This window comes from Amycolatopsis alkalitolerans (assembly GCF_006152065.1).
GTDB classification, from domain to species: domain Bacteria; phylum Actinomycetota; class Actinomycetes; order Mycobacteriales; family Pseudonocardiaceae; genus Amycolatopsis_E; species Amycolatopsis_E alkalitolerans.
Genome location: NZ_VDFW01000044.1, coordinates 1 through 47,150 on the forward strand (window position 1 = coordinate 1; position 47,150 = coordinate 47,150).

General features: G+C 70.1%; 43 protein-coding genes and 1 pseudogene. 13 read left to right on the forward strand and 31 right to left on the reverse strand.

Annotation, left to right across the window (positions count from 1 at the left end):
* Positions 1-255: 255 nt before the first annotated feature.
* The 10 genes from FG385_RS31015 to FG385_RS31060 form a co-directional block, all read right to left on the reverse strand.
* Positions 256-1,554 carry an SAM-dependent methyltransferase gene (locus tag FG385_RS31015; RefSeq protein ID WP_139100362.1) on the reverse strand — a complete coding sequence of 433 codons (1,299 nt, stop codon included), beginning with the start codon at positions 1,552-1,554 and terminating at the stop codon, positions 256-258.
* Between the two features lie 119 nt (positions 1,555-1,673).
* The gene (locus FG385_RS31020) at positions 1,674-5,048 is read right to left on the reverse strand and encodes a pyruvate carboxylase (RefSeq protein WP_139100363.1); all 3,375 of its coding nucleotides are present in this window, start codon (positions 5,046-5,048) and stop codon (positions 1,674-1,676) included.
* A gap of 91 nt (positions 5,049-5,139) precedes the next feature.
* Positions 5,140-5,460: a CU044_2847 family protein gene (locus FG385_RS31025; protein ID WP_139100364.1), complete on the reverse strand. Its 321-nt coding sequence runs from the start codon at positions 5,458-5,460 to the stop codon at positions 5,140-5,142.
* Positions 5,448-7,112, reverse strand: coding sequence for a bifunctional serine/threonine-protein kinase/formylglycine-generating enzyme family protein (locus FG385_RS31030; RefSeq protein WP_139100365.1), 1,665 nt, complete (start codon positions 7,110-7,112; stop codon positions 5,448-5,450). The genes FG385_RS31025 and FG385_RS31030 overlap by 13 nt, the downstream gene beginning before the upstream one ends.
* Positions 7,113-7,125: 13 nt before the next feature.
* Positions 7,126-8,019 carry an Ig domain-containing protein gene (locus FG385_RS31035; protein ID WP_139100366.1) on the reverse strand — a complete coding sequence of 298 codons (894 nt, stop codon included), beginning with the start codon at positions 8,017-8,019 and terminating at the stop codon, positions 7,126-7,128.
* 2 nt (positions 8,020-8,021) lie between these two features.
* Positions 8,022-9,005 (reverse strand): hypothetical protein, encoded by a 984-nt coding sequence (locus FG385_RS31040; protein ID WP_139100367.1) that lies wholly within the window; start codon positions 9,003-9,005, stop codon positions 8,022-8,024.
* 99 nt (positions 9,006-9,104) lie between these two features.
* On the reverse strand, positions 9,105-10,076 hold the full coding sequence (locus tag FG385_RS31045) for a trypsin-like peptidase domain-containing protein (protein WP_139100368.1): 972 nt from the start codon (positions 10,074-10,076) through the stop codon (positions 9,105-9,107).
* A gap of 39 nt (positions 10,077-10,115) precedes the next feature.
* On the reverse strand, positions 10,116-10,982 hold the full coding sequence (locus FG385_RS31050) for a S8 family peptidase (RefSeq protein WP_139100394.1): 867 nt from the start codon (positions 10,980-10,982) through the stop codon (positions 10,116-10,118).
* 109 nt (positions 10,983-11,091) lie between these two features.
* Entirely contained in the window at positions 11,092-13,245 is a 2,154-nt protein-coding gene (gene recG, locus FG385_RS31055) for an ATP-dependent DNA helicase RecG (RefSeq protein WP_139100369.1), read from the reverse strand.
* A gap of 3 nt (positions 13,246-13,248) precedes the next feature.
* Positions 13,249-14,829: a DAK2 domain-containing protein gene (locus FG385_RS31060; protein WP_139100370.1), complete on the reverse strand. Its 1,581-nt coding sequence runs from the start codon at positions 14,827-14,829 to the stop codon at positions 13,249-13,251.
* 136 nt (positions 14,830-14,965) lie between these two features.
* Between FG385_RS31060 and rpmB the strand changes: the two genes are divergently transcribed.
* Positions 14,966-15,157: a 50S ribosomal protein L28 gene (rpmB, locus tag FG385_RS31065; protein WP_139100371.1), complete on the forward strand. Its 192-nt coding sequence runs from the start codon at positions 14,966-14,968 to the stop codon at positions 15,155-15,157.
* A 140-nt stretch (positions 15,158-15,297) separates the two neighbouring features.
* Here the strand turns inward: rpmB and FG385_RS31070 are convergent, their stop codons facing one another.
* Together FG385_RS31070 and FG385_RS31075 are read right to left on the reverse strand one after the other, a co-directional pair.
* Positions 15,298-16,248, reverse strand: coding sequence for a hypothetical protein (locus FG385_RS31070; RefSeq protein ID WP_200834745.1), 951 nt, complete (start codon positions 16,246-16,248; stop codon positions 15,298-15,300).
* Between the two features lie 149 nt (positions 16,249-16,397).
* Positions 16,398-17,060, reverse strand: a complete 663-nt coding sequence (locus tag FG385_RS31075; protein ID WP_456061887.1) for a uracil-DNA glycosylase — start codon at positions 17,058-17,060, stop codon at positions 16,398-16,400.
* Positions 17,061-17,526: 466 nt separating this feature from the next.
* Here FG385_RS31075 and FG385_RS31080 point away from each other — a divergent pair, with 466 nt between their 5' ends.
* Positions 17,527-17,811: a hypothetical protein gene (locus tag FG385_RS31080; protein ID WP_139100373.1), complete on the forward strand. Its 285-nt coding sequence runs from the start codon at positions 17,527-17,529 to the stop codon at positions 17,809-17,811.
* Here the strand turns inward: FG385_RS31080 and FG385_RS31085 are convergent, their stop codons facing one another.
* From FG385_RS31085 to FG385_RS31095, 3 genes are read right to left on the reverse strand one after another with little or no spacing between them, the layout of a single operon-like run.
* On the reverse strand, positions 17,812-18,336 hold the full coding sequence (locus FG385_RS31085; protein WP_139100374.1) for a gamma carbonic anhydrase family protein: 525 nt from the start codon (positions 18,334-18,336) through the stop codon (positions 17,812-17,814).
* A gap of 42 nt (positions 18,337-18,378) precedes the next feature.
* On the reverse strand, positions 18,379-18,843 hold the full coding sequence (locus FG385_RS31090; RefSeq protein WP_139100375.1) for a GNAT family N-acetyltransferase: 465 nt from the start codon (positions 18,841-18,843) through the stop codon (positions 18,379-18,381).
* Positions 18,844-18,853: 10 nt separating this feature from the next.
* Entirely contained in the window at positions 18,854-19,831 is a 978-nt protein-coding gene (locus tag FG385_RS31095; protein ID WP_235022902.1) for a thiamine-phosphate kinase, read from the reverse strand.
* A gap of 116 nt (positions 19,832-19,947) precedes the next feature.
* Here FG385_RS31095 and FG385_RS31100 point away from each other — a divergent pair, with 116 nt between their 5' ends.
* Both FG385_RS31100 and FG385_RS31105 read left to right on the forward strand, forming a co-directional pair.
* Entirely contained in the window at positions 19,948-20,181 is a 234-nt protein-coding gene (locus FG385_RS31100) for an Lrp/AsnC ligand binding domain-containing protein (protein ID WP_139100397.1), read from the forward strand.
* 1 nt (position 20,182) lies between these two features.
* Positions 20,183-20,719 carry a DUF3515 domain-containing protein gene (locus FG385_RS31105; protein ID WP_139100376.1) on the forward strand — a complete coding sequence of 179 codons (537 nt, stop codon included), beginning with the start codon at positions 20,183-20,185 and terminating at the stop codon, positions 20,717-20,719.
* 22 nt (positions 20,720-20,741) lie between these two features.
* Here FG385_RS31105 and FG385_RS31110 read toward each other — a convergent pair whose 3' ends face one another.
* Together FG385_RS31110 and pdxR are read right to left on the reverse strand one after the other, a co-directional pair.
* Positions 20,742-21,827: a D-alanine--D-alanine ligase family protein gene (locus tag FG385_RS31110; protein WP_139100377.1), complete on the reverse strand. Its 1,086-nt coding sequence runs from the start codon at positions 21,825-21,827 to the stop codon at positions 20,742-20,744.
* Positions 21,828-21,863: 36 nt separating this feature from the next.
* Positions 21,864-23,234: a MocR-like pyridoxine biosynthesis transcription factor PdxR gene (gene pdxR / locus FG385_RS31115; RefSeq protein WP_139100378.1), complete on the reverse strand. Its 1,371-nt coding sequence runs from the start codon at positions 23,232-23,234 to the stop codon at positions 21,864-21,866.
* Between the two features lie 72 nt (positions 23,235-23,306).
* Here pdxR and FG385_RS31120 point away from each other — a divergent pair, with 72 nt between their 5' ends.
* Positions 23,307-23,954 (forward strand): pyridoxamine 5'-phosphate oxidase family protein, encoded by a 648-nt coding sequence (locus FG385_RS31120; RefSeq protein WP_139100379.1) that lies wholly within the window; start codon positions 23,307-23,309, stop codon positions 23,952-23,954.
* Here FG385_RS31120 and FG385_RS31125 read toward each other — a convergent pair.
* The 3 genes from FG385_RS31125 to FG385_RS31135 form a co-directional block, all read right to left on the reverse strand.
* A complete protein-coding gene (locus FG385_RS31125; RefSeq protein ID WP_139100380.1) occupies positions 23,932-24,414 on the reverse strand; it encodes a cysteine dioxygenase in 483 nt (160 codons plus the stop codon). The genes FG385_RS31120 and FG385_RS31125 overlap by 23 nt on opposite strands.
* A gap of 239 nt (positions 24,415-24,653) precedes the next feature.
* Positions 24,654-25,664 (reverse strand): NAD(P)H-dependent glycerol-3-phosphate dehydrogenase, encoded by a 1,011-nt coding sequence (locus FG385_RS31130; protein ID WP_139100398.1) that lies wholly within the window; start codon positions 25,662-25,664, stop codon positions 24,654-24,656.
* Positions 25,664-26,371, reverse strand: coding sequence for a lysophospholipid acyltransferase family protein (locus FG385_RS31135; protein WP_139100381.1), 708 nt, complete (start codon positions 26,369-26,371; stop codon positions 25,664-25,666). Before FG385_RS31135 ends, FG385_RS31130 begins: the two co-directional genes overlap by 1 nt.
* A gap of 58 nt (positions 26,372-26,429) precedes the next feature.
* On the opposite strand from FG385_RS31135, the gene cofC reads away from it, so the two are divergent.
* The 3 genes from cofC to FG385_RS31150 all read left to right on the forward strand — a co-directional run bounded on the left by cofC (position 26,430) and on the right by FG385_RS31150 (position 30,288).
* A complete protein-coding gene (gene cofC, locus FG385_RS31140; RefSeq protein ID WP_139100382.1) occupies positions 26,430-27,059 on the forward strand; it encodes a 2-phospho-L-lactate guanylyltransferase in 630 nt (209 codons plus the stop codon).
* Positions 27,060-27,175: 116 nt separating this feature from the next.
* Positions 27,176-29,362 (forward strand): RNA degradosome polyphosphate kinase, encoded by a 2,187-nt coding sequence (locus tag FG385_RS31145; RefSeq protein ID WP_139100399.1) that lies wholly within the window; start codon positions 27,176-27,178, stop codon positions 29,360-29,362.
* A gap of 2 nt (positions 29,363-29,364) precedes the next feature.
* On the forward strand, positions 29,365-30,288 hold the full coding sequence (locus tag FG385_RS31150; RefSeq protein ID WP_235022906.1) for an NUDIX hydrolase: 924 nt from the start codon (positions 29,365-29,367) through the stop codon (positions 30,286-30,288).
* A gap of 693 nt (positions 30,289-30,981) precedes the next feature.
* Here FG385_RS31150 and FG385_RS31155 read toward each other — a convergent pair.
* From FG385_RS31155 to leuC, 3 genes are all read right to left on the reverse strand, one after another.
* The gene (locus FG385_RS31155; RefSeq protein WP_139100384.1) at positions 30,982-31,614 is read right to left on the reverse strand and encodes an HU family DNA-binding protein; all 633 of its coding nucleotides are present in this window, start codon (positions 31,612-31,614) and stop codon (positions 30,982-30,984) included.
* A 217-nt stretch (positions 31,615-31,831) separates the two neighbouring features.
* Positions 31,832-32,434, reverse strand: coding sequence for a 3-isopropylmalate dehydratase small subunit (leuD, locus tag FG385_RS31160; RefSeq protein WP_139100385.1), 603 nt, complete (start codon positions 32,432-32,434; stop codon positions 31,832-31,834).
* Between the two features lie 14 nt (positions 32,435-32,448).
* Positions 32,449-33,864, reverse strand: coding sequence for a 3-isopropylmalate dehydratase large subunit (gene leuC, locus FG385_RS31165; protein ID WP_139100386.1), 1,416 nt, complete (start codon positions 33,862-33,864; stop codon positions 32,449-32,451).
* 140 nt (positions 33,865-34,004) lie between these two features.
* Here leuC and FG385_RS31170 point away from each other — a divergent pair, with 140 nt between their 5' ends.
* Positions 34,005-34,724: an IclR family transcriptional regulator gene (locus FG385_RS31170; protein ID WP_200834746.1), complete on the forward strand. Its 720-nt coding sequence runs from the start codon at positions 34,005-34,007 to the stop codon at positions 34,722-34,724.
* 104 nt (positions 34,725-34,828) lie between these two features.
* Here the strand turns inward: FG385_RS31170 and FG385_RS31175 are convergent, their stop codons facing one another.
* Positions 34,829-36,268 (reverse strand): LCP family protein, encoded by a 1,440-nt coding sequence (locus FG385_RS31175; protein WP_139100387.1) that lies wholly within the window; start codon positions 36,266-36,268, stop codon positions 34,829-34,831.
* Between the two features lie 391 nt (positions 36,269-36,659).
* On the opposite strand from FG385_RS31175, the gene FG385_RS31180 reads away from it, so the two are divergent.
* Complete coding sequence (locus FG385_RS31180) at positions 36,660-37,286, forward strand: alpha-ketoglutarate-dependent dioxygenase AlkB (RefSeq protein ID WP_139100388.1); 627 nt, start codon at positions 36,660-36,662, stop codon at positions 37,284-37,286.
* A gap of 2 nt (positions 37,287-37,288) precedes the next feature.
* Here FG385_RS31180 and FG385_RS31185 read toward each other — a convergent pair whose 3' ends face one another.
* A complete protein-coding gene (locus FG385_RS31185) occupies positions 37,289-37,900 on the reverse strand; it encodes an Rv1733c family protein (RefSeq protein ID WP_456061886.1) in 612 nt (203 codons plus the stop codon).
* A gap of 269 nt (positions 37,901-38,169) precedes the next feature.
* The gene (locus tag FG385_RS31190; protein ID WP_139100389.1) at positions 38,170-38,946 is read right to left on the reverse strand and encodes a crotonase/enoyl-CoA hydratase family protein; all 777 of its coding nucleotides are present in this window, start codon (positions 38,944-38,946) and stop codon (positions 38,170-38,172) included.
* A 133-nt stretch (positions 38,947-39,079) separates the two neighbouring features.
* Between FG385_RS31190 and FG385_RS31195 the strand changes: the two genes are divergently transcribed.
* Both FG385_RS31195 and FG385_RS35745 read left to right on the forward strand, forming a co-directional pair.
* Positions 39,080-40,078: a hypothetical protein gene (locus FG385_RS31195; RefSeq protein WP_160148931.1), complete on the forward strand. Its 999-nt coding sequence runs from the start codon at positions 39,080-39,082 to the stop codon at positions 40,076-40,078.
* Between the two features lie 172 nt (positions 40,079-40,250).
* Positions 40,251-40,420: pseudogene (locus tag FG385_RS35745) on the forward strand (cellulose-binding protein); the annotation flags it as partial.
* Between the two features lie 62 nt (positions 40,421-40,482).
* Here the strand turns inward: FG385_RS35745 and FG385_RS31200 are convergent.
* The 3 genes from FG385_RS31200 to FG385_RS31210 form a co-directional block, all read right to left on the reverse strand.
* Complete coding sequence (locus tag FG385_RS31200) at positions 40,483-41,223, reverse strand: GAF and ANTAR domain-containing protein (RefSeq protein ID WP_139100391.1); 741 nt, start codon at positions 41,221-41,223, stop codon at positions 40,483-40,485.
* 152 nt (positions 41,224-41,375) lie between these two features.
* Positions 41,376-42,407 (reverse strand): serine hydrolase domain-containing protein, encoded by a 1,032-nt coding sequence (locus FG385_RS31205; RefSeq protein ID WP_160148932.1) that lies wholly within the window; start codon positions 42,405-42,407, stop codon positions 41,376-41,378.
* A 117-nt stretch (positions 42,408-42,524) separates the two neighbouring features.
* The gene (locus FG385_RS31210; RefSeq protein ID WP_139100393.1) at positions 42,525-44,912 is read right to left on the reverse strand and encodes a helix-turn-helix domain-containing protein; all 2,388 of its coding nucleotides are present in this window, start codon (positions 44,910-44,912) and stop codon (positions 42,525-42,527) included.
* Positions 44,913-44,995: 83 nt separating this feature from the next.
* Here FG385_RS31210 and FG385_RS31215 point away from each other — a divergent pair, with 83 nt between their 5' ends.
* On the forward strand, positions 44,996-45,667 hold the full coding sequence (locus FG385_RS31215; RefSeq protein WP_327436869.1) for a helix-turn-helix transcriptional regulator: 672 nt from the start codon (positions 44,996-44,998) through the stop codon (positions 45,665-45,667).
* Positions 45,668-45,713: 46 nt separating this feature from the next.
* Here FG385_RS31215 and FG385_RS34545 read toward each other — a convergent pair whose 3' ends face one another.
* Complete coding sequence (locus FG385_RS34545; protein WP_235022905.1) at positions 45,714-46,139, reverse strand: FAD-dependent oxidoreductase; 426 nt, start codon at positions 46,137-46,139, stop codon at positions 45,714-45,716.
* Positions 46,063-46,911: an FAD-dependent oxidoreductase gene (locus tag FG385_RS31220; protein ID WP_200834747.1), complete on the reverse strand. Its 849-nt coding sequence runs from the start codon at positions 46,909-46,911 to the stop codon at positions 46,063-46,065. The genes FG385_RS34545 and FG385_RS31220 overlap by 77 nt, the downstream gene beginning before the upstream one ends.
* Positions 46,912-47,150: the final 239 nt, after the last annotated feature.

A 47,150-nucleotide genomic window follows, 5' to 3' on the forward strand; every position in this document is an offset into this window, starting at 1 on the left:
CAACTACACAACCACCATCACCGTCCAGATCCTTGACGGTTGACGACCTACCAAGACCACTAACTACGCGGCATTGCCACTAACCGCCCTCCCCTCCCCGCGCCCCCGAGATCTACGTTCGATGCGTGAGTCCGACACTCACGATGCCCGGCCCGCGGACGCCCAAAGGACTTCACGCACACGAAAGCCCAACTCACCGTCGTGAACGTCGAACTCACCGTCCCCAACGTCGAACTCGGTGGGGGCTGTGCGGAGTCAGGACAACAGGGCCGTGCGGGTTCTTGGGAAGCCGGAGGTTCCGCTGTCACTGGGTCGCACGGCCAGGACCTGGTTCACGCCGATTGAGCCGCGCTCGAAGGTCAGCGCCGAAGCGGCCATGTACAGCCGCCACACGCGGGCGCGGCCTTCGCTCGTCAACCGGACCGCGTCGGCCCAGCGGGTCTCCAGGTTCGCGACCCACGCCCGCAATGTCAGCGCGTAATGCTCACGCAGCGCCTCCACGTCCCGCACCTCGAACCCGGCGTCCTCGATCGCGTCGACCATGACGCCCAGCGGCTCCAGTTCACCGTCCGGGAACACATACCGGTTGATGAACGACGTCCGCTCCCCCGTGCGACCCCGCACGCCCGCCTTCCGCGAGATCGCGTGGTTGAGCAGCCGGCCCTCGGGCTTGAGCAGGTCGTACAGCACCTTCGCGTAGGTCGGCAGCATCGACAGCCCGACGTGCTCGGCCATCCCGATACTGGAGATCGCGTCGAACGGGCCGTCGCGCACGTCGCGATAGTCCTGCACGCGGATCTCGACGAGGTCCGAAAGCCCCTCTTCGGCGACCCGCTTGCGCGCGAAATCCGCCTGAGCCTGGGAAAGCGTCACGCCGACCGCATGCGCCCCGTACTGCTTCGCCGCGTGGATCACGAAGGTGCCCCAGCCGCACCCGACGTCGAGCACGCGCTTGCCCTCGTCGAGCCCCAGCTTCCGCGCGACCAGATCGACCTTCGCGATCTGCGCGTCGTCCAGTGACTCGACGCCCTCGCCCCAGACGGCGCACGAGTAGGTCATCGTCGGGCCGAGCACGAGCGCGTAGAAGTCGTTGCCGACGTCGTAGTGGTGACTGATCGCCTCGGCGTCCCGGCGCTTGGAGTGCAGGCGCCCGCCCAGCCGGATCTCCTCCGCGGGCGGTTTCGGCGGCAGCCCGAAGGCGCCGAGCCGCAATCCCGACTTGATCATGTCCCACTTGACCGCGCGGTCCACCTCCAGCGGCCCCGACTGGCTGCCGATCACCCGCTCGAGCTGGGACAGGCTGTCGAAGAAATCGGATTCGACATCGAGGTCGCCGGCGACGAAGCAGCGCGCAAGTCCCAGCTCGTTCGGCGCCCACAGCAGTCGCCGCAACGCACGGCGCCGGTGCAGCGCCAACCGGACCGGTGCGTCCGGCGGACCCGCCGTAGTACCGTCCCAGCAGCGAATCCGGAGCGGGAGTTCGGTCCCAAGCGCCGCACGGACCAGAGCCTGCACGGCGCTCGCGTTGTTCTGCGAGTTAGCCACGTACTTCATTCAAGCACTCATACGGACTTCACACCCATGACCGTAGAGGGCTTTCGCCCGAAATGCCGGGATCGAAGACCGGTGGACTTTCCCACAGCCCCGGCCACGGGAAAGCCCACGGACCTTTGCTACTCGAGGACGAGCAGGAGATCGCCGCCCTCGACCTGCTGCACCGAGTTGATCGCGAGGCGGCCCACCTGCCCGCCCGCCGACGCGGTGATCGCGGCCTCCATCTTCATCGCCTCGATCGTGGCCACCGTCGCACCCGCCTCGACCCGATCGCCCTCGGACACCGACAGCGTGACCACCCCGGCGAACGGCGCCGCGACGTGCTTCGGGTTGGCCTTGTCGGCCTTCTCCGCGGCGGGCAGGTCGGCGGCCACCGAACGGTCGCGCACCTGGATCGGCCGCAGCTGACCGTTCAGGCTGGACATCACCGTGCGCAGGCCACGCTCGTCGGCCTCGCCGATCGCCTCCAGTTCGATGAGCAGGCGCACCCCGGGCTCGAGGTCGACCTGGTACTCCTCGCCGGGGCGAAGGCCGTAGAAGAAGTCCTTGCTCGGCAGCACGCTCGTGTCACCGTAGGCCTCGCGGTGCGCCTCGAACTCCTTCGTCGGCCCCGGGAACAGCAGGCGATTGAGCGTGCGCCGCCGGTCGTTCGCCAGGCCCTCGCGATCCTCGGCGGACAGTTCGGCCACCGGCTTGGGCTGCGCGCGGCCTTCGAGCGCCTTGGTGCGGAACGGTTCCGGCCAGCCGCCGGGCGGGTCGCCCAGCTCACCGCGCAAGAAGCCGATCACGGAGTCGGGGATGTCGAACTTGTTCGGCTCCGATTCGAACTTCTCCGGCGCAACCCCGGCACCGACGAGGTGCAGCGCAAGGTCACCGACCACTTTGGACGAAGGCGTGACCTTGACCAGATGCCCGAGGATCCGGTCCGCCGCGGCGTACATCGCCTCGATGTCCTCGAACCTGTCGCCCAGCCCGAGCGCCCGCGCCTGCGTGCGCAGATTGGACAGCTGGCCGCCGGGGATCTCGTGGTCGTACACGCGTCCCGTCGGCGAAGCCAGCCCCGCCTCGAACGGCGCGTAGATCTTGCGCACGATCTCCCAGTACGGCTCCAGGTTCCCGATCGCGCGCAGGGACAATCCCGTCGGCCGCTCGGAATGGTCGGTCGCGGCGACGATCGCCGACAGCGAGGGCTGCGAAGTCGTGCCCGCCATCGACGCGACCGCGCCGTCCACCGCGTCCGCGCCGGCGTTGATCGCGGCCAGGTACGTGCCCAGCTGACCACCCGCCGTGTCGTGCGTGTGGATGTGCACCGGCAGGTCGAACTCCCTGCGCAGCGCGGAAACCAGCTTCGCCGCCGCGGGCGCGCGCAGCAGGCCGGCCATGTCCTTGATCGCCAGCACGTGCGCGCCCGCGCCGACGATCTGCTCGGCCAGCTTGAGGTAGTAGTCCAATGTGTACAGCTTCTCGGCCGGGTCGGACAGGTCCGAGGTGTAGCACAGCGCCACCTCCGCGACCGCCGTCCCGGTCTCGCGTACCGCCTCGATCGCCGGGCGCATCTGCTCGACGTCGTTGAGCGCGTCGAAGATCCGGAAGATGTCGATCCCGGTGTTCGTGGCCTCCTCGACGAACGCCGCGGTCACCTCGGTCGGGTAGGGCGTGTAGCCGACCGTGTTCCGGCCCCGCAACAGCATCTGCAGGCAGATGTTCGGCACCGCGGCACGCAGCCGGGCGAGCCGCTCCCACGGATTCTCGGCGAGGAACCGCAGTGCGACGTCGTAGGTCGCGCCGCCCCAGCATTCCAGCGACAGCAGTTGCGGCACCGTGTGCGCGACCACCGGGGCGATCGCCAGCAGGTCCTTCGTGCGCACGCGCGTGGCCAGCAGTGACTGGTGCGCGTCGCGGAAGGTCGTGTCGGTGACACCCACCGTCGCCGATTCCCGGATCCAGCGCGCGAAACCCTCCGGGCCGAGCTCGGTCAGCTTCTGCTTCGATCCGGCCCGCGGTTCCCCGGCCGGCATCTCGGGCAGCTTGGCCGCCGGATCGATCGACCGGGGCCGCTCGCCGTTCGGGCGGTTCACCGTGACATCGGCGAGGTAGGTCAGCAGCCTCGTCCCGCGGTCAGCGGAGTGCCGCGCGGTGAGCAGGTGCGGGCGCTCCTCGATGAACGACGTGGTCACCCGGCCGGCGCGGAAGTCCTCGTCGTCGAGAACCGCTTGCAGGAACGGGATGTTCGTCGCCACCCCGCGGATCCGGAACTCCGCCACGGCACGCCGGGCGCGCCCGACCGCGGTCTCGAAGTCGCGGCCGCGGCAGGTCAGCTTCACGAGCATCGAGTCGAAATGCGCGCTGATCTCCGTGCCCGCGAAGGCCGTTCCGCCGTCGAGCCGGATTCCGGAGCCGCCAGGCGAGCGGTACGCGCTGATCATTCCGGTGTCCGGGCGGAACCCGTTGGCCGGATCCTCCGTCGTGATCCGGCACTGCAGCGCGGCGCCGCGCAGGTAGATCTTCTCCTGGGACAGCCCGAGGTCCTCGAGCGTCTCGCCCGCCGCGATCCGCATCTGCGACTGCACCAGGTCGACGTCGGTGACCTCCTCGGTCACCGTGTGCTCGACCTGGATCCGCGGGTTCATCTCGATGAACACGTGGTTGCCCTGTTCGTCGAGCAGGAACTCCACGGTGCCCGCGTTGCGGTAGCCGATCTCGCGAGCGAACTTGACCGCGTCTTCGCAGATCCTGTCCCGCAATGTGGGCGGGAGGTTCGGCGCGGGGGCGAGTTCGATGACCTTCTGGTGCCGCCGCTGGACCGAGCAGTCGCGCTCGAACAGGTGGATGACGTTTCCGGCGCCGTCGGCCAGGATCTGCACCTCGATATGCCGTGGATCCACCACGGCCTTCTCCAGGAACACCGTCGCGTCACCGAAGGCCGACTCGGCCTCGCGGGCGGCCGCTTCGATCGACTCGCGCAGGTGCGCCGGGTCGTCCACGCGGCGCATCCCGCGCCCGCCACCACCGGCGACCGCCTTGACGAACACCGGGAAACCGATCTCCTCCGCCGCCCCGACGAGCTCGTCCACCTGAGCCGACGGCTGCGACGAGGCCAGCACCGGGACCCCGGCCGCACGCGCGGCGGCGACGGCACGGGCCTTGTTACCGGTCAGTTCCAGGATCTGCGCGCTGGGGCCGATGAACGTGATCCCGGCCTGCTCGCAGGCCAGCGCGAGATCCGGGTTCTCCGACAGGAATCCGTACCCGGGGTAGATCGCGTCGGCCCCGGCTTTCCGTGCCGCGCCGACGATCTCCTCGACCGACAGGTAGGCGCGCACCGGATGACCCGGTACGCCGATCTCGTACGCTTCGTCGGCCTTGAGCCGGTGCAACGAGTTGCGGTCTTCGTAGGGGAACACGGCGACCGTTCCCGCGCCCAGCTCATAGCCGGCGCGGAACGCGCGAATGGCGATCTCACCACGGTTGGCGACGAGTACCTTCCGGAACATGCCCGGTCCTTCCTGAAAGTGCGGATCGGCTGCTCGCTGACGTTACCTTGCCGATCCCGCACAACGGGAGTTCAGTCCCGGGTACTGGACATCATCCGTCCTCTCGCCAGGTCAGCTTGACCTTGAAATGGCCGTCCACACCGGTCTTGGCGATCACCGCACCGGCTTGGGCGTTGAGCCGCACCCCGAACTCGAGCTGCACCTCGTCGGGCCCGGCCGGCAGCTGCCGGAACTGCCGCAGCGCCTCGCCGGCGGCGTCCTTCACCCTGGCCAGCGCCGCCCCGAAGGAGGACACGCCGGCTTCGATGACGTCTCCCGCCCGCGACGCCTGCACTAGGCCGGGCTCCTGCTCGTCCACCTCCACCAGCACCTGCCCGCCGTCGTCGAGCGGGAAACTCATCAACTCCGCCACTGCTCCTCCTCCACCGGCTCGATCTCGTAGGCCACATCACTGGCGCAGCGGAACCCGGTCCTCGCGTTGGCGAAATCGATTTCGCCCTCGATCTGCTGGCTCACCAGGCCGTAGATCGCGACCGGGTCGGTCCAGCCGCCGCCACGCAGGCCACGGAAACCGGGCTGGTTCCCCGAGGCCACCCACTCGAACACGTTCCCGGCGAGGTCGGCCACGCCGAACGGCGAAACCCCCGAAGACTCGCCCGCCGAGTAGTGGTCGACCGGACTGGTCGACAGGTGACCCTGCTGCTGACCGTGGTTGCAGCGCGCGCCGTCCCAGACCGAACCCCACGGGTACATCCGGTCGTCCTCACTGCCGCGAGCCGCCTTCTCCCACTCCGACGGCCGCACCAGCCGCTTTCCCGACCACAGCGCGTAGCACAACGCGTCCCGCCAGGTGACGAAGACGACGGGGTGATCGGGCCACTGCTGCCGCGCGGTCTCCAGGCCCTGCGGCATCGGATAGTTCGTGTCGGCGGCGAACCGGGCGAACTCGGCCGTGGTCACCGGGGCGTAGTCGATGTCGAACGCGGGGCAGAAGACCCGCTTCTGCGGCCGGTCCGGCGGGGCGAGCTGCCTGATCAGTTCCGGCGACGGCGCCATGCCCGCCGCGATCAGCGCCAGCCGCGCCTGCGCCTCGGTGAGCCCGATGACGAACGTTCCGCCAGGCACCCGGACCATGCCCTCGCGGGGCGGGCCGGCCACCCGCCGGAACAGGCCCTGCTCGCAGACCGGGCACCGCGCGGCGCCCGGAAGGGCGATGTACCCGCATCCCGCGCAGAACGGTTCTTCCAGTTCGCGGGCCGCGAGATCCTCGAGGAGATCGAGCGAGCCGAGCACCTTGGCGGCCGACGCCGCGTCAGGGCGGTCCGCCGGCTCGGCGGCCAGCATCGCCAGCACCGTCTCGACCAGCTCGTCCGGCGCCTTCGGATGGCGCTCGGCGAGCGTGCGCCGGAGCTTCGCCACGTCGAGCGGCTTGCGCGGGTAGTCGCCGGTGAGGCACTGGTACAGCAGCACACCGACGGCGTAGACGTCGTCCGCCGGATCTTCCAGCGCCGGATCGACCACCCGCTGCGGGGACAGGTAGTCCTCGACGCCGAAGGTGAGCCCCGCCCGGTCGCTCGCCCTCGCCAGGCCCCAGTCGATCACCCGCACCTCGTTGCCCCGGGTGAGCAGGATGTTGTTGGGCTTGAGATCCCGGTGGCAGATCCCGCGCTCGTGCGCGCCCTTGAGCGCGGTGGTCACCTGCCCGCACACCCGCACCGACTGGCTCATCGACTGCGCGCCCGTCCGCAGCACGTTCGCCAGGCTCGGACCGTCCACATAGTCCAGGAACAGCACCGGCCCGAGCTCGTCGAGCCGGCGCAGGGCAAGCTGCGCGACCGCGACGTACCGCGTGTCCTTCAGACGGTTCACCGCTATCCGGCATTCCGCGAAGAAGATCTCCAGCACCTCGGGCCCGACCCTGGCCAGCAGCTCGTCGGAGATCCGCTTGATCGCCTTCCGCTGGCCTTCGTCGTCGACGAGGATGCCCACCTCGGAGAACCCGCCGCGGCGGACCTCGACCACCTCTTCACCGATCGACAACCGCATTCCCGGTTGCAGTCCCATTGAGACACTCCCTTCAGCGGTAGTAGCGGTTGCGGCGGAACCGGTGGATCAGGCCGGGATTGCCCTGGCTCGGGGGCGCGCCGAACACGATGGTCAGGAACGTGACGAAGACCAGGAAGTAGCCGAACCACGTGATGAGCCGCCACAGCCAGGTCAGCACGGTGTCCCAGAAGGACGGTGGCGCCGGGTCGACGGTCAGCCGCACCTGCTGGGTCACCGCGGCACCCGCGCTGTCGGTCACCCGGACCGTGAACGTGCTGTCCCCCGCCGAACCGGGGCTGCCGACGAGCGCGCCCTGCCGGGTCAGCGAAACCCCGTCCGGCAGCTTGCCGCCCGCCATGGCCCAGGTGTACGGCGGGACCCCGGATCCGGCCTGGAAGTCGTACCGGTACGGGACTCCGCTCTGCCCGGAGGGCAGCAGCACAGTCTGGTGGGCGAGTTCGAGGTCACGGCGCACCTCGGTGACCGCGCCGACCGGCCGCACCGAGAACAGCAGTTGCTGGGCCGCGACCCGGCCCTGCCCGTCGCGCACCTGGACGGTCACCGGTTCGCTCCCCTGCCCGGACGGCACACCGGTGACCACACCGTCCGGATGGAGGGCGAGCCCGGCAGGCAGGTGGCCGCCGGTCACCTGCCACGAAAACGCGCCGTCGCCACCGGAGGCGGCGAGCGTGAGCTGGTAGGTCTGCCGGGTCAACGCGGTCGGCACGGTGGTGGTGGCCACCCGTGGCGCGACCTCACGGTGCCCTGAGCCCGCGAGCGCGCCGGAAAGCCCCAGCAGCACGGCGAGAAAGGTCAGGGTGGCGATGATGATCAGGAGCAGATCGACGAACCGCAGCTCGACCGGGACGTCCGCACCGGCGTGCCCCGGCCTGCCGAATCCGCGTGCTCCGGCGATGCCGAGCATGCTCAGGCCTCCCGCCGGTGGTACCCGTCGAGCGCGGACGGCGTGCTGGGCGCCGGCCGCAGCACGATCTCGCGGTCCATCCGCGAGCCGATCTCCCCGACCTGGCGCTCGATGGCCGTGGTCAGGTCCACCAGCCGGCCGAGTTCGGAGACCTGCGCCAGCGCGCCGAGCCGTTCCCCGGACTCGGCGATCGCCTTGCGCCACTGCGAAACCTCACCCGCGACCTGGCTCAGCTGCTCCTGCACGCCGCCGGTCATCCCCTGGACACCGGCCGCGACGGCGCGCAGGTTCTCGTTGAGCCGCTGGAGTTCCGGTATGTCCATAGTGGATTGCCCGCCAGCGGGGTAACCGTTCTGCGCGAACCCCCGCAGCTCGATGGTGTCCGAGTCCAGCAGCATCCGTTGTTCGCGGGCGTGCACGAGGGACAGCAGCACATGGCAGACCACGCTGCTGGCGAGCGCGAACAGGGTCACGCCGAACGCGTCGCCGAGCGGCGGGATGACGTCGCGCACGAGCACGTCACGCAGGTCCGCGTACCCATTGGTGCTCGCGACCGCGGTGCCGAGCCCGCCGACGGCGCTGGACATTTCCGTTGCGGTACCGAGGAAACCAAGCGCGGGCAGCGACCACACGAGCGCGCGGACCGGCCCGTAGGGCGTCTCCGCCTTCGCCGCGTCGACGCCGGAATGACTGGCCAGCAGGAAACCGGCGACGTCGGCGCTCAGACCGGGATGGAGTTCCCGCGAACGAGCGGCGCGCGCCGCGATGACCCGCCGTTCGGCCGTCATCGACTGGCCGGCGATCGCGAACAGGGCCCACAGTACGACGGCCAGGACCGCCAGCGCGAGCGAGCCGGCCGCGCCACCGCGCCCGACGAGCTGCCCGACGACCGGGAAGATCGAGGTCAGCCCGGTGACGGCCAGCAGTGCCGTCACCGCCACCCCGAGTACGGCGGCGTACCAGAAGGTGCGTCCAGGTTTCGGCATGTGCTTGAGTCCTTTCCTTGCCTGGAAAGATCCGGTGCGCGCCGATTAGATACACCCGGACGGGGAGGGTTCCCCTACTCGCGAGTTAGCCGGTAAATGTCACTCGTTCGGCCCAGGGGCGGGCACGCTGTGCAGTTCGTCGACATATTCGAGCTCCCACAAGCGTTGCCGGTGATCCGCGGTCAGCCCGGCCCGGACGCAGATGACGTCACCGGGCCGCAGGCGGGTGGTTTCGGAAAGCGTTTCCAGCTCGCCGCCGACGCGCAGCAGGGTCCCGTTCCGCGAGCCGAGATCGCGCACCGTCCAGCGCCCCGACTCCGGATCCCGTTCCAGCGCACAGTGGTTGCGGCTGATCCACCGCTCGTCCGCCGAGCCGAGCGGGATGTCGGGCAGCCGCCCAGGGCCGGGCCTGCCGACCGTCAGCGTCGCGTGCACCACGCACTCGCCGGAGAGCGGGACGATCGACACCGTCCCGGATGGACCCCGCACCCGCAGGTACTCGGTCACCCGCGGATCCGGCAGGTCCGGGACGCAGCCCCGGAGCGTCGCACCGGCGATGCCGAACCCCGTGCGGACACCGGCCGTGGTGTCGGCGATCGCGACGATCCCGATGACCGCCCGCAGCCGGGTGTCCCAGACCGGCGCGCCGCTGAACCCCCGTTGCAGCGCGAGACCCCGGTCGCTCGCCGCCTCCAGTTGCAGGCCGTGCCCGGCCTGACCGACGACCCGGCCCTCCGTCCACACGCCGTCCGGATGTCCGGCGGGGTAACCGAAACAGCGGAACTCGTGCCCGGCGCTCGCGAGCCCGTCACACAGCGGCGGCGCGCTGAACGGCAGTGCCCCGGCCGGTTTCACCACGGCTAGGTCCTCGCCGCGCGGCCGCCAGCTCACGAGCTCGGCTTCGACGCTCAAACCGGGACGGGCCAGCGGGAACTCCACCCGGAACGCGCGGCCGGGTTCGTCGCGCGCGAGCACATGGGCGCAGGTGAGCACGTGCCCGCCGGCGCGGGTACCGGCGCCGAGGAGCCGGCCGTCCGTCGTCGTGATCCGCACCTGCGCCGAGTCCACCATTCCGGCCAGTATCTCAGGCCGGACGAGATGGTCCCCTGGTCAGTCCGTCCCGGGCGGTGTGTCCAGCGTGTACAGGAGGCGGTTCGGGGTGCCGTCCGGTACGCCCGTCAGCGCGTTCGTCGTCGCGTCGCCGACGAGCGCCTGCGAAACCTGGGCCGGGTTCGCGTCCGGATGCTGGGCGCGGTAGAGCGCGGCGGCGCCCGCGACGAAGGCGGCGGCCATCGAGGCACCGGAGGCGGAGCCGTTGGCGGTCGGAACGTCCACGCCGGGCGCGAAAAGGTCCACGCCGGCCCCGAAGTTCGACTTGGGCGCGATCGCGTCGTGGATATCCGTGGCGCCGACGGTGAGCACGTCGGGCACCCGCGCCGGCGAGACGGTACTGACGTCCGCGGCGGACCAGCCGGCGGGTACGGCCACCGGCATCACCGCGGCGAGTGCCTTCACCGCGTTGTCGAGCTGGACGTTGCCGGGTCCGCCGATGCCGAGTACGGCGACGGCCGGCTGTTTCGCGTTCTGGGTGACCCAGCCGATCCCGGCGATGATGTTCACCAGGTTCCCGTTCCCGCCGTCGTCGAGCACCTTGACCGGCACGATGTGCACCTTCTTGGCCACACCGAAGTCCCGGCCGCCGAGGATGCTCGCCAAGTGCGTGCCGTCGCCGTTGCCGTCGCTCGTGTCCGTGGTGCCGTCGACGAAGTTCTGTCCCGGTTCGACCCGGCCCTCGAACTCCGGCTGCTTCGCGTCCACCCCGGTGTCGATGACGTACGCGGTGACCGTGTCCGCGGTGGTGTCGTAGTGATACGAGTGATCGGCGGCGAGGCCGCGCTGGTCGACGCGGTCGAGGCCCCAGCTCGGCGGGTTCTCCTGGGCGGCGGGATCCGCCAGCGCCGGAACGGCCGCGGTCATGGCCGCGGCGGTGAGCAGTATCGAGATCGCGGTGCGTGCCGGAAAGTTGATCACACAGGCAGGGTCGCCCCGTCACTCGTACCGGGCAACCGCAGTGCCACTATCGAGTTCAGGACTTCTCCAGGTATTCGACCCGATCGTCGTCGACCACGGAGGACACCAGCCGCGCGAGCCCCGGATGGGCCGCCAGCGACGGATCGTCCGCCACGATCTCCTGCGCGCGCGACCGCGCCTCGGCGATCGTGTCCTCGTCCCGCAGCAAGGAAAGCAGCTTGAGGCTGGAGCGTTTGCCGGACTGCGCCGCGCCCAGGATGTCGCCTTCGCGGCGCAGTTCGAGGTCCAACCGCGACAGTTCGAAACCGTCCGTTGTGGACTCGACGGCCGCGAGCCGTTCCCGGGTGGACGTACCGTCGATCGCTTCGGTGACCAGCAGGCACAGGCCCGGCACGTCGCCGCGCCCGACGCGGCCGCGCAACTGGTGCAGCTGGCTGACGCCGAACCGGTCCGCGTCCATGATCACCATCGCGGTCGCGTTCGGCACGTTCACGCCGACTTCGATCACCGTCGTCGCGACGAGCACGTCGAGCTTGCCCGCGGCGAAGGCCCGCATCACGGCGTCCTTCTCGTCCGCCGCCAGCCGCCCGTGCAGGACGCCGACGCCGAGGCCTTCGAGTGGCCCGGCTTCGAGTTCGGCCGCGACGTCCAGCACGGCCAGCGGGGGCCGCTTGTCGCTCTTGTCGGACGGCGGTTCGTCGCCGATCCGCGGGCACACCACATACGCCTGGTGCCCCTTCTCGGCCTCCTCGCGCACCCGCTGCCACACCCTGTCCAGCCAGGCGGGCTTCTCCGCGACCGGCACGACCGTCGTGGAGATCGGCGAACGGCCGACCGGCATGACACGCAGCGCCGAGGTTTCGAGATCGCCGTAGACGGTCATCGCGACCGTGCGCGGGATCGGCGTCGCCGTCATCACCAGCACGTGCGGGCTCGTGCCGTCCGCGCCGCGGGTGCGCAGCGCGTCGCGCTGCTCGACGCCGAAGCGGTGCTGTTCGTCCACCACGACGAACCCGAGATCCGCGAACGACACCGTGTCCTGGATCAGCGCGTGGGTGCCGACGACGATGCCCGCCGCGCCGCTCGCGGCGTCCAGCAAGGCCTGCTTGCGTTCCTTTGCCGAGAGCGAGCCGGTCAGCAACGTCACCCTCGTCGCGTCCTCGGCCGCGCCAAGCTCCCCTGCCTGCCCCAGCTCACCGAGCATCTCGCGCAGGGAGCGCGCGTGCTGCGCGGCGAGGACCTCGGTCGGCGCGAGCATCGCGGCCTGCCGCCCGGCATCGACCACCTGCAGCATCGCGCGCAGCGCCACGACGGTCTTGCCGCTGCCGACTTCGCCCTGCAGCAGCCGGTTCATCGGATGCTCGCCGGAGAGGTCGGTGGCGATGTGTTCGCCGACCACGCGCTGCCCGCTGGTGAGATCGAAGGGCAGGCGTCTGTCGAACGATTCGAGGATCCCGCCCTGCTTGGGCGGGCATGCTGGCGCGGGGCGGGACACGGTGGAGAACCGGCGCTGCGCGAAGATCAGCTGGATCGCCATCGCCTCGTCCCATTTGAGCCGGCGCTCGGCCGTCTCGCGGGCGGCGTGGTCCTTGGGACGGTGGATGTTGTGCAGCGCGTCGAACAGATCGATGAACCCGTTGCGGCGCAACAGCTCCTGCGGCATCGGGTCCGGTTCGCGTTCGAGCGTGTCCAGCACCTGGCGCACGCAGCGCGCGATCGACCAGGACGGGACGCCCTGCGCGGCCGGGTACACCGGGATGATCGCACCGAGGAAATCGTCCATTGTTGAGTCGTCGGAGGAATCGAGCATCTGGTACTCGGGGTTCGCGAGCTGCAGCTTGTTGCGGAACGCGGTGACCTTGCCCGCGAACAGCCCGGTCTTGCCGAGCCGCAGCTCCCGCTCGCGCTGGTGGGCGTTGCCGAAGAAGGCGCACTCCAGCCTGCGATGCCCGTCGGTGATCGTCATCTCGAGGATCCAGCCGGGCTTGTTGCGCATCCGGCGCTTGTTGACCTTCTCGATCCGCGCCAGCACCGTCGCGTGCTCACCGATCTCCAGGCCCGCGATGTCGGTCAGCTCGCCGCGCTCGGCGTAGCGGCGCGGGTAGTGGCGCAGGAGGTCCCCGACGGTGTGGATGTCGAGCGCCTCACCCAGCGCCGTGGCCGTCTTGCGGCCCAGCAGTGAGGTCAGCTTGTCGCTCAGGACTGTCATTTCCTACTCCACGCCGATCAAGAGCACGGCCTCGGTCTGGCCCCCGGGGTAGCTCACGAACTCCACCTCCGGCCGTTCCTCGCGCAGCCGGTCGGCCAGCTCCCGCGCCACCCCCTCGGGCGCCGCGGCGCCGGTCAGCACCGTGACCAGCTCGCCGCCGACGGCCAGCATGCGCCGGAGCACGGTCAGCGCCGCGGTCACCAGGTTCCGCTCCGACAACGGCTCCACCAGCACGACCTCGCCGTCGACGAACCCGATGAGATCGCCGGCCTGGGCCAGTCCCACCCAGGTTATCGACTCCTCTTCGGCGACCACGAGCTCGCCACGCCGGGTCGCGGCGGCAGCCTCGGCCATGGCCACGACGTCGTCGTTCACGCGGCGTGCCGGATCGTGCACGGCGAGTGCGGCCAGGACCTGGACCGGGGAGGCGCACGGGATCACGACCACCTCGCGGTCGCCGATCATCGCGTGCCCGGCTGCCTCGTCCGCTGCCTCGGTGAGCAGCGGATCCCCGGCAAGGATCGTGATATGCGCCACGGCGCGCTCAGTGACGAGGCCGAGCATCTCCTCGACGCTGGGCTTCGTGCCCTGCGGCACCGCGAGGACCGCGACACCCTCCTCGCTGAGCAGCCCCGCGAAGTCGTCGCCGCGAACGAGAGCGACGACGGTGCGATCCGGCCCTGTCGGCGGCTCCAGCGGGGTGGGCGTGACCAGCGGCTCCACCCGGATCCGCCGGGGGCGGCCCAGCGCGAGCCCGGCCTCGATGGCGGCACCGATGTCAGCACAGTGCACGTGGACGGCGTACCCGCCGGCGCCGTCGCCCGCGACCGTGACGCTGTCGCCCAGCCCGCTCAGCGCCCGGCGGAAGCCCGGCAGATCCGGTTCGGTGACGTCTTCCAGCAGATACATGACCTCCCACGCGTACGGCGCGGGCGCGGCCGTCGAGGCGTGCGTGTGCGCTTCGCAGGAGTGGACCAGTTCGGTCGCCGTACCTGTGACGACACCGGCGAGAGCGTCGAGGACCGCGACGAGCCCGCGCCCGCCAGCGTCCACGACACCCGCGCTGGCGAGGACCGGCAACTGCTGCGGTGTCTGCTCGAGCGCGGCCGAAGCGGCCTTCGCGGCTGTCGAGACCACGTCCTCCAGCGAGCCGCCCGTCGCCGCCTTCGCCGCGGCGTGCAGGACGGTGAGCATCGTGCCCGCGACCGGCCTCGACACGGCTTCGGTGGCGACACGGTCCGCGTGCACGAGGGCCTTGACCAGGTCAGCGCCGTCGAGTTCGGGGGCATGCGCGGCGGACTCGGCGAGACCGCGCAAGACCTGCGAAAGAATGACGCCCGAGTTGCCGCGCGCGCTGCGGACGGCCCCCGTCGCGAGCAGGCCGAGCGCCTGGCCGGCGCCGGTGATGTCGGTGTCGGCGAGCGCGTCGCGGGCGCCGGTCATCGTGTGCAGGAGGTTGGACCCGGTGTCCGCGTCGGCCACGGGGTAGACGTTGATGCCGTTGATCGCGGGCCGCAGCACGTCGAGACTGTGCACGCACGCCGAGGCCCAGGCCACGACCGCCGCCTCGTCCAGCACCCGCACTCGCGGACCTCCTCACCGGGTTTCTGGCAGCGTATCGACCCGCGCGCGGGGTGAGCGCGGACAGTCGTTACTATGGACGAGTTGCCCGGCCCCGCTGGGTGTGATGTGTCTTCCCTGATCGTCAAAGGAGTTCGACGTGGCTGCCGTGTGCGACGTCTGTGGCAAGGGACCGGGCTTCGGCAAGGCGGTCTCGCACTCCCACCGGCGTACCAACCGCCGCTGGAACCCGAACATCCAGACCGTGCACGCCAAGATCGGTCTGTCCCAGCGTAAGCGCCTGAACGTGTGCACCTCGTGCCTCAAGGCAGGCAAGGTCGTCCGCGGCTAGTTCCGTAGCTTTCCCAGGCCCGGGCGGACTCCAGTCCCCCGGGCCTTTTGGTGTCTCCGGGCACCGCCCGAGTGCCGTGAGGGACCCCCTCATGCCCTTATGTGCCGTGAGGGGCCCCCTCACGGCACATCTCCTGGCGCTCAGGAGATGTGCACGCTGGGGCGCGGACGAGCCGCAGCAGCCCGGTAGGCCGCCTTGACCTCGGCGAGCACACCCTCCGGATCACGCTCGAGGCGGGACGGAAGTGTCTGAACCACGGCGATACCGGCTCCGGCGTACCGCGTATTCCGATCGAGAGTTCGCGCGTAGCCATCGTGGAAGTAATGGAATTCCGTTGAGTCGATCTCCCAGGCGAGGGCGACATCGTCCCACCAAGCATCCGGGCAACCGACGTAGCGGCCAGTCTCATTGAAGACATTCACGTTCCAGTGCGTGGGCGGAACGTCCAGCCCTTCGCTCAACACCCGCGAGTGTGCCTCAGCGATCGACCGAAGGCACTCCACCTCGTTCAGGATTCGACGGGGAAGAGCCGTGCCACGTTTTGTTCCGGCATCCAGCTCGGCGAGCAGTACCTGTGGCGTGCATCGTCCTCGTTGGATCGCTTCGATCAGCAGTTTGGTGACCGCATCGGCAACCCGGAGCCGGCGGGCAGCATCAGTAGTGGCACGGACCAGCGGCGCTAACGGCACCCCATCGCGGACAACCGGACGCGGAAGCATCCGCGTGCGCTCGACGACCAGGAATTCGCTGCTCAACCGTTTGTGATCGTGCGGTATCAGCAGGTGAACGCAGTCGAGGCTCGGGATCTCGCTGCGCCGCAGCCCGTGCCGCAAGCATGCGTGAGGTCCGGTGACAATGGCGGACGGGCCGCCGTAGATGAGCGCGGCCGCGATGCGCTGATCATGCGTCGGTTTGCCGTTCTCGAGCAGGATGACTCCGGGTAACAGTCGTTGCCATGGACCGCCAGGAAGGCAGCGGCGCCAGATTGCCTTGCTGTTCATCCCGAGGGACTCGAGCGTGGCGGCTTTGACTACATCTGCGATGTTGGGCTTGGCTGACGCCGGTAACCGGGTTGTCCATTTGTCCCCCATGCGCCCATCGTCGCAATTGCTTCGCGACTTTTCGACCCGCATCTCTCGCGCCTGTGGATAACCCCAGTTATCCACAGGCGCCGTGAGGGACCCCCTCATTCCTTTATGTGCCGTGAGGGGGTCCCTCACGGCACATAAAGGAAGTGTGCCTACGGCAGCTTCCAGTCGATGGGCTGCCCGCCCTGCTTTGCCAGCAGCTCATTCGCGCGGCTGAAGGGGCGTGAGCCGAAGAAGCCGTTGTGCGCCGACATCGGGCTCGGGTGCACCGACTCGATGCACGGCACACCGTTCAGCAGCGGTTTCAGGCTTCGCGCGTTCGAGCCCCACAGGATCGCCACCAGCGGGCCACCGCGCTGCGCCAGCGCCTTGATCGCCTGTTCGGTGATCTCCTCCCAGCCCTTGCCCTTGTGCGAGTTCGGCGCGCCGGGCCGCACGGTGAGCGACCTGTTCAGCAGCAGCACCCCCTGCTCGGTCCACGGCGTCAGGTCCCCATTGGACGGTGCCGGGTACCCGAGGTCGTCGCGGTATTCCTGGAAGATGTTGATCAGACTCTTCGGCAGCGGCCGCACGTCCGGCGCGACCGCGAAGCACAGGCCGATCGGGTGCCCCGGCGTCGGATACGGATCCTGCCCCACGATCAGCACCCGGACGTCGGCGAACGGCTGTTGGAACGCGCGCAGCACGTTCTCGCCCGCCGGGAGATACGTCCGCCCCGCCGCGATCTCGGCGCGCAGGAAGTCGCCCATCGCGCCGATCCGGTCCGCGACCGGCGCCAGCGCCTGCGCCCACCCGGCTTCCACAACCTCCGACAAGGGTTTTCCGCTCACGGCGGCGACTCTAGCGTCGCCCGCAAGCCTTTGGTGCAACCGGCTGCGACGAACCGTGCCGGGACGGTAACCTCGAAGGTCCAGAACCTACCTGCGGAGGAGGCCGCGCGGCGGTCCCGGGCGCGTCCGACGAGCAGATCAACCGGGCGCTGGACCTGTTCATCCGGCGGCTCTCCCAGCCGCCGGAATGGCGCGCGAAGCGCTCCTGATCGGTACCAGCACGTACGCCGATCCGGCGGTGAACTGTTCAGCACCGCGTCCGACACCCGCCTCGACGATCTCGACGAAACCGCCCTCTCGGCCACCCGGCTCAACCGGTGGATGCGGGCCTGCCGGTCCCGGCGCGTCCTGTTGATCCCCGACTGCTGCTACAGCGGTGAAGCGGAGGGCAATCTCGATCAGCGCATCACCCTCGACGAGCTGTACTACTCACATCCGCGTCGGCGATGACGTGTCGCAGCGCACGGCGGAGCGTTCGGCACACCAGGGCGCTCGCGACCAGCTCGCCGCGTACCAGGGCGCCGACACGCGCAAGGACACCGCCGTGCACGAGGACGGCCTCCCGCGGCCCGGCTACTGGACCCAGGACAACTCGGACAGCACCGTCCGGCTCCTGTGCGGCAATGTCGTTGCCAGCCTGGAGATGCAAGGCGTGAGCGCCGATCGGAACGCCCTCGTCCAGATCACCGAGAAAGCGGTTTCCGACCTGACCGAACAGGTCCCGGGACTCTGCTGACTAGCGGTCCAGCCTGCGCAATTCGGCACGGAACAACTCGGCCCGCCTGACGTAGGACTCCACCACGCCCTGGATCTGCTCCGGCCCGAAAGACGTGTTCGGCCGTGTCTTCGCCGGCACGCCCAACGCGATATGCCCCGAGGGCACCTGCGACCGGTACGACAGCACCGCGCCCGCCCCGACCATCGCCCCGTCCTCGATCACCGTGCCGTTCAGCACCACCGAACCCGACGCGATGAGGCAGCCCGTGCCGATCTTCGCGCCCTCGACGTGCACCGCGTGCCCGATCGCCGACGACGGCCCCAGGATCGTCGGCTCCTTCGCGGTGCAGTGCACGACGCACCCGTCCTGGATGTTCGACCGCTCCCCCAGTTCGATGTACCCGTGGTCACCGCGCAGCACGGTCTGCGGCCACACCGACGCGTGCGCGGCGATCCGCACGTCACCGATCACCGTCGCGTCGGGGTGCACATAGGCGTCCGGATGGATCCGGGGCACACGATCTCCAAGCGCGTAAATCGCCACGAAGGCTCCAATCGCCGTCGATTCGCTTCGCCCGCGATTGGATCACGCGAGGAGTTCCTTGCCGTAGTACCGGCTCAATGTTTCGTGGCGGTAGTGGCCGAAGCCACGGATCCCCACGTATCCGGACGACTCGTACAGGGCCAGCGCTTCGGGCTGCTTCATCCCCGTCTCGAGCACAGCCCGCCGGTGCCCCGCTTCGCGTGCCGTCCGTTCCAGCTCGGCCAGCACGGCTCGCGCGAACCCCTTGCCCCGCGCGGATTCCACGACGTACATCCGCTTGATCTCGGCATCGCCCGGCCTCGGCGTCTCGTGGGCCCGCCAGCCGCCGCACGCGACCGGAACGCCGTCGAGGTATCCGACGAGGAAGATCCCTTGCGGCAGCGCGAACTCCGCCGGATCGACAGGCGTCTCGTCCGGTCCGCCGTAGCGGGTCACGTACTCGCGCTGGACGCCGTCGATCAGCTTGACGGCATCGGGATGGTCGAAGGGGGTTACGCGGAGATCCACGCGTCGAACGTTACTGCGGTCGGCGCCAGTGCTCCCAACCGGTTTCCCCGGCGTATGGCTTGCCGTCGACGGTCAGCCCGGAGTCCGGCATGGTCACGGCCCCGATCCGCCGCCACCCCTCGGGCAGGTCGGCGAACGGCGGGAAGGCGGCCGCGAGCGCGTGATCCTCGCCGCCGGTCAGAACCCAGTGCAGCGGGTCCGCGCCCAGCGCGGTGCCGACGTCGACGAGTCGCCGGCTCACCTCGAGCAGGTCGGTGCGGACGTCGATGCCGACCTCCGACTGCTCGGCGATATGCCCGAGGTCGGCGAGCAGCCCGTCGGACACGTCGATCATCGCCGTCGCGCCGGCCACCGCCGCGGCGGGACCGGCGGCATAGTCCGGTTCCGGGTAGCGCTGGGCGTTGGCGACCGTGACCGGCGAGCGGAACCCGCGATGCAGCACGGCGAGCCCGGCCGCGGCCCAGCCCAGTCGCCCGTGGACCGCGACGATGTCCCCGGGGCGCGCGCCCGAACGCGTGACCGGCGGGCGCCCGCGCAGATCACCCAGAGCAGTGATACTCAACACCAGCTGATCGGCTTGCACGACGTCGCCGCCGACGAGGCCCGCCCCCGCCCCGGAGGCCTCCGCCCACATCCCCTCGGTGATGCGTTTGACGAGGCCGGCGTCGGTTTCGGCGGGGCAGGCCAGCCCGACGAGCACTGAGGTGGGGAACGCGCCCATCGCCGCGATATCGGCGAGGTTGACCGCGACGGCCTTGCGCCCGACCTGTTCCGGAGTGGACCAGTCGAGGCGGAAGTGCACACCCTCGACCAGCACGTCCGTACTCGCCACGACCCGCCCGTCGGCCGCCTCGACCACCGCGGCGTCGTCGCCGGGGCCGAGCAGGGTGGTCGGGGGCTGTCTTCGGTTCTCCGTCACGGCACGGATAAGGCCGAACTCACCCAGCTCGGCTACAGTGCCGCCCTTCGGCACTTTCTGTGACGACACTCGCCCGCTCCATCCCTCGTAAGTCGGAACATCGGATCACCTATCGTCTCCCCGTTGGGGTAGGTTCTTCCCACGTTCCTACCTTGAGTCCAGCGCAGAAGACGAAGGGGCGCGCCGTGGTCCACGCATACATCCTCATCCAGACCGAAGTCGGCAAGGCCGCGGCGGTCGCGGCGGAGATCGCGCGCATTACGGGGGTCACCACCTCCGAGGATGTGACGGGCCCGTACGACGTGATCGTCCGCGCCGAAGCCGAAACCGTCGACCAGCTCGGGCAGCTCGTCGTCGCGAAGGTCCAGGGCGTCGAGGGCATCACGCGTACGCTCACGTGCCCGGTGGTACACCTCTGACGTGCCCGAACAGCAGACCGGCGCCCCGCCCCGGCGCCTGATCATCATCGCCGCGGTCATCGCCGTCGCCTTCGCGGTCGCGGTCGCCGTCCTCAGCCTCGTCAACCGCACGAAGCCCGAACAGGACAACGGCCCGCTCGCGCTCGCCGCGGTGCCCGCGCCCCAGGCGGGCTCGGCGGAATGCGCCGCGCTGGTCCCGGCGCTCCCGGCGCAGCTCATTTCGAACGGCGCCACCCTGAACCGCCGCGAGATCGCCGAACCCGCCCCGCCGGCGACCGTCGCGTGGGGCGCACCCGACGCGATCGTGTTGCGCTGCGGTCTGGACCGCCCAACGGAGCTGACGCCGACTTCGCAGCTGCGGGTCGTCTCGGGCGTGCAATGGCTCCCGGTCGAAGGCCAGGGTTCGTCGACGTGGTACCTGGTCGACCGGAACGTCTACGCCGGGCTGACCGTGCCCGATTCCGCCGGCACCGGCCCTTTGCAGATGGTCTCGGACACCGTCGCGAAGACGCTGAAGCCGGTGCCCCTGCGCTTCTAACGCCGAGATCTACATTCGCGGCCTACCGCAGGCCGGTACCCCGCGCGATCGCCGTCTCGATCAAGGTAGTGAGCAGGGTCCGGAAGTCCATACCCGTCACGGCCCACATCTTCGGATAGGCCGAGGTCATGGTGAAGCCGGGCATCGTGTTGACCTCGTTCACCGTGAGCTCGCCGTTCGCGCCGACGAAGAAGTCCACCCTGGCCAGGCCCTGGCAGTCGAGTGCGCGGAAGGCCCGGACGGCGTGCGCGCGCAGCCGCTCGGTCACGGCGTCGTCGAGCTTCGCGGGGATGTCCAGCTCGGCGTCCTCACCGATGTACTTGGTTTCGAAGTCGTACCAGGCGTCCTCGGCGAGGACCCTGATCTCCGCGGGCAGCGAGGCCTCGACCCGGCCGTCGGGGAACTCCAGCACGCCGCATTCGATCTCGCGGCCGACGACCGCCGCCTCGATGAGGACCTTCGGATCGGTCTGCCGCGCCAGCGCGATCGCGTCGTCGAGCCGGGACCAGTCGGTGACCTTGCTGATGCCGATCGAGGAGCCCGCGCGCGCCGGTTTGACGAACACCGGCAGGCCCAGCCGCTCGCGATCCGCTTCTTCCAAAGTGGACTGATCGCGGCGCAGCGCGGCGTACTTCCCGACCGGAAGTCCTTCCGCGGCAAGGAGTTTCTTGGCGTACTCCTTGTCCATCGCCGCCGCGCTGGCGAACACACCCGCACCGACGTAGGGGATTCCCGCGAGCTCAAGCAGTCCCTGGATGGTCCCGTCCTCACCGAACGCGCCATGCAGCACCGGGAACACGACATCGACCTGGCCGAGTGCCGCCGCCCCCGAATCGAGCGTGACAAGCTCGCGTCGCGTCGGGTCACCCGCCAGTACGAGCGCCTGGCCGGACTCGACGCTCGGCAGCTGTTTGCCGTGGATCTCGAGCTTGCGGGGGTCGGAGGTGCCCAGCACCCAGCCGCCTTCCGGGGTGATACCGATCGGCACGATCTCGAACCGGTCCGGATCCAGGTTCGCCAGCACGCTCCCGGCCGAGACGCAGGAGATGGTGTGCTCGGTGCTGCGGCCGCCGAACACCACGGCAACCCGCGCTTTCCCGGTACTCATGGGACGTCACCCTACCGGGCGCTTGCCGTCGAACGCTCAGCGCAGTAATTCGACCAGCGAGCCGAGCGAGTCGCGCAGGGCGGCCCGCGAACAGCCCGCGTAACCGATCGCCGCGCCGAAGGCGGTGGGCGTGCCCGCGAAATGCCTGGCGAGCCCGTCGAGCCGGATACCGCGACGCTCCGCCGCCCGCAGCCGTTCGCGCTCAGCCTCGGCCGAGAGGAACGGAACCACCAGGTGCGCACCGGCGTCGTCGCCGAGCACCGGGACGCCGGAAGCACGCAAGGCGGCGACCAGCAGCATGCGCCGCTCGGACAGTTCGCGCCGTAGTTTTCGCAGGTGGCGGCCCAGGTCGCCGTGACGGGCCAACTCGATCAGCACCCGCTGCCCGGCCGGCGAAGGGCGCGTTCCGGTGCGGTCGCGGTAGGCCAGGACCGCCGAGGTGACCGCGGGCGGCGCGACCATCCAGCCCGCACCGAGCGTCGGGGTGAGGATCTTGCTCGTGGTGCCCAGATGCGCGACCACGTCCGGCGCGAGCGCGGCCAGCAGCGGCAGCGGTGCGACGTCGAACCGCAGCTCGCCGTCGTAGTCATCCTCGATCACCAGCATGTTCTGCGCCCGCGCCCGCTCGACGAGATCGACCCGGCGCGCCGCGCTCATCCGGCTGCCCATCGGGTACTGGTGTGCCGGCGAGCAGTAGACCGCCCGCGCGCCGGCCGGGATCGCGTCCGGGCGCAGGCCTTCGGAGTCCACGGGCACACCGGCGACCCGCACGCGAGCGGACCGCAACGCCTGCACCGCCCGCTGGTAACCCGGCTCTTCGACCGCCACGAGATCCCCGGGAGAGAAGACGGCACCGGCCAGTTCGACGACCGCCGTCGTCGTGCCGCCGGTCGCGAGCACGAAGTCCGTCCCGACGGCGAGCCCGCGGTGGCGCAACAGGTGTTCGGCGATCGCGTTGCGATAGTCCGGGAGCCCGGCGCGATGCGCACGGGACAGCGGAGGCGCGTCGGCGGCGGCCCGCCAGGCCCGCCGCCACGCCGCCCTGTCGAGGCCGGCGGCCCACGGCGTGCCCGGCGTCAGATCGAGAATTCCGTCGGGTTCGCGCTGCTCGCCGGGTATCGTCCGGTCAACGGGCCGATCGCTCGGCGGCGAGGTGGTCACATACGTGCCCGAACCGTGCCGCCCGGCGATCCAGCCCTCGGCGTGCAACTGCTCGTACGCGGCGGAGGTCACCGTCCGGCTGACGCCGAGCCGCTCGGCTAGCGCGCGCGTCGAGGGCAGCCGGTCGCCGCCGCGCAGGTGCCCGCTCGAAGCCGACTCGCGCAAGGCGTCCGCGAGCTGCACCGCGAGCGGCACCGCGGACTCGCGATCGAGGGCCACGGGCAGGGCGGTACCGGAATGCGTCACGAGAAGTGGACCTTTCAAATGTGCCGATGGTGGCTATTCTACGATGCCACCTTGGCCGCGCACGCTGAAGGCATGACGCTCTCGCCCACGCCCCGCAGCACCCTGACCCGGAAGAGGGACCGGGCGGCCACCGACCGGCAGGCGCTGTACGACCTGCTCGACGAAGCGCTCATCTGCCATCTCGGGCTCGTGCTGAACGGATCCCCCGTGGTCCTGCCCACCGGATACGGCCGCGACGGCGAAACGCTCTACCTGCACGGTTCGACGGGGGCGGGCAACCTGCGCGCCGCGGCGACCGGGATCGACGTCTGCGTCACGGTGACCCTGCTGGACGGGATCGTCTACGCGCGCTCGCTCAACAATCATTCGATGAACTACCGCAGCGCCGTCGTGCACGGGCGCGCGAAACTCGTCGACGATCCTGAAGAGAAGATGCGCGCGCTCGAGGTCGTCACCGAACACCTCGCGCCCGGCTCATGGGAGCACGCTCGCGCGGTGAACGCGAAGGAGTTCGCGTCCGTCGCGGTGCTCTCGCTGGACCTCGCCGAGGCGTCGGTGAAGGCGCGCGCGGGCGGGCCGGGCGAGGAGCCGGAAGACCTGTCCGCGGACGAGATCTGGGCGGGTGTGGTACCGGTCCAGACCACTTTCGGCGCGCCGGTACCGGCGGACTACACGCGCGTGCCCGTTCCGGAGCACGTCAATCGCGGACGGGACCGCTGACCGGGTCGAGGTGGTACGGCCACATCGCGCGGCCGCCGGCACGGTAGACGTGGACGCTGATCGCCGGATCCGGCCCCTCGTTGCGGACCTGGTGCACGTAACCCGGCCCGAACACGCGCGACTGGCCGGTGGCCAGCGCGTGCACTTCGGTCACGGCGCGGCCGTCGGGGGCACGCCGGGCGACGGTTTCGGTGAGCCGGCCGCTGACGATCGTGAACGCGCCGGTGGACTGCGCGTGATCGTGCAGGTCGGTCTGCTGGCCCGGGAGCCAGCCCATCAGCCACACCTCTTCGTCCGCGTCGCCCGCGATCCGGGCGGCGAACCGCTCGTCGGGGTCGTAGCGGAGCAGGCCGTGCCAGCGTTCGCGGTCGGCCGCGTACTCGAGGGCGACGCGCACGGGGTGGCGCAGGACGGCGGGGTTTTCGGCAAGCGCGACGGTGTTGTCCGGAACGGCGAACATGCTGCTGGGTGTCCTTGAAGGAGAGGGAAACGGGTCGCTGGGCGGGTCAGCGACAAGGACACGGCGCGACGCGGGCGTGACACGGGAACGCGCGCACCGGAAGACCGGTTGGGTGCGGAACACCGCAATAGCCCTGCGCGAACATGGCGCCCAGACAACCAGGACGAACCGGGCCGCGCAAGGCGATCCCACTCCGTGGAATCAGCGCACTCGCACCCATCGAATGTAGATCTCGGCGGTCAGGACCATTCGTGCTTGTTCTGGCGGCCCAGGAGTTCGGCGCCGGCGGCGCGGGGGTCCAGGCCTTCGTGGACGACCCGGTGCATCGCGTCCGTCAGGGGCATGTCGACCCCGGTGGTCTGGGCCAGTTCCCGGATCGACGAGCAGGACATGACGCCCTCGGCGACCTGCCCGCCGGCCGCCTGCTGTGCCTGCTCGACCGTCTCGCCGTGGCCCAGCCGCTCCCCGAACGTACGGTTGCGCGACAGCGGGGACGAGCAGGTCGCGACCAGGTCGCCGACGCCGGCCAGACCCGCGAAGGTCTGGGGATCGGCGCCGAGCTTGGTGCCCAGCCGCGCCATTTCCGCCAGCCCGCGGGTGATGAGCGTGGCCATGGTGTTCGCGCCGTAGCCCATGCCGGCCGCCATCCCGCAGCTGAGCGCGATCACGTTCTTGCACGCGCCGCCGAGCTCGCAGCCGATCACGTCGGTATTGGTATACGGCCGGAAATACGCGTTCGAGCAGGCGCGCTGGACCGCCACCGCGCGCTCGTGGTCCGTGCACGCGAGCACGGCGGCCGCCGGCTGTTCCTGCGCGATCTCGCGCGCCAGATTGGGCCCGGACACCACGACGATCTCGTTCTGCGGCGCTCCGGAGATCTCCGAGATCACCTCGCTCATCCGCTTGAGCGTGCCCAGTTCGACCCCTTTCGCGAGGCTCACCAGGATCGCGCCGGGCGGCAGGAGCCCGCGCCAGCCGGTCAGGTTCGCCCGCAGGCTCTGACTCGGCACGGCCAGCACCACCGCTTCGGCACCGCCGAGCGCCTCCGCCGGATCCGCGGTCGCGGTCAGGGTCGGGGGCAGCACGACGCCCGGGAGATACCCGGTGTTGCCGTGCAGATCCCGGATCTCCGCGGCGACCTCGGGGCGGCGGGCCCACACCGTGACGTCCCGGCCGGCGTCCGCAAGCACCTTCGCGAAGGCCGTGCCCCACGAACCCGCGCCGAGCACGGTGATGCGCTGGACGTCCATCACTCGCCGTCCGCCGGCTCCGGCTTCTTCGCCGGCGGCCGCTCGCCGCGGATGTCGGCCAGCAGGTCGGTCACGTCGCCCATCAGCAGCTCGGTCACCTCACGCAACACCGCGGCGGTCTGTTCCTTGTCGCGGTACGGCGACAGATCGACCGGCTCGCCGACGTAATGGCTGATCGTCTTGCGCGGAAAGAGCCGGAGCTTCTTGTGGTAGAAGTCCAGGATCTCGTTGGTGCCCCAGCGCGCGATCGGGATCACCGGTGCGTCGGTTCCGAGCGCGAGCCGGGCGACACCGGTGTACGAGCGCTTCGGCCAGCCGTTCGGGTCCTTGGTGATGGTGCCCTCGGGGTAGATCACCACGACCTTGCCGTCCCGCAGCGCCTGGTGCGCGGCACGCAGGCTGTCGCCCGCGTTGCTCGACCCGCGGTAGACCGGGATGCTGCCCGCGCCGACGAAGATCTTCCCGAAGACCGGCGTCGTGACGAGGCTGCTCTTGCCCAGGAACCGCGGCACCCGCATCTGCCGGTGCACGAACACCGCGTCGACCGCCGGGTCCATATGGGAGACGTGGTTCATCACCAGGAGCGCGCCACCTTCGCGGGGGATATGCTCCCCACCACGGTAAACCCGTCGGCCAACGTAGCTGACGGGATAGAACAGGGCGGCGGCGAATCCGACCCAGAACCCGCCCTTTTCACGACCGGCCAAGGCTCCTCCTGTGGTATCTGCTGGTACCGGCTGATCCTAGGGTGCACCATCGGGAAAGATGGAAACCGTGCCGGTGGACCTGATCGTGCCGATGAAGCCGCCGCGGCTGGGCAAGTCCAGGCTGCGCGGCGCGGTGGACGACGCCCGGCACGCGGAACTCGTGCTGGCGCTGGCCTCGGACACGATCGCCGCCGCCTCGGAAGTCGTCCGGCGGGTACTCGTGGTGGCCGCCGATCCGCGGGCGGTCAGGGAGCTGGCCGGGTTCGGTGCCGAGATCGTCGGCGAGGACGGGCCCGGCGATCTCAACGCCGCACTGCGCCAGGGTGAAGCGCACCTGCGGGCCGACGATCCCGGTGCGATCCTCGGCGCGCTGCAGGCGGACCTGCCCGCGTTGCGCCCGGAAGATCTGGAAGCCGCGCTGGCCGCGTCCGCCGGGCGCCGCGCGTTCGTCGCGGACTGGGAGCGCACCGGGACGACACTGCTGCTGTCCGCCCCGGGAGCCGCGCTCGCCCCGCGTTTCGGCCCCGGTTCCGCCCGCGCGCACGCCAGGACCGGCGCGATCGCTCTCGGCCTGACCGCGCCGAGCCTCCGCCGCGACGTGGACACCGCGGCTGATCTCGAGCATGCGGGCACGCTGGGCCTCGGGAAGCGGACCGCCGCGCTGGTGTATGAGGGGAGCGCGGCGTGAACGTCATGCGTCCGGTGGGTCAACTTCTGAAGGTCGCCGCGCGCGCGACCGGCGTCGTGCTGGATCTGGCGCTCGGGGTGGGGGCGAACCGGCTCGATCTGAGGAACAATGCACCTGTGAGCAGCGACGAAACCATCACCTCGGACCAGACCGCACCCGCCACCGACCCGAGCAGGCACGTGCAGTTCCGCGCCGTGCCCTCGGCGCCCCCCGCGGTGACCGCGCCGGTGCCCGCCGCCTCGGCCGAGTCGCTCCCCGACGACCGCTACTTCAACCGAGAGCTGTCCTGGCAGGATTTCAACGCGCGCGTGCTCGCGCTCGCCGAGGACGCCTCACAGCCGCTGCTCGAGCGGGCCAAGTTCCTCGCGATCTTCGCGTCCAATTTGGATGAGTTCTACATGGTCAGGGTCGCCGGGCTGAAGCGGCGCGACGAGACGGGCCTGCCGGTGCGCAGCGCGGACGGGCTCACCCCGCGCGAGCAGCTGGCCTACATCGCCAAGCGCAACCAGGACCTCGTCGAGCGGCACACCATCGCCTTCGAGGAGCACGTCCGGCCGGAGCTGGGAGAGCACGACATCCACATGGTCGGCTGGACCGATCTCGACGGCCCGGACCAGCTGCGCCTGTCGAACTACTTCAGCGAGCAGATCTTCCCGGTGCTCACGCCGCTCGCCGTCGACCCCGCACACCCTTTCCCCTATATCTCGGGGCTGTCGCTCAACCTCGCCGTCACCGTGCGGGACCCGGAAGGCGGCACGGAACGGTTCGCGCGGGTCAAGGTGCCGAACAACGTCCCGCGCCTGATCCGCGTGGAATCCCAACGGGAAAGCCGGATCGCGACGTTCCTGCCCCTCGAGGAGCTCATCGCCGCCCACCTCGGAGAGCTGTTCACCGGGATGGAGGTCACCGAGCACCACGTGTTCCGGGTGACCCGCAACGCCGACTTCGAGGTCGAGGAAGATCGCGACGAGGACCTGCTGCAAGCACTCGAACGCGAACTGGCGCAGCGGCGGTTCGGCCCGCCGGTGCGGCTCGAGGTCGCGCAGGACATGAGCGAGCACATGCTCGACCTGCTGCTGCGCGAGCTGGAGGTGGACCCGAACGACGTGGTCGAGGTGCCCGGGCTGCTCGATCTGACCTGCCTGCACCAGTTGTCCAGTTTGGACCGTAAGGAACTGAAGGACCGCCCTTTCGTGCCGGTGACGCATCCCGCGTTCGCCGAACGTGAGATGCCGAAGAGCGTGTTCGCCACCCTCCGCGAGGGCGACGTGCTGGTGCACCACCCGTTTGACTCGTTCTCCACGAGCGTGCAGCGCTTCGTCGAGCAGGCCGCGGCGGACGAGCGCGTGCTCGCGATCAAGCAGACGCTGTACCGCACCTCCGGCGACTCCCCGATCGTCAACGCGCTCATCGACGCCGCCGAAGCGGGCAAGCAGGTCGTGGCGCTCGTGGAGATCAAGGCTCGCTTCGACGAGGAGGCCAACATCACCTGGGCCCGTCGGCTGGAGCGCGCGGGCGTGCACGTGGTGTACGGGCTCGTCGGGCTGAAGACGCACTGCAAGGTCTCGCTCGTGGTGCGGCACGAAGGGCCGACGCTGCGCCGCTACTGTCACGTCGGCACGGGCAACTACAACCCGAAGACCGCGCGGCTGTACGAGGATCTCGGCCTGCTCACGGCCGACCCGGCGATCGGCGCGGACCTGACGGACCTGTTCAACGTCCTGACCGGGTACTCGCGGCAGGAGACCTACCGCAACATCCTCACCTCCCCCAACGGGATCCGCCGCGGCATCATCCGGCTCATCGGCGAGGAGGTCGAGCACGCGCGCGCCGGCAAGCCGGCTGGGATCCGCATCAAGTGCAACTCACTGGTGGACGAGCAGGTCATCGACGCGCTGTACCGCGCGTCGCAGCAAGGCGTACCGGTCCAGATCGTGGTGCGCGGGATCTGCGCGCTCAAACCGGGGGTGCCTGGGCTGAGCGACAACATCACCGTCCGCTCGATCCTGGGCCGGTTCCTGGAGCATTCGCGGATCTTCCACTTCCGCGCCGGTGGTTCGCACTGGATCGGCAGCGCCGACATGATGCACCGCAACCTCGACCGCCGGATCGAGGCGCTGGTGTCGGTCAAGGATCCGAAGCTGACCGCGCAACTGGAGGAGGTCTTCGACTCCGCGCTCGATCCCGCCACCCGGTGCTGGGTGCTCGAGTCGACCGGCGAATGGTCTCCGTTCCCCGCCGAAGGTTCCGACGTTCGCGACCACCAGGTCGAGTTGTTGAAGAAGCACGGGGCCAACGGGTGACGATCGCCGCCGCGGGGGCAGTGCTGTGGCGGGCGGGTACCGATGGCGTGGAAGTCGCCGCCGTGCACCGGCCGCGCTATGACGACTGGTCACTGCCGAAGGGAAAGCTCGATCCCGGCGAGACGTTGCCGGCCACCGCGGTGCGGGAGATCGAAGAGGAGACCGGGTTCCGCGCGATCCTCGGCCGGCGCCTGCGGACGGTGCGCTACCGCGTGCCGGACGGGGACAAGATGGTCGAGTACTACAGCGCGTCGGTGGCCGGTGGTGCGTTCCGGGCGAACCACGAGGTCGATGCGCTGCGCTGGCTGCCGCTCGGGGATGCCGCCGGTTCGCTCAGCTACGGCACCGATGCCGATGTGCTGCGGGCGTTCGCCGCGCTACCTGCCTCGCTGGGCACCGTGGCGCTGGTGCGGCATGCCAAGGCCGGCAAGCGCGGCGAGTGGACGGGAGACGACGATCTGCGGCCGCTTTCGCCGGCCGGTGAGCGGCAGGCCGAAGCCGTCCGGAAGTTCGTCCCGCTGTTCGGAGTGGACCGGGTGTTCGCGGCGCCCCGGGTGCGGTGCGTGCAGACGGTGCTGGGTGTCGCGGAGGATCTGGACACCCAGGTGGCGCACGAACCGTTGCTCGCGGAGGAAGGCTACTGGGATGATCCGCGCAGTGGCCTGTCGCGGCTGCTGGCGATCGCCGCCGGGGGCGGGACTCCCGTGGTGTGCAGCCAGGGTGGCGTCATTCCCGATGTCGTGGCCACGTTGACGGAACGGGCCGGAGTGCCGGTGGGTGCGGGCAACGGCAGCATGGTGCCGAGCAAGAAGGGTTCGGTCTGGGTGCTGTCCTTTCACGCCGGCGAATCGAATGGCGTGCCCCGTCTTGTCGCCGCGGACTACTACCCCACCGCATTGCCCCATCCGGCCTCGGCGTGGTCCTGAACCCATTTGCTCGTGACGTTTCGGGCGTTATTGAGTGGTAACCGCTTTCCCATTTGGAGACGGCCACTCTTGGAGGCACTGACGCGTGCCGCGTGCCCGTCGATCCGGGGCCTGCTTTGAAAGCGTGTTGGGGCCTGTTTGGGAGTCTTTTTGAGGCCTGTTGAGGGGCCTTTTGAGGGCTCGTTGAGGGGCTTGGTCGTCGCCGTACCCGCGTCGCACAGCCCCGGCGCCGCCGATACCCCGTGCGCCACAACGGTGCTGCGCGCGGCCGCGACGTGGGACTCAGCGGGCCCGAACGCCCAAGTCACGGCCCCGAACGCCGAACTCACCATCCCTGAACGCTGAACTCGCGACCCCGAACGCCGAACTCACCGTCCCTGAACGCCGGACTCGCGGCGCCCGAACCTCGGGCTCGGCGTCCCCAACGTCGAGCGCGCCAACACGAGACCCGTCGCCCGAACGCCGGACTCGGCGCCAGCATGGTCAAACTCGCCACCGCGAACGTCAAACTCACCGCCGCCAACGTCGAACTCGCCGCCGCGAACGTCGAACTCGCCGCCCTGCACGTCGAACTCGCCGTCGCGAACGTCGAAGTCATCGTCCCCTACGTAGATCTCGGCGGGCCGAAACGCGGCAGGGCCCCCGCGAGGTTCGCGGGGGCCCTGCCGGGAAGCCGTTCGGGTGAACGACTCGTTACTTCTTCTTGGCGCGCGAAGTGGTCTTCTTCGCGGCGGCCTTCGGCGCGGCTTTGGCCGGCGTCGCCTTCTTGGCCGTGGTCGCCTTCTTCGTGGTGGTCGCCTTGGCCGCGGGCTTCGGCGCGGCCTTGGTCGCCGCGGCGGCGCGCGTCCGCGTGGCGGTGCCGCGCGTGGCAGTGCTACGCGCGGTGGTGCTGCGCGTGGCCGTGCTGCGCGTGGCGGTAGGACGGGTCGCCGTGCTGCGGGTGCTCGCCGCACGGGTGCCGGCGGCACGCGTGGTGGCGGTCCGCGAAGTGGTGCCGGCGCGGGTCGCGGTGGTCGCACGCTTGACCGCGGTGGCCTTCGGCAGCTTCTTCGCGCCGCTGATGACGTCCTTGAACGTGGTACCAGCGCGGAACGCGGGCACGTTCGTCTTCTTCACGCGCACGGTCTCACCGGTGCGCGGGTTGCGCGCGGTGCGGGCTGCGCGGGCGCGCTTCTCGAACACACCGAAGCCGGTGATGTTCACCTTCTCGCCCTTGTTGACCGTACGGATGATGATGTCGACGAGACCGTCGACGGCCTCGGACGCAACCTTCTTGTCGCCCAAACGCTCGGAGAGCGCCTCGATCAGCTGGGCCTTGTTGGCCATTCCAGTCCTCCATGAAGAACTACTTGTCACACGGCCACTTCGGCCGACTTGCGCACACGGTATTACCAATCCCCCGGAAATTCCAAACGGCGCGCGGAAATTTTTCCAGCCCGGGGCGTGCTTTCCGCCCTCCGAGCGACCCCCTAGGGGGCTTCCGCGCGCCGTCCGGCGCCGTGTGGCGAGTCACCGATTCCCTTGCTGAGCAGGGAATCTGTGGTTACGAGGTGGGTGCGGGCATGGTCACCGGCTTCCAGTTGGGACGCTGCGACTCGAAGGTGTCGATCTCTCCGGCGTGCCGCAGGGTGAGGGCGATGTCGTCCAGCCCCTCCAGCAGCCGCCAGCGCGTGTAGTCGTCGATCGCGAAGCTCGTGACGAAGTCCTTGGCCCGTACGGTCTTCGCCTCGAGGTCCACCGCGACCTCCGTGCCGGGCTCGTTCTCCAGGATCTTCCACAGCTGTTCGACGTCCATCTGCTCGCACTGCGCGGCCAGCAGTCCGCCCTTGCCGGCGTTGCCGCGGAAGATGTCGCCGAACCGGGCGGAGATGACGACCCGGAACCCGTAGTCCTGCAATGCCCAGACAGCGTGTTCGCGCGAGGAGCCGGTGCCGAAGTCCGGCCCGGCGACCAGCACGCTACCGGCGTTGAAGGGCTCCTGGTTGAGGATGAACGTTTCATCGCCGCGCCAGGCGGCGAACAGCCCGTCCTCGAAACCGCTGCGGCTGACCCGCTTGAGGTAGACCGCGGGGATGATCTGGTCAGTGTCCACGTTGGACCGGCGCAGCGGGACCCCGACGCCGGTGTGATTCTTGAACGGCTCCATGGTGGCGGGCTCCTTCAGTTCAGGTCTTCGGGGCTGGACAGCGTGCCGCGAACGGCCGTGGCGGCCGCCACGAGCGGTGAAACGAGGTGGGTGCGGCCACCCTTGCCCTGCCGCCCCTCGAAGTTGCGGTTCGAGGTGGACGCGCTGCGCTCACCGGGCGACAGCTGGTCCGGGTTCATGCCGAGGCACATCGAGCAGCCGGCCTGGCGCCACTCGGCGCCGGCTTCGAGGAAGACCTTGTCCAGCCCCTCGGCTTCGGCCGCCTCGCGCACCCGCATCGAGCCCGGCACCACCAGCATCCGGACGCTGCCGGCCACCTTGCGGCCGGCCAGCACGCTCGCGGCGGCCCGCAGGTCCTCGATCCGGCCGTTGGTACAGGAGCCGAGGAACACGGTGTCCACGCTGACCTCCCGCAGCGGCGTGCCCGGCTTCAGGTCCATATAGGACAGCGCCTTCTCCGCGGCGATGCGCTCGTTCTCGTCCGCGATCGCCTCCGGGTTCGGCACCTTCTCACCCAGCGGAAGGCCCTGTCCCGGGTTGGTTCCCCAGGTGACGAACGGGGTCAGCGCGCCGGCGTCGAGGTGCACCTCGGCGTCGAACTCGGCGCCTTCGTCGGTGCGCAGGTCGTTCCAGTTCGCCACCGCGGCGTCCCAGTCGGCGCCCTTCGGCGCGTGCGGGCGGTCCTTCAGGTAGGCGTAGGTGGTCTCGTCCGGCGCGATCATGCCGGCGCGCGCGCCCGCCTCGATGGACATGTTGCAGACGGTCATCCTGGCTTCCATCGACAGCGACTCGATCGCGCTGCCGCGGTACTCCAGGACGTAGCCCTGGCCGCCGCCGGTGCCGATCTTCGCGATGACCGCGAGGATGATGTCCTTGGCCGTCACCCCGGGCCGCAACTGCCCGTCGACGTTGATCGCCATCGTCTTGAATGGACGCAGCGGCAGGGTCTGCGTGGCGAGCACGTGCTCGACCTCCGAAGTCCCGATGCCGAAGGCCATCGCGCCGAACGCGCCGTGCGTGGACGTGTGGGAATCCCCGCATACCACGGTCGTCCCGGGCTGGGTCAGCCCCAGCTGCGGGCCGATGACGTGCACGATGCCCTGCTCGGCGTCGCCCATCGGGTGCAGCCGGATGCCGAACTCCGCGCAGTTGCGGCGAAGGGTGTCGACCTGCGTGCGCGACACCGGATCGGCGATCGGCAGCTCGATGTCCACGGTCGGGACGTTGTGGTCCTCGGTCGCGATGGTCAGGTCCGGCCTGCGGACCTTGCGGCCGGCCAGCCGCAGGCCGTCGAACGCCTGCGGGCTGGTGACTTCGTGCACCAGATGCAGATCGATGTAGAGCAGGTCGGGCTCCGCGCCTTCGCCCTTGCGCACCACGTGCGCATCCCAGACCTTCTCGGCCAGCGTGCGGGGCCGTGTCGCGGTCATCTGCGCTCCTCCCACGAGGTTGGTTGGGAGCAAAGGAACTCGATCTACGGCTCGCGGTTCGAGCCACGGTGGCGCGCAGCTCGAGTTCGATGTGTCCCAGATTGTGGACTTCCCATAGTTCGGGAAGTTAGTATCGCTTCGTGGGACAGCATAGCCCTTCAGACCAGCACAGCGGTATCGGTGTGCTCGACAAGGCCGTGGCCGTACTGCAAGCCGTCGCCGAGGATCCGTGCGGGCTCGCGGAACTGTGCAGCCGCACCGGGTTGCCGCGGGCGACCGCGCACCGGCTCGCCGTCGGCCTCGAAGTGCACCGGTTGCTGCGCCGCGGGCCCGACGGCCGATGGCGGCCGGGCACGGCGCTCGCCGAACTCGCGGGTGGCACGACGGATCCGCTTCTGGACGCCGCCGGTTCCATCCTGCCCAAGCTCCGGGACATCACGGGCGAAAGCGTTCAGCTGTACCGGCGCGACGGAGTGCAGCGGATCTGCGTGGCGGCTTCCGAGCCGAGCAGCGGGCTGCGCGACACGGTGCCCGTCGGGTCCCGCTTGCCGATGACGGCGGGCTCCGGGGCCAAAGTGCTGTCGGCGTGGGCGGATCCGCATACGCAGCGCGCCATCCTGGCAGACGCGGTGTTCGGAGAACGGACGTTGCTCGAAGTACGCCGCCGGGGCTGGGCGCAAAGCGTCGCCGAACGCGAACCCGGGGTGGCGAGCGTTTCCGCGCCGGTACGGGATTCCGCGGGGGCCGTCGTCGCGGCGGTGTCGGTGTCCGGTCCGGTGGACCGGATCGGGCGCAAGCCCGGTGCCCGCTGGGCCGCGGACCTGCTGGCCGCCGCCGACGCCCTGCAGGAACGCCTCTAACCCCACCCCCGTCCCCGCCGAGTTCTACGTTCAGGGCGCGGAGTTCGGCGTCCTGAACGTAGAACTCGGGGGCGTGAGCGGTGGAATCGGGGCGTGGGGGCGGGTCAGTTCAGGCAGGTTGTGTTTCCGGCGGTGATCGCCGGGGTGGGGCTTGGGGGTGCGGGTGGGGGTGTGGTGGACGCGGTGCCTGGGCCGGCGTAGTCGGTGCCCAGGTACGCCCGAACGTGCCCGTGGCGCAACGCGGAGTCCGCGACCGTGCGCACTCCGCTGCCGAGGAACTGTGCCACCTGTTCGGCTTCCGCGCGGTCGCCCGTCGCGTATTCGACCACCGTCGTGTGCCGGGAGGCGACGGTCGACACCGCGCCCGCGGTGAACCCGAGCCCGCCCAGTTGTTGTGACACGCGCCCGGCGAGCCCGTCTACGCCGCTGGCGTTGTCGACGTCCACCACGACGCCCGAGCTCCCCCGGACCGACGTGGTCGGGGCCACTGTGGACGGTCGTGGACCACCGCCGATGGCCTGCTGGATGAAGGCCTTGACCTGCGCGGGATCGACCTGCACCGAGTCCCCGTCCGGAGTCTTCAGATCCACGTCGCCGACCGGGATGGTCTCGAACTGGATCTTGCCGGTACTCAGGCTCTGCAACTGCTGGGCGAACGAGAACACATCCCAGCCCTGATCGAGCGTGACGGTCTTTTTCACCGCATCGATCAGGCTGCTCAGCTTCGTGGTGTCCGTGAGCGTGCCCGCCGAGAGCACCTTGTGCGCCATGCTCGCCATGAACGCCTGCTGCCGCCGGATCCGATCGAGATCGCCGTTCGGCAACCCGTGCCGCTGCCGCACGAACGCGAGCGCCTGCTTGCCGGAGATCGTCTGCTGCCCCGCCGGGAAGTCCGCACCGGAGTACGGATCGTGCACGGGTGCGTTGAGGCACACCGGCACGCCGCCGATCGCCTCGCTGATGTCGTAGAAGCCGACCAGGTTGACCGACGCGAAGTGGTTGACCGTCAGGCCCGTGAGCGCCTCGACGGTCTTGATCGCGTTCTTCGCCCCGGCCTGCGCCGCCTCGACGTTCAGCTGCGCGCCGCCCACCCCGTGCGCCCGCAAGGAGTTCGCCGCCGCGACCTGTGCGTACGTGTACGCCGAGTTGATCTTGTGCTTGCCGTAACCGCCTGCGAGCTCGACGTAGGAATCGCGCGGGATCGAGAAGGCGACGGCCTTCGCCCCGCCGGCGGGGATATGCACGAGGATCATCGTGTCGGTGTTGTCACCGCCATCGCTGGCGTTACCGGCGTGGAGTTGGTTCAGCAGGTCCGCCGGCAACGGGTTGCCCTGCGCGTCGGTCCGGGTGTCCAGGCCCACGAGCAGGATGTTCTGCTCCCCCGCCAGTGTCTTCGCACCGGGGTCGATCACGTCGGCGGTGGACAGTCCGGACGTGAGCCGGTGCACCTGCGACCATCCGAGCGCGGTGACACCGAACACCAGCACGGACGCCAGCGCCACCACGGTTCTGCCCGTGACACCGGCCGATCGGGACTTGCTCATCCGGACAAGCAAATCACCGGCCGCATGCGGATACCGTGAAATGTGGCCACGGCCACGGGATTCCGGTGTGGACGGCCGGGCCGACGAGCAAAAACGCCGTCAGGCGGACACGATGATCCGCCCGACCGCAGGCATGCCGCCTTCGACCGTGGCGTTCCTACCGTCCCCTTGGGACATTCGGGTCGCCGCTCCGGGCGCGGGCGCCTTCGTGCTCAGTCGACGGCTTCAACCGCGGGTCGCCGTGACGACGGCCGCCGTGACGACGACGATTGCTCTGCGCGCGCTGCGGGTTCGCCGAGTCGAAGTCCACCAGGCTCTACTTCCCGTGGAGCCCCGGACAGACCTTGAAAGGTTCAAACAAACGTTCGAACACAGGTGTAGGCTCTCGGGCATGACCGTGGGACTGCAGGGCTCCCTGTTCGGGGAGACCGAGGAAGCCGCGCTCCGGCCGCTGTCGGGGGTCCGGCGCACGCCGTTGACCGACGGCGCGTGGATCGACGTCCTGCCGGGCTGGCTCACCGGCGCGGACACGCTGTTCGAACGGCTGGCGGCGGATGTGCCGTGGCACGCCGAACGGCGCCGCATGTACGACCGGGTCGTCGACGTGCCGCGGCTGCTCAGCTTCTACGACGAGACCGACGAGTTGCCCGACCCGGTACTCAGGGACGCACGGTCGGCCCTGAGCCGGCACTACGCGGGCGAACTCGGTGAGCCGTTCCGCACTGCGGGACTGTGCCTCTACCGCGACGGCCGGGACAGTGTCGCGTGGCACGGCGACACGATCGGCCGCGGCTCACGCGAGGACACGATGGTGGCAATCCTGTCCGTCGGCGCCCCGCGGAGCCTGCTGCTGCGGCCCCGCGGCGGCGGGCAGACGGTCCGCCAGGCCCTCGGGCCCGGCGATCTGATCGTCATGGGCGGAACGTGTCAGCGCACCTGGGAGCACGCGATCCCCAAGACCGGCAAGCCGGTCGGGCCGCGCATCAGCATCCAGTTCCGCCCACGGGGTGTGCGCTGAACTCAGGACCGCGCCCAGCGATCCCCGGCGTGCATCCACTCGCGATCCCAGCGGGTCGCGCGGCGGCGGTCGAGGATCAGCCGAATGGTCCAGTACACCGCGGCGAGCCCCAGAGCCGCCACGAGCCACGAGAAGATGCCGGCGAGCACGCTCGTCGTCGCGGCGTCGGAGGGCGTCATCGGCGCGGGGACGGGGTCACCGGTCGAGTCGGACAGCCATACCGGGACGTGCGTACCCGCGGTGGCACCGCTGTCGGCGCCCACGGTGCCGGTCCGCTGGGTGCCGTCGGGCAGGGGCCAGCTGGCATGCACCCCACCACTCGTTCCCCCCGCGGTCGGGTAGGCGCCGTCGGTGGCGGGCACCGGCGAAGGCGCGTCCTCGAGGAGGGTCGCGGTGGCGGCGTGGCGAGAAGCCCGTTGCTCGGCCGAAACGGCGAGCTGGCCGCGGTAGGTTTTAGAACCGATGAGCGCGGCGATCGGAAGCGCTATCAACAACCCCAGGACGACGACGAGTAGCACGACTCCTTCGACCCGGTCGGAGCGTCTGGCCAACGGATTACGACCAAGATGGATACGGCGCCAGAATCGAGCGATGCGCCCGAATGGTCCGTTCACGGTCTTCAGTCCCCCTTTCCCAGTTACGTGGCGAACACACTTGGCGATACCCACTTTGCCGCGCCGGTACCCGAATTGGCTCGTAAACGAGACCAACGCCGCTTTGAGCGGCCCGTCACAATCCGGTTTACCGTGCCCGCGCGGGATAGATCAATACCCGGCTCCATGCTGGCACGGACACGGGCCGTGACAACATCGTCCGAAAGTAGGTCGCTCGACGGTAACGGAAAGTGACCATCTCCCCGTCCGAGTCAATTCGAATCCATGCGCTAGTCGAAATCGGAAAACGAGCCGCCGCGCCCGGAACCGGCCGCGAAAAGCTGCGCCCCGGCAATCGCGTCCGATTCGAAGGACACCATTCCGTGCCGCCATTCCGCGGAAAGCGCGTCCGTTTCGGTGAGTCCGTGCTGCTCGAGGACCGAAAGCCTGTCCTGGCGCAGGCAGACCTGGGGGAACCGGGCAATCCGGGCGGCCAGCTCCTCCGCTGCCGCCCGCTCGTGCCCGGCCGGCACGACCCGGTTCGCCAGCCCCATCCGCAACGCCTCGGCGGCTTCGACGGGACGCCCGGTCAGCACGAGGTCCATCGCCTGACTCGTCCCGATCAGCCGGGGCAGCCGGACCGTGCCGCCGTCCACCAGTGGCACGCCCCAACGGCGGCAGAACACCCCGAAAACCGCGTCCTCCGCCGCGACCCGCAGGTCACACCACAAGGCCAGCTCGAGCCCGCCGGCGACGGCGTGCCCCGCGACGGCGGCGATCACGGGCTTGCCGAGCCGCATCCGCGTCGGCCCCATCGGGCCGGGCCCGTCCGGAGCCAACCGGCTCATCCGCTCGGTGCCCACGGCCTTGAGATCCGCGCCGGCGCAGAACGTGCCGCCCTCGCCCCACAGCACCGCGACCGAAGCATCCGGATCGCCGTCGAACTCCTCGAAGGCGCCGTGCAGCGCCGCCGCCGTCGGACCGTCGACGGCGTTGCGGGCCTCGGGCCGGTGCAGGATCACCGTGTACACCGGACCCTGCCGTTCGATGCGAACCGCTTCGCTCATATCCGTGACCCTACTGTCAATTCAAGGTGCCTCACCACCGACCGAGTCGCAATTCTTTCGTTATCGACCGTTGATATCCCGCACCCGGGTGCCGGTGTTTTCACCCCCGGCGGCGGCGACGGCTCGTCACCTCATGTCACCCGAACGAGTGGTATCGCTGATCGCGCTGCGCGGCCGTGGTCTGCGCCAATACCGCTCGCGCGCCCGGAACCGTGCTTCACTGGGCGCGATGGACTTCGAGGTGGTGTCGGACGAGCTGTACGCCGCGAAGCGCGAGGACTTCACGGCGCTCCGCGACGAGCGGGCCAAGCAGGCGCGGCCGGATCGCGCGCTGGTGGACCGGATCGCCGGCCTGCGCAAGCCGACGGTCGCCGCCTGGCTGGTGAACCAGGTGAGCCGCAACTGCCCCGAAGAGATCGACCAACTCGCGGAGGTCGGCGCGGCGTTGCGCCAGGCGCACCAGCGCCTGGCCGGGCAGGACCTGCGAGCGCTTTCCCGGCGGCGGCACGAGCTGATCGACATGCTGAGCAAGCGGGCGCACTGGCTGGCCCGGAAGGCGGGGTACGCCTACGGCGACGCGACCGGGCGTCAGGTCGCGGACACGTTCGAAGCCGCGGTATCGGACGAGAAGGCTCTCGAAGGGGTGCGGTCCGCTCGATTGAGCGCGGCACTGGCGCCTGGTTCCCCGGAGCAGTGGCTGGCGGCCGCCCTCCTGCCGGCGAAGAGCGCGCCGCGCAAGGAAAGGAAGTCCTCACCGCGCGAGCCCGATCGGACGGCTCCGCCGCGCGAGCCGGATCGATCGGCCAGGGCGCGCGAGGAACGCCAGAAGGCACTACGCGAGGAACGGCAGAAGGCCCGTGACGAAGAGCGCCGGCTGGCGGCTCGCAAGCGGGCGACGCGCGAACTCGAGGCCGCTGCCCAGGCACATGACGAAGCGGAGCAAGGTCTGGCGGACGCCGAATTACGCGCGGAGGAGGCGACCGCGAACGTCGCGGGCCTTCGCGAGCGCCTGGCCGAAGCCACCGAAACCGAACGGCAGCTGCGCGCCGAGGTCACCGCCGCGCGCAAGGCACTGACCGCCGCCAAGCGCGCGACCAAGGCCGCCGAAAAGCGCGCGCACGAAGCGGAGTGAGTCGTCGCCAGCGGCAGTCCGGAACTCGCACTGTGGGTGATTTTCCGCGAACGCGATCCTTGACCGTTTCTTTACTCCGAGTTATGGTCCAGACCATAGAGGTTCAGACAACCCGTCCCAAGCCAGGGAAAGGGCACGGCGCATGCGCAGCAGGAAGCACCTCAAGTGCAACACCGCGAACCACCGCACCACCAACTGGGAGTACTTCGTCGACGGCACCCGCGTCACGGTGGTGGACGGCGGGAACGCCCAGCCGCCGTCGACCACAAACTCCTTGCGGTGTGGAACATCGCCGACACCGCCAACGCGTTCTACTCCTGCGTCGATCTGCGGATCGGCTGACATGGCCCGAGGGGTGGAGGTGCGGGCCGGGGCCGGATGCGGCCCCGGCCCGCACGTGTCGCTCAGTGCGCACGCCGGTAAGCGGCCACCACGTCGTCACCTTCGGGCTGCCGCTCGACCACCGACGTCGCCACGTCGATCAGCCGCCGCCGGTTGCTGCGCGCGAACAGCCGCAGGCTCACGAACGCTTCGTCCACCCCGATCCCGAGCCGCTCGGCGAGCACGCCCTTGGCCTGTTCGATCGTGATCCGGCTGGTCAGCGCCGTCTGCAACTGGTCGACGAGCACCTCGTGCTTCCGGATGGTCCGCTCGTGCAGGATGCCGATCGTCGCGACGTCGGCCAGCGCCTGCCCGACACTCAGCCTCTCGTGCCCCAGCTCGCCCGCGGTTCCGCGGAACAGGTTGAGCGCGCCGAGGACGTCGTCGCGCAACCGCATCGGCACCGCGGCGACCGAGGTGAACCCCGCTTCCTGCGCCTCCTGCGCGAACACCGGCCATTGCGCCGGCGCCTTCGCCAGATCCGGGCACTCGACCGCCTGCCCTTCGCGGTAGCAGTCGATCGCGGCGCCTTCCTGATTCTGCAACTGCAACAGCTCCAGGAACCGAGCCTGTTCCCCGGACGCGACGACCACGTTGAGCACCCCGTGGGCGTCGGCCAGTAGCAGTCCCGCCGCGTCGACCTCCAGCAACTCCACGCACCGGACGGTCAGCAGGTTCAGGAATTCGAGCAGATCGAAGTCCGCGACCAGGGTGTCCGCGAGCTCCACGAACGTCCTCGTCACTCGCGCGTCGGGCACACTCATCGGTGCTCCCCTTCGAACTTGTCATCGGTGGCGAACCCGGGTGACCTCCGCCACCTCCCCCAGTCGTTCACCCTGAGCGTATGCCCGCGCACGAGGTCTGGCCATGGGCGGCCCGTTCAAAACGCGCCCAGCCGCGCCGCACCGATCCGCGTCTATCCGCGCCGTTCCCGGCCCAGCGTGAACTCGCCGAGCACGGCATCGGCCACCGCCGCCTGGTGACGCACGGCCGCGGCCTGGCCCCGCACACGGTCGGTCACGTAAGCGTAGACGAGGTCGCGATCGGGGTCGGCCCAGGCGATACAGCAGTTGCTGCCGTTGTGGCCGAACGTGCGCGGGCTGCTCGATGCGCCGAGCGGGGTCAGCGCCGGGCGCGGGCCGCCGAGCTGGAACCCCTGCGACCACCGGATGGGCAACTTGACGTACCGGTCGAGCTCACCGTCGCTGGACGGCACGCGCGCCTGTTCGATGCTCGAGGCACTGATGATGCCGTCGCCGCCGCGCAGCAGCACGCGGTAGAACGCGGCCAGATCCCGTGCTGTCGTGGAGACGCCGGCCGCCGGCACCACCGCGGCGCGAGCCGCGGGCCGGTTGAGCGTCGCGGCGACCGGGCCGGGCGCGAGCAGTGGCACGGCTCGCGACCACAGCTCGCCGGGCAGGCCGAGGTAGGTGTCGCGGACGCCCAGCGGTGCCAGCAGTTCCGTCGAGAGGACGTCGCGAAACGCCCGGCCGGTGACTCGCCGCACGACCTCGCCGAGAATGAAGCCGAACGTGAGGAACTGGTAGGCAGGAGCCTGTCCCGGCGGCCAGCGCGGCCGGGTGCGCTCGATGCGGTGGACCGAACGCCGCCAGTTCGTCATCGCGAGCGCGTCGCCGAGCGCGGTGCCCGCGGTGGTCAGGCCGGACCGGTGCTGGAGCACCTGCCGGACGGTGATGCCTTCCTTGCCGTGCCGCGCGAACTCCGGCCAGTACGTCGCGACCGGCGCGTCCAGCGCGAGCTGCCCGCGCTCGGCGAGCAGGTGCACGAGGATCGCGGTGTAGGGCTTGCTGGCGGAGAAGATCCAGAACAGTGCGTCAGGCGCGCACCCGAACGAACGGTCCAGCAGCACCTCGTCACCGCGGAGCACGCACAGCTGCGCGACCGCACCCCGTGCTTCGACGAGCTCCACCGCGGTTTCCAGGCTCACGCCGAGCAGACTAGCGGGCGTCCACAGTGGATTGCGGAGCTGGCCGGGGCGTTCGAGGGGGACGGTGTGGTCGCGGTGAAGATCGAGCAGCCGCGTCTGTGGCGCGCGGAGTTCCTGTCACGCCCGGCCGAGCTCCGCCGCGAGCCGCTCCGCCGCCTCCGTCCCGACCTGCCCGCACAGGACCAGCGCTTCCCGCCGGTGGTCACCGGCGTCCGCGCCTTCCCCGGACGCTTCCAGTGCCAGCACCAGTTCGGCGAGGGCCTGTGCGCGTTCCCACCGCGTGAACGGCTCGGTGAACTCCGCGAGCGCGGCGAGCAGGCACTCGATCGCGCGCGAGTACTCCCCCGCTTCGCGCCACGCCCTGCCCTCCGCGAGCGCGGAACCCGCGGCGCCCGTCGCGTCACCGGCTTCGCCGGCGAGGGTGCGCGCGGTGTGGTGCGCCCACGCCGAGTCCGCCCAGTCCCCCATGAGCCCCAGCGCGACCCCGGCATGCCGGAACGTCAGGCCGCGGAAGATCAGGTACGTGTTCGGATTCGCCTCGGCGCGGTGCAGTTCGGTGCCCGCGAGGACGTCGCGGTGCACGGCCAGCGCCTCCTCCGGCCTGCCGACAGCGCACAGCACCTGGCCGAGCCCGTTGCGGATCGACCAGTCCCCGGCCCAGAATCCGAGCTCGGCCGAGCCTTCGGCCGCCGGGCGGCTGTAGCCGAGCGCCTCGTGCGGCCGGCCGAGCCGCATCAGCACCACGCCGAGGTACGCGAGCGCCCAGGTCTCCTCCACCCGGTCACCGATCCGCCGCGCGAGCGCGAGCGCCTCCTCGTGCAGCGCGAGCCCGCCTTCGCTGTCCTGCAGGCACATGTAGCGGGCCCAGCCGGCGAAATTGAGCAGTTTCACCTCGGCCTGCCGGTCCCCCAGCTCGCGCGCGGCCGCCACCCCCAGCTCGAACACCTCGTCCCAGGGAACGTGCCGCTGGCGCACGTCGGAGTACCAGTGCATCGCCTCGGCGAGGTCGACCATCCGGCGCGGCTCGGCGTGCTGCGCGGCGCTGCGGTAGGCGGCCAGCCAGCCCGAGGCCTCCCGATCGAGCCAGTGCCCCGCTTGGTCGCGGGAGGAGAACACGCCGGGCGCGTCGACGACTTCTGGGAAGAACCATCGCGCCGCTTCGATCGCCCTGTCCAGCAAGTAGCCGACGACCGCGCACCGCATCTTCGCGAGATCGTCCGGCTCCTCCTCGGCCGCGAGGCGCTCGGAGGCGAACAACCGGATGAGGTCGTGGTAGGAGTAGCGGCCGTCCTCGGCGGAGGCCTGCAGGAGGTTCGCGTCGACGAGTTCGTCGATGTCCTGCCGCACCCGCGCCTCGGGCCGGCCGGTCGCGACGGCGGCGATCTCGACCCCGAAGTCGGGTCCGGGAACCAGCGCCAGCCGCTGGAAGACTAGGCGCGCGTCGCCCGTCAGGCGCTGGTAGGACATCTCGAACGCCGGACGCACCCGCAGGTCGCCCGCGGACAGCGCGGCGAGCCGGGTGCCCTCGTCGCGCAGCAGCGAGACGAGGTGGCCGATCGACCAGTTCGGCCTGCTCGCCAGCCGGTTACCCGCGATCCGCACCGCGAGCGGCAGGTTCCCGCACAGCTCGGCCAGTTCCGCCGCGGCCTCGGGCTCGGCCCGGACCCGCTCGGCGCCGATGATCGTGCCGATCAGCGACGCCGCGTCGGTGCGGCTGAGCGGGTTGAGCCAGATCCACCGCCCCGACTCGAGCCCCGCGAGCGCGCGGCGGCACGTGATGACCGTGAGGCAGCCGGTGGTCCTGGCCAGCAGCGGGCGCAGCTGCGTCTCGTCCGCGGCGTTGTCGAGCAGGATCATCGTGCGGCGCCCGGCGAGCAGCGAGCGGAACAGGCTCGCCTGCTCGGCGACGCCGAGCGGGATCTGCTGTACCGGCACGCGCAGGGCACGCAGCAGGAGATCGAGCGCGGCCCGCGGAGACACCGGGCGATCGTCCATGCCGCGCAGATCGAGGGAGAAGCAGCCGTCGGGGAACTCCCCCCGCAGTTCGTGCGCGGCGGTCGCGGCGAGCGAGGTCTTGCCCACGCCCGGATGCCCGACGACCGAAACGACCACCCCGCCTGGGGTTTCGGCCGCGGCCCGCGCGGCCGAACGCAACCGGTCCAGTTCGGCGGCCCGGCCGACGAGCGCGGGCACCGCGGTCGGCAACATCGCGATCGTGCCGGGCGCCACGCCGGGGCGCGCGCCACGTAGGCGGCCCTGCCGGGCTCGGTCGAGGAAGGCCGCCCGCTCATCGCCGGCGATACCGAGCGCGTCGGCGAGTGCTTCGGTGGATCGTCGTTGGGATGCGCGGGCGCGGCCGCGTTCGAGATCACTGAGCGCCCGGACGCTGACGCCCGAGGCCTCGGCGAGCTCGGCCTGAGTCAGCCCGGCGGCCCGGCGAAGGCTCAGGAGGAACTCCCCGAAGGCCGGTTCGCCGGCGGCGGATGTGACGTTCACCGGCGCCATTAAACCGGCAGAACTGGCCTCCCGGAAAAACTGCTGGTCGTTCTTCCTGGCCGTCGGCTCACGGTTCGCGGTTTCCTGGCCACATGTCAATCGGTATCGCCCGTATGGAGGACACGGGCAAACACACACCGTACGGTCAGCCCACTTCCGCCGTTCCGGTCGGCGTGCTGGCGGGAGACCCGCTGCTGCGCGCGGGCGTGGTCAGTGCCCTTCGCGGCCGGCCAGGTATCCGGCTCGTCGAGGGCGATCAGCGCGAGGCGAGTGTGCTGGTCGCCGTCACCAGCGACATCCGCTCACTGCCCTATCTGGTCGGGGAGTCCGAGCGGCAGGCCCGCCTGGTCCTGGTCGCCGATCCACCGCAACCCGGCGACCTGTGGACGGCGATCGAGAGCGGCCTCGTCGTGTTCGTGCCGCGGGAGGAGGCGAGCCCGCATCGGCTGCGCCGCGCGATCAGCGACGCGTGCCAGGGGCACGGGCATCTGCCGCCCGAACAACTCGGGCAGATGCTGCAGGATCTGGCACGGCTGCACTGCGACGTCCTCGTTCCGCACGACCTCACCCCCACCGGCCTGTCGAATCGCGAGGCGACCGTGCTGCGGCTGCTGGCCGACGGCCGGGACACCGCCGAAATCGCCACCGAGATGGCCTATTCCGAACGGACCGTGAAGAACATCCTGCACAAGCTCACCAGCAGACTCGGCCTGCGCAACCGCACCCACGCCGTTTCGTACGCGCTGCGTCACGGGCTGATCTGACGCCCTCGGCCCGGTGGGGACCCGCGGCATCGTCGCCGCCCCCGGGTCACGCGGCGGCCGCGTCCCAGTCGATACGGTAGTCCACCTGCCAGGCCATCTTCTCCGGTTTCGCCAGCAGTTTCATCGCGACCGGCAGCACCAGGTCCCGCACGACCCGCGCCACCGGCCCCGCCGCCTTGCCGCTGTTCGTGCGCGCGGCAGCGGCGATGATCCGCTCCACCCTCGGCCGGCGCAGGCGTTCGTAAGCGGCGAAAGCGTCCGATGTGGACGGGATGTCGCGCAGGCACCGGGCGAGCTGGACGGCGCTTTCGATGGCCAGCGACACGCCCTGCCCCGAGCTCGGCGAGGTCGCGTGCGCCGCGTCGCCGACGAGCACCATCCGCCCGCGGCTCCACTTAGGAACGTTCGGCAGGTCCTCGAGCGCGCCGACCGCGAGCAGCTCTGCCGGCTCGCACGCGCGCAGGATGTCCACGGCGGGGATGCGGTCCTCGGCGAAGGCGCTTTCCAGTGTGCGCAACCATTCCCGTGGATCGACGGCCCGCGACTCGGCGAGGGTCAGGGGTTTGGCGCGGCAGGTTGGCGAACCAGCCGACGTGGCCGTCCTCGTAGACGAAATAGGCGAAGAAGGCGCGTTTGCCGAAGATCATGTGCATCGAGCCGTTGGTCGAAGACAGGCCGACCGGTTTCGCCGTCTCGCCACCGAACCCGAGCAGGCCGGTGTAGCGAGGCTGGGGCGCGTTCGGGTCTATCACCGATCGGACGGCCGAGCGGATCCCGTCCGCTCCGATGAGGAGGTCCGCTTCCGCGCTGGTACCGTCGTCGAACTCGGCGATGACTCCGGAAGCCGTTTCGTGGGCAGTGAGAAAGCGCTTCCCGTGCTCGGTCTTGATATCGCGCCGGGCGGCTTCGTCGTAGAGGGCACGGCAAAGCTCGCCCCGCCAGACGGCGTGGAACACCGGTTCGCCGTCCTGGCCGCCGAACTCCGCGAGTCGCTTGCCGGTCCAGCTTCGCATGATCATCGACTTGACGGGTTCGCCGATACCGCGCACGGCATCCGCGGCGCCCAGCACGTCGAGCGCGTCGATGCCGTTGGGCGCGAGGCCGAGCATGCCGCCGACGCCGTCGGCAGCCCCTTGGTACGCCTCGTAGACACGGGCCTCGATCCCGGCCCGCCGCAATGCCATGGCCGCGACCGGCCCGGCGATCCCGCCGCCGATGACCAGCGCGGTCCTGTGCTCGTTCATGGTCGTCCCTTCCGGTTGGTGTGGTAGCCCGAACCGGCCCAGGACGAGCTCGCCCGTTATCGTTGTGCTGCCCCTTCGTACGCCGGGATCTGCTCGTCGTGGGTTCGGTTCGAAGGTCGAAGGGCTCCGGCGGCGGTGTTGCCGCACCCCGCCGGGGCCCGCTAATCCCAATGCCGCGTAGTTAGGGCTTGCGAGTTGATGTCAAGTGGGTCTGTGTGGCGCCTGCGTGTCTGACAATG

Coding starts and splice junctions, on each gene's coding strand:
- FG385_RS31015 (WP_139100362.1), bottom strand. CDS start 1,554: ATGAAGTACGTGGCTAACTCGCAGAACAACGCGAGCGCCGTGCAGGCT.
- FG385_RS31020 (WP_139100363.1), bottom strand. CDS start 5,048: ATGTTCCGGAAGGTACTCGTCGCCAACCGTGGTGAGATCGCCATTCGC.
- FG385_RS31030 (WP_139100365.1), bottom strand. CDS start 7,112: ATGGGACTGCAACCGGGAATGCGGTTGTCGATCGGTGAAGAGGTGGTC.
- FG385_RS31035 (WP_139100366.1), bottom strand. CDS start 8,019: ATGCTCGGCATCGCCGGAGCACGCGGATTCGGCAGGCCGGGGCACGCC.
- FG385_RS31040 (WP_139100367.1), bottom strand. CDS start 9,005: ATGCCGAAACCTGGACGCACCTTCTGGTACGCCGCCGTACTCGGGGTG.
- FG385_RS31045 (WP_139100368.1), bottom strand. CDS start 10,076: ATGGTGGACTCGGCGCAGGTGCGGATCACGACGACGGACGGCCGGCTC.
- FG385_RS31050 (WP_139100394.1), bottom strand. CDS start 10,982: ATGACCGCGGCCGTTCCGGCGCTGGCGGATCCCGCCGCCCAGGAGAAC.
- recG (WP_139100369.1), bottom strand. CDS start 13,245: ATGACAGTCCTGAGCGACAAGCTGACCTCACTGCTGGGCCGCAAGACG.
- FG385_RS31070 (WP_200834745.1), bottom strand. CDS start 16,248: ATGGGGGACAAATGGACAACCCGGTTACCGGCGTCAGCCAAGCCCAAC.
- FG385_RS31110 (WP_139100377.1), bottom strand. CDS start 21,827: ATGAGTACCGGGAAAGCGCGGGTTGCCGTGGTGTTCGGCGGCCGCAGC.
- FG385_RS31120 (WP_139100379.1), top strand. CDS start 23,307: ATGACGCTCTCGCCCACGCCCCGCAGCACCCTGACCCGGAAGAGGGAC.
- FG385_RS31125 (WP_139100380.1), bottom strand. CDS start 24,414: ATGTTCGCCGTTCCGGACAACACCGTCGCGCTTGCCGAAAACCCCGCC.
- FG385_RS31130 (WP_139100398.1), bottom strand. CDS start 25,664: ATGGACGTCCAGCGCATCACCGTGCTCGGCGCGGGTTCGTGGGGCACG.
- cofC (WP_139100382.1), top strand. CDS start 26,430: ATGGAAACCGTGCCGGTGGACCTGATCGTGCCGATGAAGCCGCCGCGG.
- FG385_RS31155 (WP_139100384.1), bottom strand. CDS start 31,614: ATGGCCAACAAGGCCCAGCTGATCGAGGCGCTCTCCGAGCGTTTGGGC.
- leuD (WP_139100385.1), bottom strand. CDS start 32,434: ATGGAGCCGTTCAAGAATCACACCGGCGTCGGGGTCCCGCTGCGCCGG.
- leuC (WP_139100386.1), bottom strand. CDS start 33,864: ATGACCGCGACACGGCCCCGCACGCTGGCCGAGAAGGTCTGGGATGCG.
- FG385_RS31175 (WP_139100387.1), bottom strand. CDS start 36,268: ATGAGCAAGTCCCGATCGGCCGGTGTCACGGGCAGAACCGTGGTGGCG.
- FG385_RS31180 (WP_139100388.1), top strand. CDS start 36,660: ATGACCGTGGGACTGCAGGGCTCCCTGTTCGGGGAGACCGAGGAAGCC.
- FG385_RS31190 (WP_139100389.1), bottom strand. CDS start 38,946: ATGAGCGAAGCGGTTCGCATCGAACGGCAGGGTCCGGTGTACACGGTG.
- FG385_RS31195 (WP_160148931.1), top strand. CDS start 39,080: ATGTCACCCGAACGAGTGGTATCGCTGATCGCGCTGCGCGGCCGTGGT.
- FG385_RS31200 (WP_139100391.1), bottom strand. CDS start 41,223: ATGAGTGTGCCCGACGCGCGAGTGACGAGGACGTTCGTGGAGCTCGCG.
- FG385_RS31210 (WP_139100393.1), bottom strand. CDS start 44,912: ATGGCGCCGGTGAACGTCACATCCGCCGCCGGCGAACCGGCCTTCGGG.
- FG385_RS31215 (WP_327436869.1), top strand. CDS start 44,996: ATGTCAATCGGTATCGCCCGTATGGAGGACACGGGCAAACACACACCG.
- FG385_RS31220 (WP_200834747.1), bottom strand. CDS start 46,911: ATGAACGAGCACAGGACCGCGCTGGTCATCGGCGGCGGGATCGCCGGG.